We start from the raw sequence: 57671 nt of genomic DNA on the forward strand, positions 1-57671 counted from the left end.
TGATTGCAATGGCGTTCTCATTGATTATTTTGTCCATGATGATTGCCGCTGCAACGTCTAAGCGAGGGCGACAGCTCGACATTCGCGGCAAGCATTTGCTGATTCTTTCGCGCAAAATGCTGCGTAAGTTGCGTCGCGAGTAGCGCGACGACTGTGCGGTGAGCGTTGTGACTGCGCGCGCTAAATCGCAGCGCTAAAGCAGGTCGTTACTAACGCAGTCACTAATCTGCACCAGTAACAAAAAACGGCAGAAACTTTACGCGCGTGTAAAGAAAAAGTCGGCTACGAGCGAAAAAACGGCAGAAACTTTACAACCGCGCGCAGTTTATGCCGCTTCCCAACTAGATTCCGGCAGAAACTTTACGCGCGCGCTGTGCTGCGCTCAAGCAGGTCGTCGCGCCTGCGTTTGGAGAGCAAAAGTAGCGCAAACCCTCCAAATGTGAGATAAGTTCCCCGCAAATGGAGTGATTCGCAGCAGATAACACTCCAAACGTGAGATAACACTCGCGCGAGTTTTGTAGGTGAGCGCGTTACTGCGCGAGCGTAAAATTTAGGCTATTTGTGCATATCGTCGGTTGGCTGAAAAATTTACGGTTTAACTTGCGAGGTGCGCCAACATTAGTTGGTAAATCAGCAATATTTTTTTAAAAAACATTGTCAAAATGCAAGGTTGTTGAAAAATTCTGTAAATTATATGTTAACTACAGATTTTTTACATGTTACTTGTGGAAAAGTGTTTGCGAGAAAATGGCGTAATTTAGCCATTTCCTTATCCTAAATATAATTTTCTCAAATTTTATTTGTGAAATTAACAAGTTAAAAAAATTTTTTCTCTTTAAACAAGTGCTAGAGTATATGAAAAATATTTTGTTGCACTTGCAAGAATGCACCATTATTTGCTGTTTGCATGGGGGGGGGTATGCCTCTTGTGCGATATTTAGCGGAAATGATTCAAACCAGCGTAACAAAAATATTTACACCCGCATGAAAAATTTTGGCAGTCAGTATGAAAGATTTTGTCAGCTGGCATGAGTTTGTGATAGTTAGAACCGAAATTTTTCCGGGATAACAACCACCATTTTGAAGGAGAGTATGTTTATGAAGTTCAAACGAACGTCATATCTGACTCGTTTAGCAGCATTAGGCGTGGCTGCGGCGACGCTTATGGTACCGCTTGGGCAAGTTCCTGCGGCATTTGCAAAAAATGATAATGAAACTAAAAAAGATGGAAATGCACTTGTCTCTAAGATGCTTGATTCATCTTTAAAAGCTAATAGTGAGATTAAGTCTATAGAAGATTTACGCCATGTTAATCCAACTCTTGCTAAAGCTTTTGAGGATTACAGTAAAAAAGATCAATTTAATAAAAATTCAAATGCTCAAGTAACTGTTGTTGTTACGTTGAAAAATTATCGTTCGCAACTCACGGATGCTGACGAAAAAGCCAACATTCATGAGCAGAATGTTTTAATTAACCGCGTAAAGTCAAAGTACAATATGACGGTTCGTCGCCAAGTTGGTTATTTAATGAGTGCTTTTGAAGCTACTCTCCCTGAAAAACACGTTCAAGATTTGAAACGTGAGCCAGGTGTAGTTTCTGTCGCAAAAGAACGTTTATATCATCCAATGGAAAATTATGCTCGCGATTTACAAGGCGTGCAGACGGTGTTTAAAAAGCATCACCTCGATGGAACCGGAATGCTTGTTTCTATTATCGATACGGGCATCGATCCAAATCATCAAGATATGAAGCTTGACGATTCAGCAAAAAAGAATCTTCGCTTGAAGCCAACTGGTAAAGGAAATACAACAGATAAAGTTCCTGCAGGTTACAATTACGCTGATGAAAATACTAATTTCACAGACGCTAATGGTGAACAGCACGGTATGCACGTTGCCGGTATTGTGGCTGCTAACGGCGATGAAAATGGTGCTCCAGCATCTGAACATCATCGTGTTGATGGCATAGCTCCAAACGCTCAGCTGCTCGCTATGAAAGTCTTCTCAAATGTGCCAGGTTCGCATGGTGCTCGTGATGTTGATATTGTTGCTGCAATCGAAGATTCTGTAAAGCTCGGCGCAGACGTTATTAACATGTCTCTTGGCTCAGATAACGGTTTCGGTGGAACGTCAAGTGCTACTAGTGTCGCGTTAAAGAAGGCTCGCGAAGCTGGTGTGCTTCCAGTTATTTCTGCAGGAAACTCCGGCTTGAACTTCTCTGAAAGCGGTGGCATAGATGATAGTTTAGGCAAGTGGGATGATGCAACTCTCGGCTCGCCATCTTCTTATCCTTCTGCTTTCAGCGTTGCTTCTGTAGAAAATTCCAACATTACTCAGCAGTCTGCAAATTGGGTTGGAAAAGATGGCAAGTCACATACTTTGCCGTACAGCTATTCTATTGGTTCTTTAACAGATGCACTATCTCAGCATGAACTTGTGGATGCTAAAAAAGCTACTAAAGCTGATGTTAAAGATCTTGATCTTACCGGTAAATATGCTCTTGTAGAACGTGGTGGAATCAGTTTTACTGAAAAGTTTAATAATGCGATTTCTAAAGGTGCTAAAGGTGTGATTGTTTACAATCACGACAAAGATTCATCCTTATTCATAGGAATGGGCGGATTGGAGAAAATCAAAAATTGCTTTGGTGCATCTATTCCTCGTTCTTATGCATTGGAAATTAAAGCAGCATTAGATAAAGGTGAGAAAGTAAAGATAGCTTTCACTGAACAATTCGTTACTATCGCCAATCCGGATGATGGGAAGCCTTCTAGCTTTACTTCTTGGGGTCCAACTCCAGAATTTGATTTTAAACCTCAGATTGCTGGTATCGGTGGTAATGTTTGGTCCACGCAGAATGGAAATAAGTACACCAGCATGTCTGGTACTTCCATGGCTGCTCCAAACGTTTCCGGTCTTTCAGCGTTGGTGATGGAAAGCTATAAGAATCGTTTCCCTGAGCTTAACAAGTCTGAAATGGCTACCCGTGTAAGCCAAGCATTAATGAATACAGCAAGTATTATTGGACATAAAGATTCTGCAAATAGTAAGAAAATTCCTTATGCTCCTCGTCAAATCGGTGCTGGCTTAGCTCAGGTAGATAAAGCTGTTGCTACTGACGTGATTGCAACAGTAAACGGCAATTCGTATGTGGCTCTTAAAAACGTGAATTCTAATCGCGAGTTTACGGTTACTTTACATAATTATGGTAAGAAGCCAGTAAAATTTGCTGTCCCAGATCAGGATGTTGTAAATGAGTCTAATGAGGTTAATAAAGATACAGTAACATCTATTAGTAATACTGAAACGTTGCAATCAAAAACGCGTAATGTTACAGTAAAGCCTGGGAAAACCGCTGATGTTAAGTTTACATTAAGCCCAAATCGTTCTAAAGGCAATCATTATATTGAAGGTTGGGTGCGATTTGAATCGCTCACTGATTCTCAACCAGATGTTTCTGTGCCATACCTTGGTTTTGTTGGAGATTGGAATGCTGAACCTATAATGGTAAAACCGGGAGAAAGCTATAGTGCAAAACATAGTGATCTTACGACATCGTTGCTTTCGGTAGCTGGTTTTATGGGTAAACTTCCGGTTAATAATGAAACTAAACCTTATGTACTTGGCGAATTTTCACCTGCAAATCAAGATGGCTGGATGGATTATGTTGTTCCATCTATGGCTATATTCCGCGGTGCATCTGACATAAAGTATTCTGTATTGGATTCTCATAATAAAACTAAGATTGTTCTTGGAACGGAACACAATGTGCATCGTTCTACTATTGCTAATGCTGGAACAACAGATGGTTTAGCTGGAAATTTCGACGGGTCTGTGTGGAATCCAAAAACAAGTAGGTTTGACATTCTTCCTGATGGATGGTACACGTATCGTATTCAAGCTCGCTTAGGAGATAAGTTTGATTGGCAAACTTATGATATGAAGGTAGCAATCGATAATCATGGACCTAAGGTCACAGTATCTGATCGTGATGATAAAGGCAATGTGAAGATTGTTATTAGTGATGAATTGAGTCCTGATCCTGGCGTGCCAACTATTCATCTTCCTGGTGTAAAGGATGCTTTGAACTATGGTGATGAAGACACTCAATGCCCGTTGAATGAAGCAACTCGTACGCGAGTGTGCAAGTCTATTCACATTGGTAATGAAGCTCAATACATAGATGTGCTTGTTCGAGACAATGCTATGAATCCAACTGAGGTTAAGAAGGTATTCGACACATATGTCCCGAATGGTTCAGGAAAACCTGAGAAGAACAAGAAGTTTATTATTCCAAATGAACAAAAACTTACTTCTCACCAAATTAAAGCAAATCAGTTAGAAGAAAGTAAGACTAACCCAGATATTAATGGTAAGTTCTATCTTGAGGGATATCTCACTAAAGATGTTGCTTCTATAAAAGCTTATGTGACTCCTAAAGACGGTAAAAAGCAGGAAGTCAAATTAGCTAAAAAGCGCAAGGGTGAGAATACTTTCTATGCGTTTGTGCCACTGAAAAATGGCAAAAATACTGTAATGCTTAAAGCTCTTAATAGTAATGGTGACCGTATTGGCAATAAGAAACTTGAGTTAACGTTCAATGCGCAAACACCTAAGATTACTGTTAATGGCTTAGATGATAAGGGTAATTTGCCTGTAAGTTCAGATGGTAAAGTAACTGTTGCTGGTAAAGTAACTGATACTCCTGGAGATACTGTAAAGCTAAAGCTTACTTATCAAAAGGCTGCTGACAACACTACTCCAGCTAATGCAGTTGCTGGTTCTGTAAACAATCATGCTTCTGGTTCTGCTTCTGGATCTACTATTAAAGCTGTTTCTGGTGCTAATACAACTTCAGCAACGAGTATTGATGCAAATGTAAAGAAAGCAGATACAGCTGCAGCTAGTAAAGAAACTGAAGAAGTAGTAACTGTTGGCAAAGACGGTAGTTTCAAAACAGTTATTACTCCTGCCGCTAAAGCTGTTATGGTAACTCTTGTAGCTACTGATTCTGCTGAAAACACTACAACTATAGGTTTGGCTCTCGCTGGTCGTTCAACTCCTACGCCTAAACCTGCAGCTGCAACAAAAGATTTCGTGCTTACTAATGCTGGCTCTATGGGTGCTTATGCGTGGTTAATTCATAAGAAGAATTATGGTCCAGACGTTATTGGCTCTGATTACTTTGTTGCTCAAGGTGATGTGAGTTCCAAGGTGACTAGCGTGGTGTTTACTCCAGCTTCGCGTTTTGATGCTACAACTAAAAATCTTGTAACTCCAAACCCATTGCGTGCTGAAATTAAGAACGGAAAGTTTAGTGTGAAGCTTCCAATGCATCCGGGTATAAATGATTTCCGCTTGCAGGTGAATACTAAAGCAGATGACGAAGATGCTGATGAAGACGATGAAACGAATGTAATCGATACTCCTGCAGCATTCTACTTCGACATTACGCCTCCAACAGCACATTTCGATACTCCGAAACTGTATGGTCACACGTTGTTCACCAATCGTGACACAGTGACTTTCAGTGGAAATGTATCAGATGATGCTTTCGGTCAAAGTTTGCGAATTAACAACGATTCCGTTGGTGATTTCTACACTTTGGATACGAATGGTAAAGAAACAACTCGTCGTCAATTCTCAACTGACATTCCAGTAGACAATGGTGATAAGTTGCTGCTGCACTTAAGTGATCAGGTTGAATCTCATTTACTTGGTGTGATTCCAGTTGTTCTTGACGAAACGGATCCTACTGTTGAAGCAGGTTTGGTTGAAGGTGAAGAAATCGATGATGGTCACGAAATTACTGTTAAAGCAAAAGATGATAATTTGAAGTCTTTGCGCGTTATGGTTGATGGTCATCCAGTAGCATATACAGAAAATTATCTTCCAACTACAGCAGTAGAGGATACATTAGTGGATGTTTCTAAGGTTAACGATAATCCAACTCCAGATAAGCCAGGTTCTACAACATTAACGTTGAAGATTCCTACTAAGAAGTTGACTGATGGTTCTCACACTATCACCATTGAGGCGACCGATTTTGCCGGTAATACAGCAAGCGCCACAAGTGATAATGCAAAGGGAGCTACTGCATATACATTCAAAGTGAAGCATGGTGTGAAGCCTGGTGAGGATCCGTCTAAGCCTAGCGAGAATCCAACGAAGCCTGGCGAGAATCCAACGAAGCCTGGCGAGGATCCGGCTAAGCCAAAGAATCCAGGAACCAAGGATGAATCAACTCAAACTGATTCTGCCCCAATTCCTCCTGCTTCTACAGAAAAGATCTCAAAGACTATTGCTGGCTTAGACACCAAGAATGTTACAGCTGGAAAGGAAGTAAAGATTTATGTTTCTGGACAGCCTGCAGCTTTGAAGAATGCTAAAGCCAATGCTCGCATGTATGCGTTCATTTACTCTGATCCTAAGGATCTTAAGGGTGAAGATGGTCATGAATATGTGACAGTGCGTACTGATGAGAACGGTAAGTACTATTTCAAGGTTTTGATTCCTAGCGGATATTCAGGTAAGCACACAATCTTACTTATGGATGCAAATGGTAACCAGATTGCTTCTGGAGAGGTGTCTGTATCTTCCTCTGCTTCTTCTGATAGTGGCAGCCAAACTGATTCTGATAATAAGAATAATCAGAATAATCAGAACCAGAGTGGTAGCGGTAATACTGGTAACGCTGGTAATACTGGTAATACTGGTAATAGCGAAGGTGGAAGCTCAGGTCACGGTAACGGTAGTGGCAACAACGGTGGCAGCACTAGCGGTAATACCAGCGGTGATACCAACAATAATAGCCGCGATAAGAATCATGGTGGTAGCCGTGGTGGTAATCACAGCGGTAACCGTGGGGGTAACAATAGTAGCAACCACGGCGGTAATCATGGTGGAAAATCCTTCACTACTGGAGGTAATTCCAGTAATAATTCGGAGTCGTCCTCAAAGGATGATGCGGATTCTACTAATGCAGGCGCATCCGCTGCATCCGTCGATGCCGCTGCCAATGGCAATGCAAGTTCTGCCAATGGCAATGCAAGTTCTGCCAATGGCAACGCAAGTGCTGCGAATGCTAACGCTGCTGCAAAGCAGAAGGCTGCTGCTAAGTCTGCCGCCAAGAAGATGACTTCTGATTTGGCGATGACTGGTAGCAGTGTGATTGGCATGGTTGTGACGTTTATGGTGCTGCTTGCAAGCGGTGCTGTAACGTTTAAAACTCGCAGCCGTCATGTGCACGCAAGCAAGTAAATAAACAAAATAAATAAATAACATAAATAAACAAAGAGCACTTTTCATCTTCTAGTAAGATGGGAGTGCTCTTTTTGTATGTAATATATTTTGGAGAATAATCCATAGTTTGTTTTACATATTAATTTGCTTCATCATTCATTCACGTGGATACTCGTTCGTTCTCCAAATGTGAGACAAGTTCCCCGTGTTTGGAGCAAAACACAACCTAAAACCCTCCAAATGTGAGAAACTTTCCTCGCTTTTGGAGTACCACACAAACCTATGTTTAGTAAACCCACCATCCAAAAACAACTGAGCTCTTGTTCTAAACAAACAAGAGCTCAATGAAATCACGTGTAGGAGCAACCTACACAGGTAAATTAGAGTTTACCACATCCCCTTAGAATTTGCGTTTGTCATGTTATATTTCGTGGCGAATGTCAAACTAAATGTGCAATAATGTACAATATTTTCATGTCTGCTAATACATTTTTTACTTTGCAAGAAGCGCAACAATTTTGTGGCGTGGCTAGATTTAATCGTTATATGCGCGATGCAAATAATGATTTAGGTACAGCTATGCTCATATGCAAATCGAATCATGAATTAGCAGGAATATTGCATGAGCAGATTGGATACGTAGAAATATGCGTGCGTAATTCAATTGATTTAGAACTTCGTAAACTTGCGTTGAAAGAAAAGCAAAATGAGGAATGGACCAATCCTCTGTATACGCCAGATTTGGTTAAAGATTTGATTGAAAATCAAGTCAAGCAAGCGAGAGAAATCGCAGTTCACTCGCATGATGGTAGAAGCGTAAATCATGATGACATTTTATCTAAACTCATGTGGGGAACATGGGTAAAGCTTGTTGGATCTTCAGAAACAAAAAATAGCAATCGCATTCAACAAAAACTTTGGAAAGATGCTGTAGGCAATGCGTTTCCATTTGTGAACTGTTCAAAAATGAATAAAGAGTACGATGAGGATAGAAGAATAATAGCAAAAAATCTTATTTATATTAAAGAGATTAGGAATAAAGCAGCTCATTTTGATAATTTATATAACATAGCTAGGGGAAAGAGGAATCTTACGAACGCACTGTTTACGCTACTTCATGCGGTTAATAAGTCGTTTACAACTGGATGGATTGATCCCTCAAAAATACGTAAAGCTGCTAATAAATATTTGGAACTGATGGTTGGTGTTGATGATTAATACTGATGGTTGGTGTTGATGAAGTAAGCGGTATGAAAGCAAATGCGTAAATTGTGCGAACTACCTGCCTGAGCGCGCGCAATGCTGCGCTCAAGCAAGTCGTCGCGTCCGTGTTTGGAGGGCTTTGGTGGGTTTTTGCTCAAATGCGAGGTAACGCTCTCACCGTGTAAAGTTTCGGTCAGTTGTGCCTATCGTTGGTTGGCTGAAAAATTTACGGTTTAACTTGCGAGGTGCGCCAACATTAGTTGGTAAATCGGCAATATTTTTTTAAAAAACATTGTCAAAATGCAAGGTTGTTGAAAAATTCTGTAAATTATATGTTAACTACAGATTTTTTACATGTTACTTGTGGAAAGGTGTTTGCGAGAAAATGGCGTAATTTAGCCATTTTCCTATCCTAAATATAATTTTTTCAAATTTTATTTGTGAAATTAACAAGTTAAAAAAGTTTTTTCTCTTTAAACAAGTGCTAGAGTATATGAAAAATATTTTGTTGCACTTGCAAAAATGCACCATTATTTGCTGTTTGCATGGGGGGGGGGTATGCCTCTTGTGCGATATTTAGCGGAAATGATTCAAACCAGCGTAACAAAAATATTTACACCCGTATGAAAGATTTTGGCAGCCAGTATGAAAGATTTTGTCAGCTGGCTTGAGTTTGTTATAGCTAGAACCGAAATTTTTCCGGGATAACAACCACCATTTTGAAGGAGAGTATGTTTATGAAGTTCAAACGAACGTCATATCTGACTCGTTTAGCAGCATTAGGCGTGGCTGCGGCGACGCTTATGGTACCGCTTGGTACAGCAAATGCTAAAGACAATAGTGCTGAGAACAATAATCTCGCACAAGTTGTAAATCAAAAGAATAAGAATAAGAAGAATAAAACTACTAAATATCTTGATCCTAAGATTGTTAGCAGAATAGTTAATAATCCATTTAATAGGACTGGTACTTCTAATAAGCCTGTTACTGTTATCGTTACTTTGAAGAAACAGCCAAAACTTCCTTCGGAACAAGCTGAAGACAGTAATAAAGTTGACCAGAATCGTCTTATTGGAAAATGGTCTTCAAAATATGGCATGACAGTACGTCGCCAATTTGGTTACCTGATGAATGGTTTTGAAGCAACATTACCAGCTAACAAAGTTGCGGCTTTACGTCATGAACATGAAGTAGCTTCTGTTGCAAAAGAACGTTTGTATTATCCTCTTGAAAATTATGCTCGCGGTTTGCAGGGTGTAAATGAAGAATTTAAGAAGCGTGGACTTGATGGAACTGGAATGCTTGTGGCTATCATCGACACTGGTATTGATCCAAGTCACCATGATATGAAGCTTGATTTCAAAGCTGAAAAAGCTCGTAAGATTCAGAAGACATTCCCGTCTAATGGTGTAAAGTTCACCAATAAAGTTCCTGCTGGATTCAACTATGCTGATGAAAACTACACTATTACAGATAGTGGTGCAGAGCAGCATGGCATGCACGTAGCTGGTATTGTGGCAGCTAATGGTGATGATGAGAATAAGCCAGCTGATAAAAACGGTCATATTAACGGCATTGCTCCAAATGCTCAGCTACTTGCAATGAAAGTATTTTCAAATAAGCCGGGAGCGCACGGAGCTCGTGATGCTGATATAGTTGCTGCAATTGAGGATTCTGTAAAGCTTCATGCAGACGTTATTAACATGTCTCTCGGCTCAGATAACGGTTTTGGTGGAACTTCTAACGCTACATCTCTCGCTTTAAAGAAGGCTCGCGAAGCTGGTGTGCTTCCAGTTATTTCTGCAGGAAACTCCGGTTTAAGCTTCTCTACATCTGGAGGAACTAATGATGCATTAGGAAAGTGGGATGATGCAACTCTCGGCTCGCCATCTTCTTATCCTTCTGCTTTCAGCGTTGCTTCTGTAGAAAATTCTTATATTATTCAAACCGCTGGTTCATATACGGATAAAGCTAATAAGACAACTGAGATTCCTTACTCTATAGCCTCAGGAAAAGCTGATGGTAAAGAACATGAGATTGTGAATATCGGTCTTGGCAAAAAAGATGAAGTTAAGGATTTGAATCTTCACGGAAAGTACGCTTTAGTTGAACGTGGCGCAATAGCATTTAGTGAAAAATTCCAGAATGCTATTGATAAGGGTGCTGATGGTGTAATCGTTTATAACAAAGCTGGCGATTCGGCACAGTTCCTCGGCATGGCTGGAGTTGATAAGTTCACATGCTTTGGAGCATCAATTCGTCGTGAAGATGCTTTAAAGATTGTTGATGCACTCAAAGCTAATGCAAGTGGTACAGTTAAGGTTTCCTTCTCTGATAAGACAATGGGCATTGCAAATCCTGATAAGTTGCATCCTTCTAGCTTTACTTCTTGGGGTCCAACGCCAGAACTTGATTTTAAGCCTCATATTGCTGGCATCGGCGGTAACGTGTGGTCTACTCAGAACAACAACAAGTACACTAATATGTCTGGTACTTCTATGGCTGCTCCAAACGTTTCCGGTCTTTCAGCTTTGGTGATGGAAAGCTATATGAAGCGTTTCCCTAAGCTTTCTCCAAAAGATCGTGCTACTCGTGTTGAACAAGCCTTGATGAATACGGCTGAGATTCTCAATAATTCCAGCAATGTACCATTTGCTCCCCGTCAAATCGGCGCTGGCTTAGCTCAGGTTGATAAAGCTGTTGCTACTAACGTGATTGCAACAGTCAATGGCAATTCGTACGTGGCTCTACGCCAGGTTAATGGAGATCGTAAGTTCACTGTTAAACTGCATAATTATGGAGATAAGGCTGTAACTTATGAAGTTCCTAAACAAAATGTTGTTAATGAATCTAATAATGCTAATGCAGAAACTACTACCTCTATTAGCTCAGAAACATTAGCTTCTTCGATTAATACAGTTACAGTAGATCCTAAGTCAGAAAAGGAAGTAGAGTTTACATTAACTCCAGACGTGACTCGCGACCATTATGTTGAAGGTTGGGCGCGTTTTACTTCAAAGACTTCTGGGGAACCAGATTTGGCTGTTCCATATCTTGGCTTTGTTGGCAATTGGGATAAGGAACCAATTCTTGTAAAGCCTGGCGAAGAGTATCTTCAAAATGCAATTAATATGACTACTTCGCTGATTGCCGAAAGTTATTTTGGTGATGTGCAAGTTAATGATGAAGCTCCTGGTCATTTAGAATTTTCTCCAAATGGTGATGAGTTATTCGATAAGATACGACCATCATTAGCATTATTCCGTAATGCAAGTTTAATACAGTATTCTGTTTTGGATAATTCTGGTAAGACTGTTGCAGAAGTAGGAGAGGAACATGACGTTTCTCGTTCTAATTTCTCAGAATTATTACGTGATCCAAGAGCATTAAATAGTTCTATTGATTTTGATGGAACTATTTATGATAAGACATCTACTGATATTGCGCATTTTAATAAGAAACTTCCTGATGGCAAATATATTTATCGAGTAAAAGCTTGCTTGACTAAGGATATGTGCCAGACGACTGATATGCATTTTAACCTTGATACTAAAGCTCCAACCGTTACAATTAGCGAACCTGATAATGATGGTACAATCACCATTACAGCTCATGATGAGTTAAGTGAAACGTTGAGTGATCCAGGTGTAAAAGTTAATGGTAACAGTGATTATGTCAAGGTTGATGAGAAGGACTGCAGCGAAACTCATGACGCAAATGGCTATACTCGCACTTGCAAAGTTAATGTAGGTAAGGATGCTTATTACGTCAATGTCAGTTTGCATGATGGCGGTTTCAATGAAACCAATACTTCCAAAGTGTTTAAGGGATTTGCTAATAAAAAGATTCTCATAAATAATGAGGTTAATCTTAAGAATATTGGCATTAAGGATGTCACTGCTAAAAAAGATAACGGTGTTGATAAATACAGCATCGAAATCTCTGGACGTATTGCTGATGGTTGCAAGGATGTGAAAGCTTATGTTCAATCAGGAACTGAAGCAGAAAAAGAATTAGCTGTTAAGACAGATGATTCTGAATTTAGCTTTACTGCCCCTATTAAACAAGGTGCTAATACAATAAAAGTTAAAGCAAAAGGTTCTGATGGTAAAGAAGTAGTTGAAACTCTTGCAACTAATTTCGACGGAAAAGCACCAACAATTAAACTAACTAATGCAGATAGTAATGGGAATGTAACAATTGACCAAACTGGTGCAGTAGAAGTTAAAGGTGAAGTTAAGGACGATACTAATCCAAAGCAGAATCTTACGTTTACTGTCAAGTATAGTAAAGATGAGGTTGTTGATGGTGAAGTCCAGAGTGAACAAGTGGAAGAGCCTGTAAATGTTGCTACTGATGGCTCATTTACTGTAAAAGTTATTCCATCTGCTAGTACATATTCAGTTACCTTGGTTGCTAATGATGGAGTTAACACAGCTACTCAGAATGTAGGTTTCGCTAATCGCGTTATGCCAACAAAGACAGAGCCAAAGCTTTATAATATTTCACTGAGTAATGCTAATAGCTTAGGAGCATACAACTGGATTGTTCCTGGAAATAGTGGTACTTCGCTCGATTCATTCACCGCAAACGGCAAAGTAAGTAACAAAGCTACAGAAATACTATTTACAAAAGCTAATCGAGTTAAAGATGATGGTTCGGGGTATGAGGATTTTGATCCTATAGCTGCAACAATCACTAAGTCCACTAATGCAAATGCTGATTCTACATTCACGGTAACTCTGCCAATGCATCCTGGAATAAATGACTTTAGGATGATTGTCAAAGAGGGAAGTGATGTGGTATTAGACACTCCAGTTGCTTTCTACTTCGACAGACAGGCTCCAGAAGTAATGTTTAGTACTCCAAAGTTGCATGGCGGCAGAATATTCACTAATAATGACACTGTGAAATTCAAGGGTGTTATTAGTGATGATTTTGCTGGCTATACTCTTAAGATTAATAATCTTATTGCTTCAGACAACTTCAGTACTGATTCTAAAGGCAAAGAAACTAATGCTCAGAGCTTCGATAGAGATGTTGAAGTTAAAAATGGAGAGTTTGTGTTAATCCAAGCCATCGATCAGATGTCTAGCGCACTGTATGGTCGTGCTCCTGTTGTTGTTGATAAGGATGCTCCTTCTGTGACACTTGGAATAAAGGACAATGATCATGTTGAAGCAAATCATAAGATTTCTGTAACAGCTAAAGATGATCATTTGAAGTTATTGCGAGTGAAGATTGATGGTAAAGAAGTAAATCATGCAAGTAATGGTCTTAAAGAAACGGATATTAAGCTGAGTAAGAATAATCCTTACGATGCTACTTTTGCCGATCTGAAAGATCTGAAGGATCCGCTGAAGGTAGATGTTGATTTCAATTCACTTTCTGCCGGAAAGCACTTAATCACAGTTGAAGCTGTTGATTATGCTGGTAACGTTGCAACGAAGAATACTTCCGCAGAATTCTTCGTTGAAAAGAAGTCGAATGATGGTCATGGAAACGATCATGGTTCCTCTTCTGTAACTGTCAATCCTCCTTCCGCTTCAACTCCAGCACCTAAAGCTCCTGAATCTACCGCAAAGCTAGATCAGTCGCTTAAGGGAAGCCTTGTTGCTGGTGAACACATGAATGATGTTGTTCGTGCTGGTAAGAGCAATCCTGTGAAGTTGTATTTCGCTGGCATGGATGCTCCTGCTAAGGGTGATGCTGGCTCTAAGTCTCACAAGACTAAGGTCTCTTCTGCCACGAGCGAGTTCATCAAGGAACTTAAGAAAAACAAGGTTGCTTACGCTTATGCTTACATGTATTCTTCGCCTGTGTTATTGAAGGGCGCAGATGGATCTAAGTATGTGAAAGTAACTTTGGATAAGAATGGTCAACCTCAGTTTAATGTTGTGATTCCAGCTGGCTACTTCGGTAAGCATACGATTGTTTTGCTTAACGATAAAGGTGAGCAGCTTGCTTGGGCTAACGTGTGGGTTGTTCCTGAGAATGCTACAGCGTTCGATGAAACAGTTGCAGAGATTAACCTGAAGTATTCGGAGCTTCATTCTGGTACTGGATTCGGCAACGGGCTTGGTACTGGATTTGGTAACGGATTAGGTGCTGGTTCTGGATTTGGCACATTTACTGGCACTACTTACGTTGGTACAGACGGAAATGCCGCCAGCGGAAGTGGTAGCGCAGGTGCTGCATCCGGCGATGCTGCTGCCAATGGCAACGCAAGTGCTGCGAATGCTAACGCTGCTGCAAAGCAGAAGGCTGCTGAAAAGGAGCAAGCTGCCGCTAAGTCTGCCGCCAAGAAGATGACTTCTGACTTGGCGATGACTGGTAGCAGTGTGATTGGCATGGTTGTGACGTTTATGGTGTTGCTTGCAAGCGGTGCTGTAACGTTTAAAACTCGCCGCCATCATGCGCACGCAAGCAAGTAAATAAACAAAATAAGTAAAAAAGTAAATAAACAAAGAGCACTCTTCATCTTCTAGTAAGGTGGGAGTGCTCTTTTTGTATGTAATATATTTTGTGGAATAACCTGAATAACCCATATTTTGTTGTATGTAATATATTGCGAATATTCTAATTGCTCCATAAATTTTAAGGTTAAAATAACGTAATTTTAGATATTTTTCGCAAAATCTTTTAAATCTTAAATAGTGGTTGAAATCTGCCTTGGGGGGGGGGTATAGTTGCAAGAACTGTGGCTGCAATTAAGAGAGGTTTTGCAGTGCTGTGTAGTTTCTGATTTTGTAATGATGACTACACAAATTTTGAGAGTTTGAACTTAACGAAGGTGATTAGAGATGTTTCCGCAGCGTCGTCGTAACAGTCTTTCTAAGATTATGCGCGTAATTTGCGGTTTCACGTCCTGCGTGCTGACTCTAGCAACTCTCGCGATTGTGCCTATCACTCCGTCGAGTGCTTCAACCGAAGAAACAGTTAAGACTTCAGCGAAGGCTGGTACTGGGGAGAAATCCGGTGCTTCGGAGCAGGGGGACAAGACGAAGGCTGAGCCCAAGACTGAGCAGCAACAGCCTGGTAGTAAGCCTGAGCAACATACTTCTGCAACGACTAATACAGATTCTCAAAACGAAGCTTCCGATAAAGATAAAAAATCTAAGCAAGACAGTAAATATAAAAAAGCTAAAAACGCTGCTGAAGCCGCGCAAACTGGTTCGAACGGTGACAGAAGTTCTACCAACACTACCGAAAACGGAGCGCAATTCTATAATCCTGAGTATTTACGTACTCTGAATATTGTTGCTGGAAATCTTTCTACAAGTGCAAACAATAAGTCGGGTGCTCCTAGGAGTAAGCCAATTCACGGCAATAGGAAAATTAAGCGTGGATATCTTCCTGTTGGTACGCGGTTTGAAATTAAGCCAGATGCAAATGATAAAGAAGACGCGTACGAGTGGGCTAATTTTGAAGGCGAGCAATGCGCTGTAGCCAATGATGCGTCAGCCAATAATAAACAGTGCAAGGAAACGAAAGCTATTCCATCCGATAATTCAAAAAGTTATGGCGTTATAACTTTCCGTCCAAATAGGTGGACTAAAGCAGGTCGTTACAAAGTGCATGTAATTGTGCACTATCCAGATGGAAAATCTACTTCCGATGATGCAAATGCTGGAAATAGCAAAGGTGGTAAGCCTTCGCCTGTTTATGCAAATGTAGTTGTTACGCGATTTGATCCTCACGATAGTGATTTACAACTTTCAATAATTAGCAAAGACAAAGAAGATTTGAAATATGGACAATCTGATAACTCAGATTTAGTGTTATTGGCTGGTCAAGAGGTTAAGAAAACCACTTTTGATGCTTCTGCGCATTTTGGCATAGGCAATATTAATCAGCGTGTGATTTGCTATAAGAAAGATAAGAATGGAAATCCTGTTGATGGAAAATACGAGTCTGGTGGAATTAACGGGCTTGAATTAAAACAAGATACTAACGTAACAGTTTGGAAGCATGCCAGTTACGATCAGCAAAAGAAGTGCTTTGATGATCCTGCTAATGGCTGCAAGATGGATGATTTACTTTATGACGATTACGTGTACAACGAGTATGTTAAAACACATCCGAATTTTGAACCTAAGCGAGTAAATGAGCGTACAGTAGGACAGTTTAAGGGAACTGTAAAGAAAACCGGTGATTTTGTGTGCAAAGTTTATGCTTTAAGAAATTCTGTTAAAGATGACGGCGCGCAAGACAAGCAAGATGATGCTTTAGTAAAGAAGTTTGATCAAATAGCTGCAGAAAAACACAATAAGATTGATGAAATTGATTCTGCGCTAAAGTCAGAAAATTTGTTTAAGTCAAGTAAAGGCATTACTTGGGAAGCTAAGACTTTGAACATTACTGTTCGCAAAATGTCTTACTATTATCAGCCTAATTATGGTGATGGAATTAATACTCTTCCAGGTCAATATGCGACTTCTATTGTGCCGCTTAACCAGTGTGGAGTTGGCGAAAATTGCAGTAAGAAGTTAGCTAGAACTCGTAATCTTCCTGACGGAACTTGGTTTGAAATAAAGCCATATAAAAATGATTCTGAGCATCCAGTTCCTGATTGGGCCTCATTTATTGATGAAGATAACATTGATCAAAGTAACAAACCTACCAAAGCTGGGAGTGAAGTCGGAGAAGATAGTAGTGATGCTTCCGGTGCAGTGTACGGAAAAATTACTGTAAGAATGAGCACTTGGATTAAAACAGGGCATTACAATGTGCCAGTGGTTGCGCATTATCCTGATGGCTCCTCTTCAGAGGATGAAGATTCTAGTAACGAAGGTAAGCCTATCTATTTGAAAGTCTCGGTCAATAATTCTCCACGGATTAATAATGATGATTTAAAGTTACGTGTGACGACCGAAAAAGCTTCTGCTGATGGTGAGTCTGACTCGCAAAACGACGATTATGGTGATGTAGATCCAGACCAGGGCATCACAATGATGCGCGGAATGCGATTTTTGAATCCGTATATTGATGCGTGGTCATTGCGTGAAGTGGGTAAGAAAATTTCGCTGAAAGTTTTGTGCACTAAGGTTAGCAAAGATAGCAAAGCTAGCAAAGACGGCTCTGTTAACGCTAATAGCTCTAGTGGTGTGGGTGTTTGGTCTAGTAGCATTAATGGCTTGACTGCTCCTACGGAGAACCAAATTCATAATTGGGATCATATTAAAACTGTTGCTGAACTTGAAAAGTGCAAGAATAATTCAGCTTCGTGTGATGCAAGTCGTACCCTATTTAGACGAGACGTTGAAGCTAGCGATTGGGATGAAGAAAATCCATTCTATGCAGTCGAACGCACGGATTCGATTATTGGCGGTGCGCCTAAAGAAACGGGCGATTATCAATGCGTTGTGTATGCGTTGAAGCCGACTGCGCTTGCTGCTTATACAAATAAAGTGGGTAGCGCAACTTCCGTACAAAATGGCGATACTCTTCTTAACGGCGTCGCTGGTCTCGAAAAAGGCAAGGACTGGACGATGACCGCGGTCAAAATTCACGTTGTTGAGCCTTTTAAACTGCCAAAGACGGGATTCGCCGGCTGGAACATGATTCTTAGCGTTGCTACAACGATTTTCACAAGTCTTATGGTTCTTGCGTTTGCTCTCGACCAAACACAGTGGGGGCGCGCATTTATGAAAAATTTTGTATACCAAAATTCTGCTCAAAAGGTCAGTGAAATAGCTGTTCAAAAGGGCACTGAAGTATCTGCTCGCAAGGGCACTGAAATAAAGGAGAAGAAATGAATAATTTCACAAAACGATGCGTCGCCGCATTCGCCTCGCTCGCAATGGCTGGGACGCTGTGCGCGGCGGGGGCTGTGACAGTGTCCAGCGTTGCGTGGGCTAGCAAGCCTGCTGTAAATACTGCAGATGATAATACCGGTGATAAACCATCCCAAGCTGTGCAAAAGGGAGATGCGCCATGGGCGCTTAATGATACCGATAAGGCAAAGACTTATTCCCTCACTATTTTCAAGTGGCAGGACGAGCTTGATAAGAGCGGCAAGCAGAAGAAGTCAACTCCTGTTCCTGGTGCTGAATTCACTGTAAAAAAGGTGACGCAAATCGACGGTAAGGATATCGATTTAACCAAGTATGCAGATTGGGTTAAGGTCGCCAATAAGATTGATGGTCTTAATAAAGGCACTGCTACTGGAATAACCACTGAAAACGGTAATGGTACTAAGAAGAATACTTCTGGTACTGATCAAGGCACAAAAAAGGGTGTTGCGAAGTTCGATCTTGGAATCGGTCTGTACCAAGTTCAAGAAACAACAGTTCCAAAGGGCTTCTCTGCTGCCGAATCTAAGCCATTCTATATGACAATCCCAAGGATTGAAAAAGATAAGGATGGCAACGTAGTTTACAACTATGCTCCATACGCGGATCCAAAGAACAAGGATTTGAGCAAGAGTGTTAAGAAGACTGCGGATACTTCTAAGACTGTTGGTGCTGGCGATAAGATTTCCTACACCATTAGCGCTGAGCTTGACAAGATGAAGGAGAAGCCTGAGACTGGACAAACTACTGCTAATCTTTCAGCCGATGATTTTAACGGCTATTCTGTAGTCGATCTCGCTCCTGCTAATGCTTTTGTTTATCCTACTGATATTACTAGCGTAGTTACAAAGGTACAACTTGGAACCGGCGAAGCACCTGTAAAGAGTGATACGACGCTTCCTACTGCTGACTACACCGTTGCTAAAGATCCAAATCAAATTGCTGCTACAAGCACTGACGTTGCTCGCGATAAGATTGTTGTATCTTTCAATGATGCCGGTAAAGCTGCGCTTGCTAAAGCTGCAAACGGCAATGCTGGCAATGTAGTAAAGGTATTTGTCACCTTAGAGTTCACTCTTGCTGATTCGACGACTCTTGGCGACAAAACTGTTATTAACAAGGGTGGCTTAATTCCTTCGCACGAGGGTAAGACCCCAGACGTTGTTGAAGGTAAAAAGTACAAGGAAGTGAAGTTCTCAAAGTTCAAGATTAAGAAGGTTTCTTCTACAGATCAAAGTGCTCTTGAGGGTGGAAAGTTTGTGATATTTGCTAATAAAGCCGATGCACAAGCTTGCGCTACAGCAGTTAAAACAAATACTGATGTAGAGTCTAAGTGTGGTGCTAGTAGTCCGCGCTCAGCTTTTGGAGAAAAAACATCAGCAAAAGATACTGGTTTGACTGAAGAATATTCTGTAAAGCGTGATGAAGATTTCTACATCGTGGAAACTGCTGCTCCAGCTGGATATATTCGCAATCCTGATGTTGTTACAACTAGCGCAACTACTGGTGATGTAACATATACATTCCAGAATCTTCCTACCAAGGATAAAGGCTTCTGGTTCAACCTTCCAAAGACCGGTGCTGCTGGCGTAATCATCTTCGCAGTTATTGGCATGTGCTTCGTTGGCGCTGGATTCTTTGTGTACATGCGTCGTCGCAAGAAGGAAGAGGAGCAGGCTAAGCTCCGCGCTTAGTTAATCCCTTTCTTTAAGCATTAACGAAAATGGGGAGTCGGGCGCGCGTTAACTAACGCTTTCCCGGCTCCTTTTATTAGTGGAGGAATCATGAAGCTAGCTGATTTTGCAGAGTCTGCTCGCGCGCTATTTAAGCGGCTGACTCGTATGCGCGCTAATAAGTCCTCCAAAAGTGCGCATGATTCCGCAAGCTCTGAAATCACTGCATCTTCCGAAAATACTGAATCTGCGCAATCTCCATCATCGCAAGAGCAGTCTTCCCTAAAACCAATGTCCCCACTTCGCAAGCTGGCTGAGCCGATTGCGCTTGTTGCTATTGGCATTTTGTGTTTCAGCTATCCTGTGGTTTCTACTTTGGTCAACAATCATGCTGCCAAGGAACTCTCAATCGAGTACGACAAATTAAATAAGGAAAAGCCTAAAGAAAATCGCGCGGAAATTTTGCGAAAAGCGCGTGAATACAACGCTCGCCACAAAGCAATTATTAGCGCGGACCCGTATAACGGCAATAACGATTACATGGACACTCCCGAGTATAAAGAGTACGAAAAAGTGCTTAGCGAGCCGATGGGGATTATGGGCATCGTGAAAATACCAAAAATTGGCGTGAGGCTGCCGATTTACCATGGAACTACTCAAGATACTCTAGCAATGGGCGCGGGGCATTTGTACGGCACGGATTTGCCGGTGGGTGGCAAAAGCAGGCACACGGTTGTGACGGCGCATACGGGTATGCCGGATGCCACGATGTTCGATGATTTAAACACGCTGAAAAAAGGTGACTACTTCTATTTTGATGTGCAAGGCAAGACTCTTCGGTACAAAGTGTTTCGCATAAATGTGGTGGAGTCGAACGATATTCGTTTGCTGCGGCGCGAAAAGGGGCGCGACTTGGCGACACTGATTACGTGCACGCCGTATGGAATTAACACGCACAGGCTGCTCGTGACGGGGTATCGCGTGCTGCCGGATCCTGCTAACGTGCCAGGCGACCATATGCAGTGGCCGCTGTGGATGACGCTGTTTGTGATATCGATGGTGATGTCTGCGGTGTTGATGGCGATGATGCTGGTTGCGTCGTTGCGAAAGAAGAATGGTGTGAGTAGTCTGCAAGGCAGGCATTTGCTGGCGGTTTCGCGCAAAATGCTGCGTAAGTTGCGGCGCAAGTAGCGCGAGAGTGTGTGCTGTGAGTGTTGTGACTGCGCACGTTTGGAGCGCAAAAGTAGTGCCAACTCTCCAAATGTGAGAAACTTTCCTCGCAAATGGAGCGTCTAACCCTCTGTAACCCTCCAAATGCGAGATGATTCTCTCACGTTTGGAGCGCTACGATTAAGCGAAAAGCGAGTCAATTGTACTGGTGTCTTATTGGATTGTTGGTCGTCAGATTGTGCTTTCTTAAGATAATAAAGAAAGCACAATCGTGTGCGCGCTTGCGCGTAAAGCCCACTGGGCTTTACGCATTATGCAAGCGCTACCGCATTAGTGTATCGAGAAGCGCACTGTGCTGCTTCTCGATACTCTAATGCGACACGCCGGCTTGCGTACGCTCTCATTCTGAGTATAGTAGTTACTCGGTTCGCGAAACGAGCCAAGATAACCAACGCCCCTTTAGCTCAGTTGGTTAGAGCAGCTGACTCTTAATCAGCGTGTCCAGGGTTCGAATCCCTGAGGGGGCACAAGCAAAACCCAAGCTTCACCGCTTGGGTTTTTTCGTATCTAATCCCTCCGTCACGCATATGCAGCAGCGCGCGTTTGTCCTTCTTTGCAGTCAAGCTGGAAACATGACCTCGTCAAATATGATGCCGCAATTATTCCAGGATGATGCCCATCTTGAACAGCCGCAACCGTCGCAACAACTGCTGCTAAATTTAGCACAGTCGCAGTCGCAACAAGTTCAGTCGCAGCCGCAACCGCTTACTCCGCAGCAAGCTCAGCCGCGCCAGCTCCCTTTAAAAGCTGCCGACACGACTGCCGAAAACCCGTGGCCTGTTGCAATCTTAAGCCAAAAGTTCCACAGTGCAGTAGAACGGTGGCCAGCAGCGTGGATTGAGGGTCAAATCGTCGAAATTAACATGCGCCGCGCATCTTCCGGCTACATCACTCTTCGCGACAGCAACGAAGAAGTGTCGATTTCCGTAATGGGCTTCAGCAATTTCGTGCAGCAGGCGCGCGAACTTCGTCAAGGCGACCGCGTAGTCGTTCACGGCAAGGCGGATATTTGGGTAAAAGCCACGCGTTTAAGCTTCGTTGCGGACGAAATCCGCCGCGTCGGTGCAGGCGACTTAAAAGCGCAAATTGACGAGTTGCGAAAAAAGCTTAAGGGCGAAGGTCTATTTGACGCTGAAAATAAGGTGCCGCTGCCGGAATTTCCTAAGTGCATCGGCCTCGTGTGTGCGCCTCAGGCTCGCGCAGAGGGCGATGTTATTACGAATGTGAATTTGCGCTGGCCTGTTACGCGTTTTAAAGTTGTTCACGCGCACGTGCAGGGCGTGCAGTGCCCGGCGGATATTATTGCCGCAATCAAGCAGCTCGATGCAGACCCAGAGGTTGATGTTATTATCGTTGCCCGCGGCGGCGGTAGCTTTGAGGATTTGATTGGTTTTTCGGATGAAGGCGTGGTTCGGGCTACTGCTGCGTGCGTGACGCCGATTGTGTCTGCAATCGGCCACGAGGACGATTGGACGCTGATTGATTTGGCTGCAGACATGCGCGCTTCGACTCCTACGGATGCTGCAAAGCGCGTTGTTCCGGACGTGCGCGAGCAGTGGCAGCTTATTGATAACGCGTTGCAAACTATGCGCATGCGAATTTCTGCGCGCGTTGACAATGAGATTCGTCTCGTTGAAGGTTATGCGAATCGCCCGAGTCTTACGCGCCCGAGCACTATGCTTGAGCCGCACGAGCGCTTGGTTGAGCAGGCTGTTGAGCGAATGCGTCACGGTTTGGTGCGACTTCTTGACGACGCGAGCCTGACTGTTGAGAAGGCTCACGCGAGCTTGACTGCGTTAAGTCCGCAATCGACTTTAAATCGCGGGTACGCTGTTGTGCAGCTCAGCGGTGGGCGAGTGCTTGACGACGCGGATTTAGCGAAAGTTGGCGACGATATGACAGTTACGCTTAAAAGCGGTGTGGTTCTTGGTAAGGTGACTGGAACAAAGTCGACTGGAACAAAAGTAGCTGCCGGAAAGTCAGCTGGCGTGCAGAAGTCTGAAACAAAGTCGGCTGATGTAAAGTCAAGTAAGTAATTTTTTAGATATTTTAAATATTTTAGATATAACGAAAGGTTAGATATGAGCGAGAAAGTAACGAAAAAAGCGGAAGAAGTAGCGGCAGAAAGTAACGAAAGTGCAGAATTTGCAAGCACTCTTACGAAAGAAGAGCGCGCTGCGATTGAGGCGATGCCGTACGAAGAAGCTCGCGAAAAGCTGGTTCAGGCGGTTCAAGCGTTGGAAGCTGGCGGTTTGACGCTTGACCAGTCCATGCGTCAGTGGGAGATTGGCGAGGCGTTGGCAAAGCGCGCGCAGGGTTTGCTTGCCACTGTTCGCGCTAAGTTGGACGCGGCACAAGCTGAACAGTCGGCGACGGCTGCAACTGCTGGCACGCAGTCTAATCTTGAATCTTGATCGCGTAGCCGACTTTTTCTTTACGCGGCTGTAAAGTTTTTGCCGTTTTGTCGCCTTAATCCGACCGAAACTTTACATGGTTGCACAGTTTTTGCCGTTTTATCGCTTTAATCCGACCGAAACTTTACGTCGCTGCACAGTTTCTGCCGTTTTTTCGCGCGCAAACGACTTTTTCTTTACGCGCCTGTAAAGTTTCTGCCGTTCCGATCAGTCGCCTAGCCTAAATTGTTGCTCGCATAATTGTGCGCGAATCACGCCATGGTGTATAATTGCCATTTGTTGCCTCGGTAGCTCAGTGGATAGAGCACCACTCTCCTAAAGTGGGTGTCGTCAGTTCGATTCTGATCCGGGGCACTTTTATTACTTGTTTGCTTTTGCTATGTCTCTTAGAACAAGTTGGACTGTTTTAGTATCTCCATCTTCTAGTGCGATAGCAAGATATTCATCAATTGCTTCCTGTGTGTCTAAGTATTTACTTGCGTCAAACGTTGAAAAACTAACCTTGTCCATCTTATTGTTCCTCGCGTAATTGTCCTGTCAATTTATATTAGCAAAGTTGCTAATGTTAGGGGATAGTGTTAGATTATTTCTAACTTAAGCGATGATCCGTTATCGGCGGGGAGTTTTCGGAAGAACGGCGAGTGTTCGTAAGATTCTCGCTTATTAGAACCGACGGGGTTGGCCCGTACAGCCAAACACGAGAGGCTATAAGAATAGTTCGATTGCGTTATGTACTTGCGTTACGTACTTGCGTCGCATATTCGCATTACGTAACTTACGTAACCTACGTAACTTGCGTTACGTAATCATCTTATAGCAAGCGAGGTGGTACCGCGGCAGCAACTGTCGTCCTCGCAGGGAAATATTCACCCTGTTGAGCGAGGAGAGCACAGTGAGCGAATCCACTAATCCAGCAGCAAACGCGTCCGAAAATACGTCCGAAAATACGTCCGCAAATACTTCCGCAAATACGTCCGTAAATCACGTATATCCAAAGGTAAGTGTTTCTGCATCAACGCAAGAAAACGCCGGCGCGCAAGTTGCACCAAATCCTTCCTTCCCAAAGCTTGAAGAGTCAGTTCTCCAATACTGGGATGCAAACAACACTTTCCGCAAGTCAATCGAATACCGCCCGTCCGGCAAAGGTAGCCAAAACGAGTTCGTGTTCTTTGACGGCCCTCCATTCGCAAACGGTCTTCCTCACTACGGCCACTTGCTCACAGGCTACGCAAAAGACGTCGTTCCGCGCTATCAGACTATGCGCGGCCGCAAAGTAAACCGCGTTTTTGGTTGGGATACTCACGGTCTTCCTGCAGAGTTGGAAGCGCAGAAGGAACTCGGCATCGAGTCAGTTGAGCAAATCGAAAAAATGGGAATCGCGAAGTTTAACGATGCTTGCCGTGCCAGCGTTTTAAAGTACACGAACGAGTGGCAAAACTACGTACATCGTCAGGCTCGCTGGGTTGATTTCGAGCGCGGCTACAAAACATTGAACATTCCATACATGGAATCCGTAATGTGGGCATTTAAGCAGCTTTATGATAAGGGTTTGGCTTACAAGGGCTACCGCGTGCTTCCATACTGCCCGAAGGATCAGACTCCACTTAGCGCGCACGAGCTTCGCATGGATGCAGACGTTTACCAGAATCGTCAGGACACCACCGTTTCCGTTGCCGTTAAGCTTCGCGACGAAGCCGACGCTTACGCAGTCTTCTGGACCACTACTCCTTGGACCGTGCCAACCAACTTCGCAATCGTAGTCGGCGCAGACATCGACTACGTGGAAGTTCGCCCAACTGAAGGCAAGTTCGCAGGCAAAAAGTTCTACATCGGTAAGCCTTTGCTCGGCTCCTACACTAAGGAACTTGGCGAAAATTACGAAGTTGTGCGCGAACTTAAGGGCGCGCAGATGGCTGGTTGGCGCTACTACCCAGTATTCCCATACTTTGCAAGCGAATCTGCACTCGCAGAGGGTGGCACTCCTGGTCCTAACGCTTTTACGATTTTCACTGCAGATTATGTTGACACCGCTGAAGGTACTGGTCTCGTTCACCAGGCTCCTTACGGCGAGGACGATATGAACACGCTTAACGCGCACGAAATTCGCAGCGTTGACGTGCTCGACGCAGGCTGCAAGTTTACAAGCGACTGCCCAGATTACGAAGGCTTGTACGTTTTCGACGCGAACTTGCCAATTTTGCGCAACTTGCGTGCAGGAGACGGTCCGCTTGCTCAAATGCCGGAAGATCAGCGCGCGTTGCTATTCCAAGAAAAAAGCTACGTGCACAGCTATCCTCATTGCTGGCGTTGCGCAACTCCGCTTATTTATAAGCCTGTTTCTAGCTGGTTTGTGTCTGTTACGAAGATTAAGAAGCGCTTGCTTGAGCTTAATCAGGAGATTAATTGGATTCCTGGAAACGTTAAGGATGGCCAGTTTGGTAAGTGGCTTTCTAACGCGCGTGACTGGTCGATTAGCCGTAACCGCTTCTGGGGTTCGCCAATTCCAGTGTGGGTGAGTGACGATCCAAAGTATCCTCGTGTAGACGTGTACGGCTCTTTGGAAGAGCTTAAGGCTGATTTTGGCGACTATCCGCGCGACGACGACGGCAATGTAAATATGCACCGCCCGTATATCGATCGTCTTACTCGTCCAAATCCGGATGATCCTACTGGAAAGTCGCAAATGCACCGTATTACGGACGTTCTCGACTGCTGGTTTGAGTCCGGTTCCATGCCTTTCGCGCAATTCCATTATCCATTTGAAAATAAGGAATTCTTCGAAGAGCACTTCCCATGCGATTACATCGTTGAATACATTGGTCAGACTCGCGGCTGGTTCTACACGCTTCACATTATGGCTACGGCTCTATTCGACCGCCCGGCTTATAAGAACGTGATTTGCCACGGCATTGTGCTTGGTTCCGATGGTCAGAAGATGAGTAAGCATTTGCGTAATTACCCGGATGTTAACGGCGTTTTCAACGAGTACGGTTCGGACGCAATGCGCTGGTTCCTCATGTCTTCGCCAATTTTGCGCGGTGGTAATTTGATTGTGACTGCAGACGGCATTAGGGATACTGTTCGTCAGGTTATGCTTCCAGTTTGGAGCTCGTATTACTTCTTCACGCTGTATGCGAACGCTGCAAACGGTGGTAAGGGTTACGATGCTCGTCGCCTTCGCGCGGATGAGGTTGCAGGACTTTGCAACATGGATCGCTACTTGCTTGCTCGCACGCGTTTGCTTGTTGAGCGCGTAGAAAAGTGCTTGAACGAGTTTGCGATTAGCGATGCTTGCGCGGCAGTTGGCGATTTTATTGACGTGCTTACGAATTGGTATATTCGTGGCAGCCGTGACCGCTTCTGGAATGAAGACGAGACTGCTTTCAACACGCTTTACACTGTGTTGGAAGTGTTCATGCGCACGATTGCTCCTCTTGCTCCTATGGAAGCTGAGGCTGTGTGGCGCGGTCTTACAGGCGGCGAATCCGTGCATTTGGCTGATTGGCCTTATTTGGTTGAGCCTGAGACTCTTTCGGATGGTGAGCCAAATCCTAAGGCTGGCGAAGTCACTGAGCTTGGCGCTGTTCTTGCGCACGACGATGCTTTGGTTGCTGCTATGGATAAGGTTCGCGAGGTTGTGTCTTCTGCGCTTTCGTTGCGTAAGGCAGAACAGTTGCGTGTGCGCCAGCCGTTAGCAAACTTGACTGTTGTTGCAGAAAATACTGCCGCTGTTGAGCCTTACGAGCAGGTTCTTGAGCGTGAGCTTAACGTGAAGAATGTTACATTCTGCACGTTGCAAGATGCAAGCGAACACGGTTTGAAGATTGTTCACGAGCTTAAGGTGAACGCGCGCGCAGCTGGTCCTCGTTTGGGTAAGCAAGTGCAGTTTGCTATTAAGTCTTCTAAGAGTGGCGATTGGCGAGTTGACGAGTCTGGTGCTCCTGTTGTTCAGACTCCAAACGGCGAAGTTGCGCTTGTTGAGGGCGAGTATGAGCTTGTAAATCGCGTTGAGTCTTCGGATGCTCAAGCGGCTCAAAATACGGCTTCTGCTGCAATGCCAACTGGCGGTTTCGTTATGCTCGACACTGCTTTGACTAGCGATTTGCTTGCTGAAGGTTATGCTCGCGATGCTATTCGCGCTGTTCAGGATGCTCGTAAGGAGAACGGTTTGGATATTAGTGACCGAATCGCTTTGACTTTGAGCGTGCCAGCTTCGGACGTTGCTAAAGTTGAGCAGTTCCGCGATTTGATTGCGGAGGAGACTTTGGCTACGAGCTTCGAGGTTGTTGAGGCTGATTCTAGCGCAACTGGTCTTAGCGTAACTGTTAAGCGTGCGTAAAACACAACTAACAGCTAATTAACTAAACAAAACGTGCCGGTGTATTTCAATACGTCGGCACGTTTCTGTTATTGCTGCGCTATATATGTTGAGGCTCGCCATTACGATAGTAAGCGTTTTTAGGAGGTAGTTTATGGCATCGTCGGCAGCAATTGGCGTTTTTGATTCGGGGCTTGGGGGAATTTCCGTAGCTCGTCAGTTGCATGCTGCTCTTCCGCATGAGCGAATTATTTATTTCGGCGATTCTGCTAACGCGCCATACGGCATTAAAACTCCTGAAAAAGTTAAAAAGCTAAGCTTTGCAATTGTCGAGCATTTTGTTCGTTTAAATGTAAAAGCTGTTGTAATTGCTTGTAATACTGCCACTTCCGCAGCTGTGAACGATTTGCGCGCGCATTACAATATACCTATCGTAGGTATGGAGCCGGCGCTTAAATTAGCTTGCGATTTAGGCAAAGGTGAGTCTCAGCGCGTAATCGTAGCTGCAACTCCGCTTACTCTTCGCGAGCGCAAGTTTGCGGATTTGCTGCAACGTTTTTCGCAAAATAACACGATTTTTTCGCAGCCTTGTCCTGATTTAGTGCGTATTGTTGAGCGTGGGGAGCTTAATAATCGTGATGTAGTTTTTGCTGCTCTTCACAAGTATTTCGACGAGTATGATTTAGACAGTATTGATTCGGTTGTGCTGGGTTGTACTCATTTTGTGTTTTATAGGGATTATTTCCGCGAGTTTTTGCCTGCGCGCACGAATATTGTTGACGGCAACGAAGGAACTATTAATCATTTGCGCAAAATATTGGAACTTAATAATGAGCTTGCAAGCGATTCTCAAGAAGGCAGCATAACTCTTACTAATTCGGATACAAGCTTGCGCATGCAGCAACTTGCGAAGAGCTTGTGCTGAAAGACTTGCGCTAAGACTTGCGCTAAGACTTGCGCTAAAAATCGCTCTTACTCAGCCAAAAAATACTTTAGAATATTGGCACAAAATCAAAGTAAGCAATGCCGCAACCCAAAGCACGTCTATGAGCAAGTCGTATCGCAAACGGTAGTAGCTTTCAACCAAGCTAAAACGCTTAACAAGCAATTTTTGCGAACTTACGCTTGCGTGAGTCAACGATATAAATTGCATTGTTGTGGAGAACATAAGCACAATGCACCACGGGCACAACGCGTGAATTACGAACATAGATTGCGAAAACAGCCAGTAAGCGTAGGCAAGTGCGCATAATCCACCAAGCCAAGTGCAAATTGCAAACCATCGCGGCACGCGTACGCGAATCATTCCAATAACTGCGAGCGTTACGAATACGCTTTCTGCAGCAATTCCAAAGAATGCGTTTGGGAAGCTTAATTCGCCAAATTTCACAATTTCTGCCTGCCAAGTTTGCGCAACTCTAGAGCAGGATACTACGCTGTTGAAGTCGCAACTGAGCAGCTTATTAGGTTCGCGTGCTAAAGCAAGGGTTTCAGCAGAAAGTATAAGCGAAGTTACGAGTGCTACCGCAGAGAAAAATAGCATAATGCCATACGTCCATACTGCAGAGTGCCTCCATCCGCTAAGTGTTGTTTCATAGTCTTCTTTAGCGGCGTTAGTTTGCTCCATTGCTGCTCCTAAAAGTTACTAATTGCGAATGATGTGAATAATAATAAATAATAGCAAATAATTATGTGTGCATATTCATTTCTCGTTACATGGCACAGTTTACGATGATTATATGACCGCAATAAGCAACAACCAACACGACGCATCAAATCATGCTAGCGATAGCAACTCCAGCATGATGAATTTTGCGCGCGAACGCTGGGATTTGCACTGTCACACTGTTTATTCAGACGGTACTGCAACTCCAGAAGATTTAATTACGCAAGCTAAAATCGTTGGTTTGCAAGGTGTTGCTATTACTGACCACGACACAACTGCAGGATGGCATGATTTTCAAGAGGCTGCTAAGGCTTCGAATGTGCCAGTATTATTTGGTTCGGAGATTACAGCGCAAGACTCAGGCGTGTTTGTGCACATGCTCGCATACCAGTACAATCCGCAAAATAGCATGATTGTGAGCATGTTTGAGCTTACTAGGAAGCGTCGTTTTGATCGCACAAAGCATATGGTTGAATGTATGTCACGCGATTTTCCAATTACTTGGGATGACGTTTTAGCTCAAGCGAAGCTCGGTGACTTAACTACAATCGGGCGGCCGCATATCGCTGATGCTTTAGTAAAAGCTGGCGTGTACAAAACGCGTTCTGAGGCTTTTGCTGGGCCTATTTCTCCGTGTAGCCCGTACTATATACCAACTCCTTCTCCAAATGTTCGTGAAGTTATTGAGGCTGTTAAAGATGCTGGGGGAGTTGTTGTTATTGCGCATCCTGCTGATCCTACGCGTAACCGCGTGCTTCTTTCGGACGATCAAATTATATCGTTTGTTAAAGCTGGTCTTGACGGTTTAGAAGTGTATCATCGCGGAAATTCTAAAGCACAGCGTGAAAGACTGCTTTCTTTAGCGAGTAAGTGCGATTTGCTTGTGACGGGCGGCTCGGATTGGCATGGCTATGGTAAGCCAAATCGTTTGGGCGAAGAAACAACAAGCCGCGAAGTAGTATCGGAAATACTCTTGCGCGGCTATAAGCTCTAAAACTATTTATTTATGTTGCTGTAAAGTTTTTGCCGTTTTTAGCGAAATTCCGCTATTTTAATTGAGCGCTCCGAAGCCTACTGAATGCTTTGGCGTATCGCCGATGAGTGCGTAAGACAGCGACGAAGCTGAGACCATAATAGTGCGCCCATTTACGTCCGTAAACTCAAGCATATCTTTGGAATCATCAATCACTTTGCGTACTTCTTCTGCGCTTTGGTTGGTTTCAAAATCGATGGAATCAGAAACGTTTTTTACTCCTAAAACAACTCGCATACATGCTCCTTTTGCTTTTTACGCTATTTATCGTTTTAATTAGTATTTAGTATTTTATTTATCTTAGTCTAAGTCTGCTTGTGCGTCGCGCATCGCTCGTTCTTCACGTTCCAGAAGAGGAATGATTACGGTTTCTGGTTTATCGTCATAGTCTTGCATATTTTTTTCTTCATCTTCAGAAAGTTTTGAGTCAGAAGAAGTCTCGTTTGCACTATCGACCTTACTGTCACGCTCAGCTATAACTTTATCCTTAACCTCAGAATCATTGTTGTTCTTGGTGTCCTTAGCTTCCTCAGCGCTACCAGCGTTATTGACGCTTTCAGGCTCATCACTAGCATAGCTATCAGCAGATTTACTCATTGCAGTTTGCACAATAGTTTCTGCGGTTTCGTGTACTGTTTGAGTTTTTACATGAGTAATTACTTGAGTTGCTGTGTCATCAGCGAGTTGTGCTGCTTTTTCAGCCTCCTCAGCGTTAGCTGCGTGTGTGCCAGCATATTGAACTTTGCGCTCATGAGTATCGTCGCTTATAGTTTTGTTGCTATCGTAAGTCTCGTCTTGAGCGTTATTTAATTCAGTATTTCCTTCTGAAGTAATGTCTCGCTCATTAGTTTCGTCGCTATTTCCAGTGTTTAGTTGGTTTTCAGTAGAATTATTCTTAGAAATTTGGCGACTTTGAGTATTGTCATTTTCAAGAAGCGTTCCAACTGTAATAGTCGAGGCAGGATTTCCTGCGGCACGACCAGTTTTAGCAGTTTGTGCATTGCTAATACGACTAAGCTCGTGCGCTAAACGCTCAACTTGAGCCTTAAAACGCATAATACTGGTATTATCTGCACGTTGCAAAGCTTGAACAAAATCGCCAACTTGTTCCATTTGTAGCCACAAGTTTGCGCGGAGCATAATCAAACTATCTAAACGAGAACCCATAATTCTGCCGTATGCAGAAAGCACTGCGTTTCGGCGCTGTTCGTTAAGTTTTGCAAAAATCCAAGCCAAATCGCGCGCAGGATCGTTAATTTGCATTCTTTGCCAATTTGTTACAGCAGTAATCGTTGAGCCGGTAAATAAAATGTCACCATCCATAAAACCGCCGTGTACTGGGCAAGTTTCAAATGACCACAATCCTTCAGTTTCCAATACTTTCGACCAACTGTCAGTAATTTCGGTTGGAATATGGCCGGCTTGACGAAGTCTTTTAATCCAACCGGTTAACTGTGCTCGAATTTGACCAGTAGTAAAAGCAGGGTATTTTCCGCGCGTCACGAAAGTAGGGCGCAAGCGATGAATAGCGCCGATTGCAGTTCCAACATTTGCGCAATCGTCGGTAGTAAGAAGACGCAAGTCGCGAGCGCTACCTTCAAGATGTTCACAAATAAGCACAGTGTCTTCATCGTTGTCGTTGGCAATAATGCTTGACATTCGTGTAGATTGCTGTTGAGTAGATTGCTTTTGCGCATATTGCTGGGTGCCAGCAACTGTAGAATTTCCAGCGGTTACATTATTTGCAACATTTCCAGTGTTATTATTGGCATCTTCGCGTTTTCCTGGCATAAACGTGAGCATAGTGTCGTAAGCGAATCCCAAAGCTGCCAAATCTTTACTGTGCTCAAGAGTCCATGCTGCACGAGCCCGGTCATGCAAACGCTTGCGACCTTTACTATCCGCACTGATAAAAACGTCATAAAGCTTACCGGAAATATCTTGCACAACGGCGTGAGAAATTCCAGCCGCGGTATCAGTGGCATTAACTTGCTCACTTTGGCGCGTTCCTGCAAACTGTACTTCGGGCATGGCTGCAGATGCCAGTGCTGCCAACTTGAATCTACTGAGTTGTGTCACACTCCCACAGTAATACAAAGCACCGAAATTTTGCCAATTTTTTGTAAGTTATACACATATTTTTATTCTTGTTGCGTAAGCGTTGTTATTGCTGCAACAATAGAATTATGAATTCTTCACCAGAAACTTCACCAGAAACTTCGCAAGTGACTTCGCAAGTGACGTCTAAAACTTCGCAAGTGACTTCTCCAGGAGCGCTTTTAGACGGGTTGGATGATTCGCAACGCGAAGCTGCTACCGCACTAGAAGGGCCTGTGCGCATTATAGCTTGTGCAGGAGCTGGTAAAACGCGCACTATTACGCGCAGAATTGCGTATGCTTGCGCTACTGGTAAGTGGGATCCTGAAAGAGTTTTGGCAGTTACTTTTTCTGTAAAAGCAGCTGCGGAAATGAGATCGCGTATTGAGACTCTTGGTGTAAGCAATGTTGGATGCGTCTCAACATTTCATTCTGCAGCTTTGCAACAAATTCGCAGCGTATGGAACGACGTCTGTTCCGCACAATTCCCGTCAATTATGAATGATTCTCAGCAAATCATAGCTTCTGCGCTTAAACGTTATCCAGATTTTGCGGATATGACTTTGTTGCAAACTCGCGATATTTTGGCAGAAATTAATTGGGCGAAAGTTTCGCTTATTGCGCCTGACGATTACTTGCGTGTGTGTGCTTCTACGCATCGTTTGCCTCCTGCAGGCTTAGAGCCGCAGCAATTTGTCGATATATATGAAGCTTACGAAACCGAAAAAAATGCGCATACTTGCATCGATTTTAACGATATTCTTCTACTTTGCTGCCATATTTTACGAAATTTTCCGGAAGCTGCAAACCGTATTAAGCAATCAATCGGATGGATCACAGTTGATGAATATCAGGATGTGTCTCCTTTACAGCATGAATTGTTGCGATTATGGATGGGGCAGAACCGCGATATTTGCGTAGTGGGCGATCCTGCGCAAACAATCTACTCGTTTGCAGGTGCGAATAGTTACTATTTGCTTTCATTTCCGCAAGAATTTGCGCCTCTTGGTGCAGATATTAGTTTGAATACTGACTACCGCTCCACAGAACGCATCGTAGGTCTTGCTAATAGAGTGCTTGCTGCTTCTGCACATAAAAAGGATTACGTAAAAGTTAAAGCTGTAACGAAAGGTGGTGTTCGCGTTAGTCAGCAAGTTTTTGCCACCGATGTTGAAGAAGCTTTGGGCGTGGTTGAGCAAATTGCAAAACTTGTAAAAAGCGGTGCTGCGCATCTTGGGGAGTGCGCAATACTAACGAGAACCAATGCTCAACAGCAAGTAGTTTGTAAAGCGTTAAAAGCAGCAAAACTTCCGTATCGCGTGAGAAAAGACGTGGGGTGGCAGCGAAATGTTTTAGAGGATGCACAAAGCTATGGTGCTCAAGGTATTTCTGACGTTTTTGCATCTTCTAATATTTCAACTGTTACTGTTTCAACTATTCATGCTGTTAAAGGTTTAGAGTTTGCGCATGTTTACGTAATTGGCTGTTCTGAAGGGCTTATTCCTTTTGGCTCTACGGCTGATGACAGTGCCTTGGAAGAAGAGCGCAGACTTATGTACGTTGCAATAACTCGCGCAGAAAAGACTTTGCATCTTTCTTACGCTTCTAGAAAAGACAGTGGAACTGGCATGAATCGTGTGCCTAGCCGCTTTCTGGCTTAATCTCGCGGCATAAACTTTACGCTCGTGCACAGTTTCTGCCGTTTTTTGGCTTGCAACCGACTTTTTCTTTACGCTCATGTAAAGTTTCTGCCGTTTTTTGGCGTGAAAGCGGCATAAATTTTACATAGTTGCACAGTTTATGCCGTTTTGAGCGTTGAGGTCGATTATTTAGCTGGATTGTTGTTGGGGCAGGAGTTTTATTCGCCGTCAGCATCAGTTTCGTCGGAATTGCCGGTTTCGTTGCCGGATTCGTCGGAATTGCCGGATTCGTTGCCAGCTTCGTTACCGGTTTCGCTGTTTTGCTTCTTTTGGCGCGCATCCTCTTCCAAAAGCTTGCTAAGTTCAGCATCCCAATCATTTGTGCCTAAATCGTCTTCTGTTAATTTTTCAAACGATTTTTCGTTAGGCGCATTTTCGATAGCGTTAGCAGTATTTTTGTTACTTTCGTAATTGTCCGCACTTTCGTGACTTTCGTGACTTTCGCTAGTTTTTTCAGTTGCTTCATTAGTTTGATTAGACTGAGTTTCTGTTGCATTTTTTGCAGCAGTTTCCGTTGCATCCTCAGCATCGATTTCCTTCGTAACTACGTTACCTGCGTCACCTGCGTTACCAGCTTTACCTTCGTTACCTGCGTCACTAGCGTCTTTCGTAACTTCGCTAGCTTCCGGCAAAGTTGGCAACAAATCTGGATGACTCCACAAGCTATCTCGCTCTTCAATACCGCGCTCGCGAGTCAACTTTTCCCACAATTGTGATGCTTCACGCATACGGCGAGGGCGCAAGTGCAAACCAAGTAACGATTCAAACGTCACTTCTGCAGGTCCTCCCGCAGCTCGCTCGCGACGCATCATCTCTCGCAACTGCTCAATGTGCACAATATGAGCCATTCCAGACTGCCATGTAACGCAATCAACCCAACCTTCAACAAGTGCAAGCAAAGTTTCCAAACTATGCAAAGCTTGACGCTGCTCTTCAGAATCATTGCTGCCAATATTTTGCAAATTAACAGCTCCTGAAATTGCTTCCGGATTCATTGTTTCCACGTCGCGAAGCTGTTCTTCCATAGCTTCTAAGTCAATGTTTATTCCGTTTGCGTACTTAATAATCAGCGCTTCAAATCGTGGCATAAGCCATGGCACGGATGCAAATAATCTTGCGTGTGCAGCTTCTCGCAAAGCCAAATAATTCATGACTTCTGTAATATCCAATTCCCACACTTTTGCATACTCAATGCAATTATATGGAATTAATCCGCCTGCAGGATTTTGCAAAAGCGCAAGACCTTGATCAAAACTGCCATGCACTTCGTGTGAAAGTGCTCCAGCTGCTTGACCTAGTTGCATAGCAAACGAAGTGTTTCCAAGCAGTTTCATTAGTTGCGCTGGATTATTCATTCCTTCAGGCAGCGGAATTGGCACAACTCCTGCAAATAATCCTTTTACTTCAGCATCATCCACATCTTGGAATCGCTCTTCAATAACAGAAGTGAGTGCTTCATTTACTGATTTTGCAACAGGATTAGCGAATTTAACCCAAGCTTCAAGCGTTTTTTCTACCCAATCAGCTCTAGACAATACTTCTGGCGTTCCAGGAGCAGGATTGAAATTGCACGTTATATCTAGCCACAAGTTCGCTTGGCTTAAAGCTCTTCGTGTGGCATCTGCTACGTCTGCATTTACATTTCCTTGATCGCCATTAGCGTGCTGTAAAGCAATAGATTGCGCTAACTTGCGATTAATTGGTCCTTCTTCAAGTGTTGCTTCCATTTCGTATGGATTATTAAGACCGCCTGCACTAAAAGCTTGCATCATTCCGCGAACTTCGTCTGGTTTAGGAAGCTTATCTGGATTCTGATTTAAGAGTTGTTCGCGTAGCTCAAAAGGAAGCTGATCAAGTTGTTTCCATGCTTCTTCTCCTTGTATTGGCCCAAAGCATTCAATGAGCCATTGGTGAATTGCATCGTCATTCATGAGCGTATCCTTCTCGTGCCACGTGTTGCATAATTTACAGTTTTTATTTTTATACGTTTCATATCTGCACGTATTTGTACGTATTTTATGAGTATTTATACGTATTTTACACGTCTTTATATGCGAGTTTAGCGCATCTTCTTAATAAAAATATTTTTTAATACAAATATTCTACTCGATAATATGGTTTTATGCGCTATAACTTGCGTGCAAATATATTTTAAAGCAAAACTATATAGGGCTTGTGTCATGATACAAGCATGTTTCGCTTTTCTACAGGTGCTAGTGTATTCCGTACGTGTTTTAGATTCTTGCGCTCGCTGCCTCATGCTTTAGTTGTGTACATTACTTCGCATTCTTTGCGATATTTTGCAGGATTCTTTACAGTAGTTGTTGCGATTTTTGCGTTGTCGCTTCCAAGCGCATACGTTGTAGAAGAGCCTGGTCCAACGCAGGATGTTTTAGGATCCCTATCAAATACTCCTGTGATTGATATGTCTGGTTCTCGAGTAAAAGAGAATCATGATACTGGTAAGTTATTGTTGATTACTGTCAATGTTTCTGGTGTTCCTGGATATGAAGTTTCAACATTTTATTCATTGACTTCATGGATGGATCCTCATAAAAGTTTGCTGCCTCGTGAAGCTATTGTGCCAGTAGGGCAGAGCGCTGATGAGTATGAGAAGGAATCTACGAACGAGATGGATGATTCGCAAAGTCTTGCTCAAAATGTTGCGTTGCAGTACGCGTCTAAGCACCTTGGAATTAAAAAAGAAGATGTAAAAGTTCGTTTACATATTGAAGATATTGGTGGACCGTCTGCTGGAATGATGTACACTCTAGGGATTATTGACAAACTTACTCCTGAACAAGAAACTGGTGGTAAGACGATAGCCGGAACTGGAACTATTGAAAAATCGCAAAAAATTGGCGAAATTGGCGGTATTCGGTTAAAGATGATTGCAGCTAAAAGAGATGGGGCCACTTGGTTCTTAGCACCTTACGATAATTGCAATGAAGTTGTTGGGCATGTGCCACAAGGCTTGCGCGTTGTAAGTGTAAAAACATTGGATGATGCTTACAGAGCGTTAAAAGCTATTGGTTCTGGTCATGGGGCAAATAAATTGCCAAGCTGCAATGTGAAATAAAACTACAAACCAAATAAAGCAGAAAATAGATAAAACAGAAAATAGATAAAAAAGAAAGTGGGCGATGAGGGACTCGAACCCCCGACATCCACCGTGTAAAGGTGGCGCTCTAGCCAGCTGAGCTAATCGCCCGTTCGCAACAAATTAAAAACATACATGATGGTGTGTACGAATGCAACGTGTGGCGCGCGTCGTAACAATCGCGTACAGTATACTGAATAAGAACATGTGCTCAGGAGGTCGATATTCGATGGCTCAGAAACCTGATACCGCTCGTAATGCTTCAGCAATGGAGCGTGTGGGTAAGCGTAAGTTAGGATATAACGTCGCGCAGGTGAATGCTTTTCTAGAGCGCGCTCACACTTTGTACGAAAGCGATGAAGCTCGACTCACGCAGAAAGATATTCAAGAGGTTTCTTTTGACTTGGAGCGTAATGGTTACATTATTGGTCAAGTTGATGCTGCGTTATCGCGTTTGGAACGTGCGGTAGTAGATAAGTGCACTGAGCAAGAATTGGCGCAATGCGGACGAGTTGCATGGAAAGCTCGTGTAGAAGCGCTTTATCGTAAACTTTTGCAACATGCTCAAAGAGATTATCGAGATCGTTTTGATCGTGGCTCTTCGCGTCACCCATCTTATGCGCGTAAACAAGTGGATATTATGGTCGATCAAGCCTTAGATAAGATTGCTCTTATGCTTGGTCATGAGCTTGAGTGGGAAACCGACAAAGAAACATTGCAAGATATTGATTCTGCTTATGTTTCTAATGTGATTTTTACGCAGAAAAATGGTAAGCACGGTTATGATGAGCGTCAAGTTGATTATTATTTAAACGCTTGTGTGCGTTTGCTTAGCAGCTTGGAATCTTTTGAGCGTGTAGAACAGTATGTTGATGCGGATAATAGTAGTTCCTCATACTCTCGAGCAGAATCTGAATCTTATTCTGCTCCTGCTTCTGTTCCTCCTTCCGTTCCACCTTCTGTTATTCCTGTAACTAAAGCTGAAGAGCCTGCTAAATCTTCAGAATCTACGGAATCTTATAACCATTATGAAGAGCCTGTTCCATCATTTGCTCCTTCAAGAAAGCCTGCATCTGATTTCAGTGCTGCTTCTGCTGCTTCTTCCGCTTCTGCCACTGAACCTTCTGCTTCTTCAATATTCAAACCTGTTGAGGATGCTGTGGAAGATGAAGACACTGCGGATAGGTTGCCTAAGATTGCACCTCGCTCAATACCTAGCGTGCCAAATCATGATAAACAAAGCATTTTTGCTCCTGTAGATTATGCTAATCAAGATTCCAATGATTCGTTTGAAGCGTTAAATAAGTCTGAGCGCGCAATATTTACACCTCATGCTGCTGCAAGTAAGCCTTCTAATGTTCTTAACGATACTGATAGCAATGATGAGCTTTTGCAAAGCGCTACAGTAATGCGAAACTCTTCTGAATCTTCTGTACTACCTCCTTCTTTCACTCCTGCAGCTCGTAATCGCAATAATTCACCTGCTGCACCTAAGCCTGTTGCTGCTCCTGCACCGGCTCCTGCTGAGTCAATTCCATCATTTGCTCCTCAAGATCCTGCACAGCATTCGTCGCAGCATTCCTCGCTTAATATTCCGGAGTTGCATGTTTCTGATTTGCAGCCGAGTAAGCCATTGAGTTTAGATATTCCAGATTTGTCATTCCCAATTATTGGCCATATTGATGAATCTACTAATTTCGGTAGCTCTTCTCAAAGCGGCGACGATTCGGAAAATAACGATCGTAATTAATCTAACTATTAAAAAAGATATAGTTTGATTCATGCCATTGTATCGCGATGAAGCTGTTGTGCTTCGTACTTTTCCTTTAGGTGAAGCGGATAGGATTGTTGTGCTTCTTACTAAGCGGCATGGTAAAGTTCGTGCTGTTGCGAAGGGAGTTCGTAGGCTTAAATCACGTTTTGGTGGTCGTCTTGAGCCGCTTATGCGTGTTGATTTGCTTCTTGCGCAAGGTAAATCTTTGGATGTAATCTCGCAGGCTGTTTCTATTGCTGCTTATGCTGGTGAAATTTGTGCAGATTATACGTCCTATGAGTATGCAAACGTCATGCTTGAAGTTGTGGATTTGCTTGTTTCTAACGAATATACAGATGAATACAGGCGTGAATATCAAGATACGCTAGGGCAGTATCGTCTGCTTACTGCGGCTTTACTTTCATTGTCTAAGCATAAGCATTCTCCTGATGCTATTGGCATGTCGTATATATTGCGAGCATTGTCATTAGCTGGGTGGTCTCCGCGACTACAGGCTTGTGTTGTATGTGGCAAAAATGAAGATTTATGCTATTTTTCGCCTTGCACAGGTGGAATGATGTGTGCAAGCGATCACACTCCGGATTCAATAGTTTGTGCTAATTCGACGCGTTTGCAATTGTGTGCGCTTGCGCAAGGAAACTGGTCTGTTCTTGACGGAGTGTCGGTTGATTCTTCTACTATGCGATGCGTTCAGCAATGGGCTGAATATTATCTTGAGCGACCTATTCGTTCGATGGGGTTGTTACATTCGTAAGTATGGCTTTTGAAAACGTGGATTATAAGTCGCTTGATATTCCAGCGGCTCCTTTTAGTGACCCTTCTCGCATACCAGATTTTCCTAAGGGCAAAGTGCCTCGTCATGTCGGTGTGATTATGGACGGAAACGGACGCTGGGCAAAAGAGCGCGGAATGATTCGAACCGAAGGTCATAAAGCTGCAGAACCGGTAGTTTTTGACGTTATTGCAGGAGCTATAGAAGCAGGAGTTCGTTATTTAAGCTTATACACTTTTTCTACCGAAAATTGGAAGCGATCTCCGCAAGAAGTGCGCTTTTTAATGGGATTTTCTAGGGAGATTATTCATAGGCGAGTTGCACAAATGAACGAGTGGGGAGTGCGAGTTCGTTGGGCAGGTCGTCGTCCTCGTTTGTGGAAGTCTGTTATTGACGAGTTGGAAAAAGCGCAAGAAATCACCAAAAATAATAAAACCATTGACGTTGTTTTTTGCATAAATTACGGCGGTCGTGCGGAAATTGCGGATGCTTGCGCGCAAATTGCGAAAGAAATTCGAGACGGCAAAATTAAAGGCGATCGCGTAAGTGAAAAAATGATTGCTGAGCACTTGTATAATCCGGATATTCCAGATTGCGATTTGGTGATTCGCACTTCCGGCGAGCAGCGCACTAGCAACTTTTTGCCTTGGCAAGCATCCTACGCGGAACTTGATTTTGTGCCGGAACTATTCCCGGATTACGGCCGCGAAGCGCTGTGGAGATCAATCGACCGTTATGCGCATCGCGACCGCAGATTTGGTGGCGTAAAAAACGCCTAGTATCTCACTAAGATTTGTTACTTTTCGCTAGCGAGCCAAGCGCAAGCTGCTACAACTGCAGCTGCTAATCCGCGATTAAGAGTGGGCTGCAAATCTGGGGCGAATGCCGGATTGTGATTTCCAGGAGCATTCTGCATATCCGCAAAACCACCTAAGCCCCAGTAAGCGTAAGGAGTTTTAAAAGCGTTCGCGACTATAGAAAAATCTTCCGAAGCAGAAGCGCGCGAAATATCTACAGAATCTTCTCCAAAGTATTCATCAAAAGCTTTACGCACGCGCAAAGACGCATTCTGATCATTATTCGTAAGCGGATAGCGATCATAATACGTAAACTCTGGTTCTTTAGGACATCTTGCAAGCTCGCACTCTCCACGCACAATTCGTTCAATAGCATTGTGCACAAATTCTTGAGTATCTTCGCTATAAGTTCTTGTGTTAATTAAAAGCTCGGCATCATCAGGAATAATATTCGACTTACTTCCTGCATTAAGCGCGCCAACTGTAACAATTGCGTAATCTTTAGCTGCAAGTTCGCGAGAAACAATCGTCTGCAATTTAAGCACAATTGATGAAGCAACAACCACCGGGTCAACGCTCAACTCAGGCATAGAACCATGCGAACCTTTACCAAAAATGTGCACGCGAATCGAAGCTGCAGTAGTTAAGAATGCGCCCGAACGAATACCGACTGTTCCTGCAGGAATAGCACCCAACACATGCTGACCAAGGTAAACGTCGGGCTTTGCAATCATGCTCGTAATGCCATTTTCCACCAAGTCTTTTGCGCCTTGAGCTGTTTCTTCTCCAGGCTGAAAAACGCCAATGTACGTTCCTCTCCAAGCATCTTTATGTTCATTAAAAGCCTTCAAGGCACCAAGTAGGCTGGAAATATGAAAATCGTGACCGCAAGCGTGTGAAACTCCAACCGTTTTGCCATTTTCGTCTTGCGTGCTAACTGTTGAAGCGTAATCTTTTCCTGAATTTTCTTTAATTGGAAGCGCATCGATATCCGCTCTCATAGCAACAACAGGACCTTCGCCGTTTTTAATCTCTGCCACAACGCCTGTTTTTCCAACTCGCTTTGTTTCAATCCCAGCTTTGCTAAGAATATCAATAATTGTTTGAGCTGTATGATCTTCTTTCATTGACAGTTCAGGATGTTGATGAAAGTATTTGTATTGTTTTTCTCGTTCTGCTTGGGTTTCATCTAAATCGGATAATATTTTCTGAACTGCCGTAAGTTGCAGCATAAATTCCTGCTTTCCTTTGTTTTATTATAACTTTTTTGAGTTTTGAGATTATTTGAGATTATCTGATTTCAGTTTTATTCTTCTTTATTCCGTTCGTTGAGAATTTTATCTACAAGCGCACTTTTTGCGTCAATTTGATTGCTAAAACCAGGGCGAATATCTAATTTTAGTATTACTCCGGTACGGTATCCTTTGCTGACTAAAGCCATTGTAGCGTCTTTTACAACGCGCATGACGTCATCAAATTCGCCCTCAATATTCGTGAACATTGCGTTAGTTTCGTTCTTTAATCCAGAATCGCGAATTACTTGTACGGCATCCGCCACGTACTCGCTCAACTCGTCTCCGACTCCGCTTGGAGCAATACACAACGCTGCGACCGTGTTAGTTCTGTGCTCGTTCATGTGGTCGTTTGTATTCCCGTTATTATTTTCACTCATAGTAACAATCCCTTTAAAATCGTAATCTTACGCAAATTTAGCAAAACAAGACAACGCCAAATAATGCGTCAACAAACTTATAAATTTGCGTTACTTTAACAGTTACTTTAACAATTTTACAAGCGTCACAGGGTTTTTCTATAATAGCAACGTTTTCACCCGAATTTTCTAGTTTTACGAAAAGGTGTATTGTGGCTGTTTCAAAGCTTGATGAAGTCGTCTCCTTGGCTAAGCGTCGAGGATTTGTGTTCCCAGCCGGCGAAATTTACGGTGGCACGCGTTCTGCGTGGGATTACGGCCCACTCGGTGTTGCGTTGAAAGATAATATCAAGCGCGAATGGTGGCGCTACATGGTGACCACGCGTGGAGATGTTGTTGGAGTGGATACTTCCGTTATTCTGCCTTCACAGGTGTGGGTTGCCTCCGGTCACGTTTCCGTGTTTAACGATCCTTTGATCGAGTGCTTGAATTGCCATAAGCGTCATCGTGCAGATAAGTTGGAAGAGTCTTATGCTGAAAAGCATGGCGACAAAATGCCAGAAAATGGCTTAAAAGACATTGCTTGCCCAGATTGCGGTACTCGCGGAAACTGGACTGAGCCACGCGACTTCAACATGATGCTTCGCACTCATTTAGGACCGGTTGAAGACGAAAATAGCTTGCATTATTTGCGTCCAGAAACAGCTCAGGGCATTTTCGTTGACTTTAAGAACGTCATGACTTCTACTCGTCAAAAGCCACCTTTCGGTATTGCAAATATTGGTAAGTCTTTCCGCAACGAAATTACGCCTGGAAACTTCATCTTCCGCACTCGCGAGTTTGAGCAGATGGAAATGGAATTCTTCGTAGAGCCTGGAACCGACGAAGCTTGGCACCAGTATTGGATTGACACTCGCGTGCGTTGGTATGTTGATTTGGGTGTGAAGCCAGAAAACTTGCGCATGTATGAGCATCCTAAGGAGAAGCTCAGCCACTATTCCAAGCGCACTGTCGATATTGAATACAAATTCGGCTTCCAAGGTTCGGATTGGGGAGAGCTTGAGGGTATTGCAAACCGTACTGACTACGATTTGTCTGCTCATGCTAAGCATTCCGGCGAGGATTTGAGCTACTTTAACCAGGCTACTGGCGAAAAGTATGTGCCTTACGTTATTGAGCCTGCGGCTGGTCTCACGCGCTCGCTTATGGCATTCTTGGTTGATGCTTACGACGTTGACGAAGCTCCAAACACTAAGGGCGGAGTTGACAAGCGCACTGTTCTTCGACTTGATCCTCGTTTGGCTCCTGTTAAAGCTGCAGTTTTGCCTTTGAGCAAGAAGCCAGAATTGCAAACTGTTGCTCGAGATTTGGCTGCAGATTTGCGTCAGCATGATTGGGTTATCGATTACGATGAGGCTGGTGCTATTGGTCGCCGCTATCGTCGTGAGGACGAAATTGGTACTCCTTTGTGCGTAACAGTCGACTTTGATACTTTGGAAGATCATGCTGTTACAATTCGCGAGCGCGACACTATGCAACAAGAGCGCGTTTCCTTGGACAAGGTTGCAGATTACGTTGCTAGCCGAATTAACGAAAAACGTGTTAAGTATCCGCAAGGTCCTGTTGAAATCGTTGGTACTCGTGCAGCCGACGGCGCTACGGATATTGCTAAAGAAGCTGGCGAAGACGAGTCTAAGCCTGTACAAATCGCTACTGCTGGCGGATTGTACTAATACGCGTTTGAGTAGTGCTTAAGCATTAATAAGCAAAATTATTATTATAGTGAACGGAGTTAAAGCAATATGAATTTTTCTATAAAACCAGTGGATTTAGGGAAAGTTCATATTGCAACTCCTGTTGTTCTATCTCCAATGGCTGGGATCACTAACTGGCCATTTCGCGTAATTTGCCGCGAATTTGGTCCGGACGGGCTTTACGTAGCAGAAATGATTACAGCGCGAGCTCTAGTTGCACGAAATCCAAAAGCGCTTAGACTTTGCCGTTTTGCTCCTAGCGAAAAAGTGCGCTCTTTGCAGCTTTATGGTGTAAATCCTTCTATTGTTGAGCAGGCAGCTCGAATTGTTGTCGACGAAAACATGGCTGACCACGTTGACTTAAACTTCGGCTGTCCAGTTCCAAAAGTGACGCGACGCGGCGGCGGTTCTGCTCTTCCTTGGAAAACTGATTTGTTGCAAGAAATTTTGCATCGCGTTGTTTCTGTTTGTGAGCCAGCAGGAATCCCTGTTACGGCTAAATTCCGTGTTGGAATTGACGAGAATCATGAAACTTTTATTCAAGCTGGTCATATTGCACAAGAAGAAGGATGCGCTGCTGTAACTTTGCATGCTCGCACAACTGCAGAATATTACGGTGGTCATTCAGACTGGCAGCGTATTGGTGAGCTTGTAGAGGCGCTGAATATCCCCGTTTTTGGCAATGGTGATATTTGGGGTGCTGAAGATGCGCTCGCAATGTTTAAGGAAACTGGTTGCGCTGGCGTTGCTATCGGTCGAGGATGCCAAGGTCGCCCATGGTTGTTTGCTGATATTCGCAATGCTTGCGAAGGTAGCGATAATCGTGTGAATCCTACTTTGGCAGAAGTTGGTTCCGTTATTTTGCGTCACTTGAAGCTTTTAGTTGAGTTTTATGATGGTGACGAGCGTATGGCTGTTCACGACTTGCGTAAGCATGTTGCTTGGTATTTAAAGGGCTTTCCTGTTGGTGGTGGCACTCGTAAAGCGTTTATGGAGTGCGAGTCGATTGAGGATGTTCAACGTAATCTCGATATGCTTGATGGTTCTCTTCGTTTGCCAGAAAAGGTGTTAGACACGCCGCGTGGACGAGTTAGATTTGCTAAAAAAGTTCATTTGCCGTATGGGTGGTTAGATTCTCGTACAACTAGTCACGAAGAGCGAGAGGCGTTATTTGGTGATGATCCAATGGATGCAAGTTACTAGTGTTTTCTAGGGCTTTCGTCATTTTTTTGCTCTGATTATTTCGAGAATATTCTATTAAAATCACCTTGTGCTCATATTTGCATATAGCACGGTGTATTATCAAAGCAGTGACATTTTTTCAGTTTATTGTGAAAACGTCGTCAGTATCGAGCGTTTTGCGCTAAAATATTGTGTAAACGTGCGTGAGTGACAGGAGATAACGGTGAGCGAGATTGCCCAGACTGACAATTTCAACGACAAAACCATCATCAAGGTAGTCGGCGTCGGTGGTGCCGGCGGTAACGCCGTCAATCGGATGATCAGCGAGGGCCTACAGAATGTAGAGTTTGTGGCCATTAATACTGACGCTAAAGATTTACTGCGTTCTGATGCTGATGTAAAGATTTCATTATCTGATGCTTCGAGCCGAGGCTTAGGCGCTGGTGCTGATCCTGAAAAGGGTGCTAAGGCTGCGCAGGATCATCAATCAGACATTGAAGAGGCACTTAAGGGTGCTGACATGGTGTTTGTTACCTGCGGTGAAGGCGGCGGCACAGGTACTGGTGCAAGCCCAATTGTGGCTCGTGCAGCTCATCAGCAAGGTGCTTTGACTATTGCTGTTGTTACACGTCCATTCGGTTTTGAAGGACCACAACGTGCTGCATCTGCAAAACTTGGTATCGAGAATCTTCGCAAAGAAGTTGACGCGTTGATTGTTATTCCAAACGATCGTCTTTTGGAAATTTCTGATCGTACTATTGGAATTATTGAAGCATTTAAGACGGCAGATACTGCGTTGCTCGCAGGTGTGCAAGGCATTACTGATTTAATTACCATGAATTCTTACATTCATGTTGATTTCTCTGATGTTACAGCTGTTCTTCGCGGAGCAGGTACCGCATTGTTCGGTATTGGTGCTGCAAAAGGCGAGGATCGTGCAACTCAGGCAGCTGAAATTGCTATTAGCTCCCCATTGCTGGAAGAAAGCATTGAGGGTGCTCACGGTGCTTTGATTAATATCGCAGGTCCAAGTGATTTGAAGCTTCAGGAAGCTTCTGCTGCAACTGAACTTGTTCGTAAAGCTATTCATCCAGAAGCTCAAATTATTTGGGGTCTTTCCCTCGATGATTCTTACGGCGATGAGGTTCGAGTTACGGTTATTGCTGCTGGATTTGATGCTCATCCTAAGGCGGAGGAGTCCTCAGCTAAAGCTGGTCAGTTTGTTGATATGCAAGCAGATGTTAAGCCTGTAGCTCCTGCACAGTCTACCTCATCTTTCAAAGAGGAAGCTCAAGCTGCTCCACAAGTAGAACAACCTGCTTCTATGCCTTCTATGTTTGAGCCTGCAATGAATCAGCAATATTCTCCTGCGGCAGCTCCTGTACAGCAGCCTGCTGAACCTGACGAATTAGATATTCCTGATTTTCTGCGTTAAGCGTGACGAGAGGAGGGTTGCTTCATGGCTGGCTTTATGAAGAACGTGATGTCATACGTTGGTATGGCAGATGTGCCTGAGGATGATGATTATGCTGAATCTGATGTTCAAGAAACGTCATTCGATAATGATCGCTCGGTAACTCCTGCTGTGTCGCAACATGGTAATGATTTACGTGGTGGTTCTGCTCGTGCGAATGCTAGTCGTATGAGTCGTATCACTACAATTCATCCTAAGTCTTACGATGATGCGCAAATGGTAGGTCGTGCTTTGCGTGACGGTGTTCCAGTGGTTTTAAACCTTACTGGTGTAACTGAATCGGTTGCGTATCGTATTGTTGATTTTTCTGCTGGAGTTGTATTTGGTGTTCGCGGTTCTATTGAGCGTGTGACTCCTAGGGTATTTTTGCTAAGCCCAGCACAAGTGAATATCAAAGTAGAGGATGCTCCGAACGACAATACTGCGCGTGACTTGTTCTCCTAAAAATTGTATTTGCTAAAGAATTAATTGAGCAGCGTTTGTTTAACAACTTTCGCTGCTTTTTTATACTTTTTGGTAGCATAAAAGCGATGCGTACGAGCATGACTAAAATCATGCGAATTTAAACTAAAGGCATGTAACCCAAATAACGAAAGTAATCTCATGAGCACTGAAAATGAAAACGAAAACACTATGCAAGCCAAGCAACGCACTGTATTGTCATTTGTGCGTCGTTCTGGGCGCTTAGATGCGCGTTTACAGCACGCTCAGGAGCGTTATGCAAGTCAGTACCTGCTAGACGTTACTGAAGCGCCTGGCTCATTTAGATTGCGCGAAAATTTGAATATTACGCATGATTGGATTAGCGATAAGTGGGGGAATGATAATCCGCTTATTGTTGAAATTGGTTCCGGGCAAGGCGAAAACATTGTTGCCGCAGCTGAACGTTTGCCGGAAACTAACTTTTTAGCGCTTGAAGTTTATGATCCAGGCGTTGCTCACACAATGCTTCTTGCTGGAAAGCAAGGTTTGACTAATCTTCGTATTGCGCAAATTAACGCTCCTGATTTCTTCGCTGCGTGCGACTGCGGAGTTTTAGAAGAAGTTTGGACTTTCTTCCCGGATCCATGGCCTAAAATGCGCCACCATAAGCGTCGTATTGTGCAGCCAGAGCTTGCCTCTACAATACACCAGGCGTTGCGTAGAGGGGGTGCGTGGCGCATTGCTACAGATATTGAGGACTACGCTTTGCATGTGCATGAGATTATGGATTCTCGCGAAGATTTTGCAAATATTGGCGAATTAAGCGCAAGTCTTCCAATTGAGCATGTAGGGAAAGGTACAGCTGATACTGCAGCAGCTCTTCCGCACGCAGATTTTAGCGAGTCTGAGCGCTTTGCTGGTCGAGTTCTTACGAATTTTGAGCGCAAAGGCTTGGAAGCTGGTCGCACGATTCACGACTTCACCTACATAGTACAATAATGCTTTGCCGCCGCTGTTCTCGTAGCTTTGCAGTTGTACTTAGCCTCAACACGCCGTGAGTTGCGCGACTCTTTTTTGAGTGTTAATATCATATGGTTTGGTTCGAAGCCCCCTTCGTCTAACGGTTAGGACACCAGACTTTCAATCTGACAACAAGAGTTCGACTCTCTTAGGGGGTACAAATTACAACGCCGCTGGGTTTCCAGCGGCGTTTTTCGTTTTTCGTATTTCTGATTTTTGTATTTCTATTTTTACTGCTTACCCTATTTTTGCGCAGCAATTAGTTTTTCATATATTTTTTCTATAAATCGATATAACATCTGACAATGTATTAAATATCACAAAAGGTATGTTGTGCTTTTTAGAGATGATACACTTTCTCATTGGTACTTCTGCCCGGGCTGCGTAGGTCAGGAAGTATTCAATTCAGTAATTTACAATGCGCAGCAGCTTAAAAAGGATTTCCTATGAGCGATATTTTCAATACAAATAATAATGGATTAGAATCATCTAATTGTGTAACGGATCAAGTGGATAGTAATGCTGCTTTTAGTATTAATAGGGTTGTAAGCATGCGTTGGCGTGTTGCAGATATCGCATTAGGTGCTGCTCTTGCTGCTGTTTTTGGCGTTATCTTGTATGGCTATGGCTTGGTGTTTATTCCTTTGATTCGTACTTTGAATGCAGCTGTTCTTCCTGGTTTTGCAAGCATCACGCATGGTGTTTGGTATTTGTCTGGAACTCTTGCAGTTTTGCTTATTCGTAAGCCAGGTTCTGCAGTGTATGTAAATGTTGTTGCAGCATTTGTACAGGTGCTTCTTGGAACTCCGTTTAATATGCGAGATACGCTTATTTCCGCACTTTTGCAGGGTGTGTTTGCGGAGATTCCGTTCTTAATTTTCCGTTTGCGAAAGTTTAATTTGACTTTAAGCGTTGTATCTGGATTATTGGTAGCGTTTGAGTATGGAGTTTACTTAACATTTACTAAGTATCAAGGTAAGGCTCCAACTTATATTACTATTCACATGCTTAATGAGCTTATTAGTGGATTGCTGCTTTCTGGAGTGCTTGTGTGGTTTGTGTATTTAGCTTTGCGCAAAACTGGTGCTCTTGATAACTTCGCATCTGGACGTTCTGACCGAGCTTGAAATCATCTGGATTTCAAGCTCCTTCAGAGCGTCGAGCTTGCTCAGGTTGAAAGCACACCGTGCTTTCAACGCAAGCGAGGTCTGCCTTCGTCGTTATTGACGGAGGCAGATTTTGGTTGGTGTGGTTTTGTGGCGGGTTTTGTTTTTGTTTGTTTGGATTTTGACCGAGCTTGAAATCATCGGTATTTCAAGCTCAGTAATCCTAAGCAAGGTCAAAAATTCGACTCACTGAGTTGGCGACGTTTATGGGTATGTGCTAATCTAGTCGTTGCTAACTTTGTTAGCGTGGGGCTTTAGCTCAGTCGGTTAGAGCAGCGGACTCATAATCCGTCGGTCCAGGGTTCAAGCCCCTGAGGCCCCACAAGATATTAATAATGCCACTTCATTATGGTTTATGAAGTGGCATTTTTGTATCTTATAATTTAAATTTTATTTTTTGTTCTATTTGTTATTTTCTGCCAATGACAAGTAATCTGGTATTTGTTTTGGATACTTAGGCCATGCTCCTTCTTGAGTGCACACGAATGCTGCAGTATTAACAGCTGCGCGATGCGCCTCTTGTAAGCTTTCTCCTTTAAGAATATGCGCTGTGAATGTTCCTGAGAACGAGTCCCCAGCACCAACTGTGTCAAGAACGTCAACGTGTGGAGTTGGGATAGTTGAGCTTTCTCCAGTGCTAGTAGTAATCGTACTAAAAGTAGAGCCGCCTGTAAGAATCACATAATCTAGTGCATAACGAGCTTGGAACCACTTGCAAGCTTCCTCGTCTGAAGTGTCGCGAATATTGAACATGTCGCGCAATAAGAATAGTTCCGAATCGTTAAGCTTAAATACTGTGGCTTCTTGAAGTAATGTGTCAATAAGATCCTTAGAGTAGTGATCGCTTCTAATATTAATGTCGAAGAACTTCATTGCTCCAGGCTTAGTATGCTTTAACAATTGTAAAATTGTGTCGTGAGTTTCTTGAGAACGTAAGCTTAGAGTGCCAAAACATACTGCATCTGCTCGTTCTACTAAATCAATGAGTTCTCGAGTGTAAAGAATATGATCCCATGCTATATTTCGTAGAATAGTGTACTCTGGTATTCCATTTTTTAGTGTTACTTCTACAGTGCTTGTTGGCCAAGCGTTGCGTTGAATAATTGAAGCGATGCCAGCTTTGTTTACTTTGTCAATCAGCTCATCGCCGAGTTGGTCTTGACCAACAGCACTAATCATGCAACTTTGCGCTCCGTGACACTGTGCGTGATATGCAAAATTTGCTGGCGCTCCGCCAACACGTTTTCCGTGTGGGAGTAAATCCCATAAAAGTTCGCCGAGTGAAAGAACAATTGGCTTAGTCATAAATATTCCTTTCGCGCGCGTCAGTGCAGCAAATTTGTAGAGCTATACTTTTTACTAAATATCTTCTCGCTTCTTCAAAAGCATTTTGATGCAAATTTTGCTTGTAAAAATGCTATATAAACAATTATGGTGCGCCCTTTCGATAAGTAACATGCGCAATGCGTGTTACGTTTCTATAGAGCGCACCATAAGTGCCATATTGCGTACGTTTAACTTAGCTTATGCTGGCGTACTATATTATTATTTCGTTTTATTATATTTTTCTATTATTTTGATTTGCTGCTTAATGTTGGAAAATATCACTTTTGTGAGCTTGTTCAGCCATCCATGCTTCTACATCATCGATTTGCTTTGGAATGTCAATAGAAAGCCATTCTGGACCGTTTTCAGTCATTAGCACATCATCTTCAATACGAATTCCAATTCCGCGCATTTCTTCAGGAAGCATCAAATCGTTAGCTGCAAAGTATAATCCTGGCTCAATAGTGAATATCATTCCTGGAGTAATTTTTGCGCCCTGATAAGACTCATAGCGTGCTTGTGCGCAATCGTGCACATCCAAACCAAGATGATGAGCCACGCCGCAAGCGTGCCAACGACGATGCTGTTGACCTTCTGGTGAAAGTGATTCTTCAACGCTAACTTTCAAAATTCCCCATTCGTGTAAGTGTTCGGCTAGAACGCGCATGCAAGCATGGTGAATATCGGAGTAGGTTGCACCTGGCTTAGCTGCCTCAAAACCGGCTTGTTGAGCGTCAAGAACGCACTGGTAAAGCTTCTTTTGCAAGTCAGTGAATTTGCCATTTGTTGGGAAAGTTCGTGTAATGTCAGCAGTGTAGAGGCTGTTAACTTCAACGCCGGCATCAATAAGTAGCAATTCTCCGCTGGAAACAACGCCAGTATTGCGCATCCAGTGCAAAATTGGTGCGTGCTTGCCTGAAGCAACAATAGTGTCGTAGCCTACTTCGTTCCCTTCCTCGCGAGCAACAGAATTAAAAGCACCCTCAATCATGCGCTCGGAATGCTCATGACCTAAAGCATTAGGCAAACGCGTAAGCATGCGGTCAAAACCAAGTTTTGTGGCTGCAATAGCTTTGCGCATTTCGCGAATTTCGTAGTCGTCCTTAAGCATTCGTGCTTCTGCAGCGAATTCGTGCAATTTGTCGTCTGCGCAAGTGTTTGCATCTTCATCAGTAAATCCACTTGCTTCGCGCATTGTTTCAACTTTTGCAGTAAGCTCAGGATCCGTTTCTCGAACAATTCGCACGCGAATGCCCTCACCATTAGCGTCGTCGCTTACATTCTTTGCAATAGCGTCGTCAAGTTCTGCAATATCGCGCGTTTCAATGCCGGTCATTGCTTTAAGTTCTTTTAAGCCTGCACGAGGGCCAACCCAATATTCTCCATAGTGAGGATCCTTATAAAATGCTGAAGTGCTGTTATCTGCGCGTGGAGCTACAAAAAGCTCAGGTACATGTGTTTTTCCAGCCTTAGCTTCTTCGCTATCTTTGTTGACTGGCTCCATAACAAGCACAGCACCAGCCTCATAGTCTTGACCTAATCCAGTGTAGTAGGCAAATGTAGTGTCTGGGCGGAAAGCATAATCACAGTCGTTATTACGCACCTTTGGTTGTCCTGCAGGAATAACTAAACGTTCGCCTGGGAAACGTTTTGAAAGAGCCTCTAAACGAGCTGGAATATACCTACTAGATTCAAGAGCCTTAACTTCTGGCTCCTGGTTATCCCAGTTATTCGTCATAAAATCTTTAAAAGAATCACTGTTTGGACGAAGTGAACGGTTATTTACACGATCTTCTGTCTTTTGTGTTCCGTCAGCCTTTAGCTCTTCGCCGTGCTCAGTTGGCGTATATTCTGCCATTATGAGGCTCCTTAATTTTTGCTTGTTAATTTTTGCTTGCGCAAATTATACAAATAGTAAATAAACAGTCAATAAACTAACATAGTCTTATTTAGTGTTTTATGCGAGTTTTTTAGTGCAAAATAGCAAGATTTTATACGCAATTTACAAAGTGCGTATAAAACGCTTTTGCTATGTGAATATTGTCACAACATATTTATATGCGTGTGTTGTTGGTATCAACTAATCTAGATAGTTGGAAAATGAGTGAGCGAGCGTAAAAATTAGGGGGAGTAGTTATGTCTATTGAAAATCCAAATCGCAATAATGAGCGAATTGTTGATATTGAACGCAACATTATGAGCCGAGCTCCAGAACATAATAAAACTAATCTCGACTTGGACCGCATGCGTCTTATTCTCGATATTTTAGGTCATCCAGAGAAGTCTATGCGTGTTATTCACATAACTGGTACGAACGGCAAAGGTTCTACTGCTCGAATGGCTGAGTCGATTTGTCGAGCATACGGTTTGCGAACCGGATTATATACTTCTCCACATTTGGAGCGCGTAAACGAGCGCATTATGATTGACGGACAGGAAATTAGTGACGATCAGTTCGTTGATGTGTGGGATCAAATGAAAGACATTATCGACATGGTTGACGCTCGCATGGAGGCTGACGGTAAGCCAAAAATGAGCTTTTTTGAAGTGCTTACAGCCATGGCAATTTGGGCTTTTGCGGATGCTCCTGTTGATGTTGCTGTTATGGAAGTTGGCATGGGTGGTGAATGGGATGCCACCAATGTTATGAATGCTGATGCTGCAATTATTGGGCCGGTTGATATGGATCACATGCAATGGCTTGGAAACACTGTTGAAGAGATTGCTCGCACGAAGGCTGGTATTATCAAGCCAAATTGCACTGTTATTTTGGGTCCTCAGCCGCATGAAGCTAAGGTTTTGCCAATTATTAAGGAAGTTGCGGAGCGCAATCATGCTACATTATTGCGCGATTCTTCTTATGGAGATGGCGAGCTTGAAGTTGTGTCTCGTACTCCTGCAGTTGGCGGACAGGTTGTTACTTTGCGCACGCCTCTTGGCACTTATGAGGATGTTCCGATTGACAAGTTTGGCAAACATCAGGCTCATAATGCTTTGGCAGCTCTTGCTGCTGCAGAGGTTGTGCTGCCTGTAAATGGTGCTTTGGATGGCGATTTAGTTGCAGAGGCTTTAAGCCAGGTTAAGGTTCCTGGTCGTATTGAGCAGGTTCGTACTTCGCCTACGATCATTATTGACGGTGGACATAACGTGAATGCTGCTGAGTCTCTTCGCGAAACTATTGAAGAAAACTATCATTTTGAGCAGCTTATTGGCGTTGTAGCAATGATGGCAGATAAGCAAGTTGAAGAATACTTGGGTGTTCTTGAGCCTATTTTGACGAAGATTATTGTTACGCGTAATTCTTGGCGCGACCGTGTAATGGATCCGGAAGAACTCGAAAAGATTGCTGTAGGCGTATTTGGCGAGGATCGCGTAATTCGTGTTGACGAGCTTCCGGATGCTATTCAAACCGCTGTTGATTTAGTTGATGAAGACGATGAGCTTGGTGTGGGCTATGGTCACGGAGTGCTTATTTGCGGTAGTTTCGTTACTGCAGGAGACGCGCGCACAATGCTTGTCGAGCACGTGAATCCGGATTTAAAAAAGCCAAAGGATCAGCGCGTAGCAATCCATCCAAATATTGACGAATCCTGAAAATTAAGCAATCTTTTGCTACTTAATTCGCAAAGATTTAGCTTTTTCTACAGTATTTTTTACGAGTACTGCTTGAGCGTCAACTAACGGTATTTGCGGAAGAGGGAAAGCTTCATTAAGTACGCTTAATTCTGTGCAACCCAAAATAAGTGCGTCGCAACTGCACGTTCCTGCAGGGTCAAGCATGTCGCTTAAAACGGACTCGTAACGGCGCAAATTAAGATCGCCTGTGCCTTTTACATCATCATAAATAAGTGATGTAATGCGTTTTTGCAAATCGTCGTCTGGTGCTACGAATGTGTATCCCGCTTCTTCTATAGCGCGCTGATACACTCCAGCTTTACGCGACCCTGCAGTACCTAAGAATCCAATACGGTTACATTTAGACTTTGGGTAACGTTTAGAAACTTCAGCTACAGCACCACGCGGCATATGCATAATTGGCACATCGGTGAGTGCTTGGAACTTATCGTAAAAGTAATGCGCAGTATTGCACGTGAGCACAATAAATGAAGCGCCCATCGCAGTTGCTTTAGCTATGTCGTCTGCAAGAGTAGGGAATGGGCTTTCGGATGATTCGCCAACAATATATGCTGTTCTATCTGGCACAGAAGCATCATTGAACACTACATAATCTAAAAACTCTTGATCGTTATGTGCATGCGTTTCTTTATTAAGTAAACGAATATAGCTTTCTGTTGCAAGTGTGCCCATGCCGCCAAGTACAGCAAAAAACGGACGTTTCATTGTCTCATATTCCCTTCAAAGTTACGTAATAATTTTCACGCTTTGTTGCGGAAAAATTCTGCGTAACGTCTTGTGTAAATTGAAAACATATGACGAATCATCAACCAGCGTAGCAGATTCATATCTTTTTTATATTCTAGCGTAGTGCCCCAATCGCTACGACGAATCATATTAAGACCGCGCTTCTTTTCATCGCCTTCTGCCACATAATTGCAAAATATCGATCGAGGAATCTCCATCCACAGCTTTTCTCCACGACCGAACACAGTATTTCCGTCAAAAGGCTTATGATCAATTAAATCTTCAACAAAATATTTAGCAATATTAAATCCGTTTAAAGTGACGAAATAGCTTGAACGTCCTTGGCGTAAATTGATTTCAAAAAGCTTATACTTTCCGTCTCTCTCATCATATTTCATATCAAAATTAGCTACGCCAACGTAATGTATATCTTCCAAAAATGCTTTAATATTTTGGAAAACTTCCTCATTGTAGTCTGGAATAATAGCTGCATAATTTCCGATTGCTTCTGGAGTTGGATCCTCCAGTAGAGGGTGTCCTAGAAACATCATGCGCACATGATGATCGCTATCAACGTAAGCGTTTAGCACACGCATGCGGCTGTCGTCTCCAGGAATAAAGTCTTGCAAAATCATTTCGTCATCGTAGCCAGCTTTGTACGAGCGTTGAATAAGGGTATCAAGTTCTTGCGGAGTATTGATAATAAAAGCTTTTTTGCGTCCCTCAAAATCAATATCAAGCCATTTAGTGCTATTCGCTGGTTTCATAGCAATAGGGAAGCTGAATGGCAAATCTTCATAAGCGTGCGCTGCTACTTCTTGAGCGTTTACAACTTTAGTTTTTGGATGAGGAAGATTGTATTTTTCACAAGTTTTATAGAATGAGCTTTTAAGGCTAAGCTGGCGATTGAGCGAATTTGGCAATGTGTGGAAAGCAAAATATTCGTGCAATTCATCACCGCATTGGCTTAAAAGGTTCGCATATACGTCGCCGCAAGGAATAAGCAGAAGTTTGGTATTAGGATGCTCTTGATGCCATGATTTAGCAAAATCAAGCATTGTATTGCGGAATGTAGGAAGTTCTCCAAAGCCTGGAACAATTCTCACATCTACAATTTTGCTAAATTTCGTAGGTGAAAGTTGGAAGTGCGCAAAAGCAATTGAAGTAATGCCATATTCTTCATGGAATGCTCGAGCCATGCCGTATGCGTTTATATCGCTACCAAGTAACACAGGTTGAAATCGTTGATTCTTCATTTGTATCTTCTTCATTTGTTTTAGTTTGTTATTTAGTTTGTTTTAGTTTGTTAGCTAGCTTGTTATTTAGTTTATGTAGTCATTGCGTTTATTTTATTCGTATATTTTCATACTTTCGCATAATCGTATTACAGGCCAAAAAGACGCTTTATTACGAATGAATCACCCTCATACGGCACATGCTTTCGTTTGTTTTTAATCCAACGTTCATCGCCCTTACCAATAGCAAGAAGAATGTTTAATCTTCCATTTTTTTGTTCGCTGTTTGCAGCATCGTTGTAAGCATATTCTATTGCTTCAGCTCTGTCGATAATAATGCGTGAAGAAACATTCGTGTTCGTAACATAACTTTGCATATCCTCGCAAATATGCATTACGTCTTCAGTATCAGTATCTTCAGTAGTGAAAATAAACTGTTCTATGCGGTTTTGCGCTGCTTCAACAATCTCTTTACGGCGGTCGACAGCTTTATCTCCTGTGGAACCAGTTATTAGCGTAATTCGAGGATTAAATTTGCCGTAGCGTTCTTCTACAAAGTCAAGAACTGATTTTGTAGAAATGTAGTTATGCGCATAGTCGACAACTGCAATCATGTTTGAGTGCGTGTCTTTGAAAACTTCCATGCGTCCAGAAATTTTCACGTTCTCAATAGCGTGTAGTGCGTGTAAATCAGTATCTTGATTAATTCCCAATTCTCCTGCAATAGCGATCGCAGCTAAAGCATTTTCGTAGTTAAAATCTCCTGCAATAGACAATGCGAATTCGTCAATAGGGCAGTAGTGCACGTCTTCTTCGTAGTCGCTATCTTCGTAGTCGCTATCTTCGTAGTCGTCGTCTTCGCTTGAGTCTCGCATAGCGATGCAATGTGATTCACTATTTTCTGCTGGCATTGCAATGTAGCCAGGAGTAAGTAATTCCGTGTAATCGTTATCGTTAGCAGGAGCGCAATAATTTATGCGATCGTCGTCAAGATCATCGAAATTGTCATTTTCGCAAGCATCGCCTTCTATTTCATCTTTTTTAATGCGCGCAAAAGTTGTTACGAGCACATTGTTGCGTTCTGCATCTTGTAAAAGAAGATCTGCATGATCTGTATCAGAATTTAGTACTAAACGCTTAGTATTTGCAATAATTTGTCGTTTGCAATACAAGTAATCTTCAAAAGTTGGGTGCTCAATAGGACTAATGTGGTCTGGGCTAATGTTTAAGAATGCTGCAACATCGAATTTAAGACCATATACGCG

At 43.3% G+C, this 57671-nt stretch carries 36 protein-coding genes and 5 tRNA genes (2 of these 41 cut by a window edge); 28 read left to right on the forward strand and 13 right to left on the reverse strand.

The genetic code is table 11. The features are described 5' to 3' along the window. The 11 genes from HXT47_RS02255 to HXT47_RS02305 all read left to right on the forward strand — a co-directional run. Positions 1-143 carry the 3' end of a class C sortase gene (locus HXT47_RS02255; RefSeq protein ID WP_421789215.1) on the forward strand. The gene continues 991 nt to the left of window position 1, outside the view, so the window shows 143 of its 1134 coding nt (coding positions 992-1134); its start codon lies off the left edge, out of view; it ends in the stop codon at positions 141-143. 955 nt (positions 144-1098) lie between these two features. After that, entirely contained in the window at positions 1099-7260 is a 6162-nt protein-coding gene (locus HXT47_RS02260; RefSeq protein WP_421789217.1) for a S8 family serine peptidase, read from the forward strand. Between the two features lie 456 nt (positions 7261-7716). Then, a complete protein-coding gene (locus HXT47_RS02265; protein ID WP_421789219.1) occupies positions 7717-8460 on the forward strand; it encodes an Abi family protein in 744 nt (247 codons plus the stop codon). Positions 8461-9182: 722 nt separating this feature from the next. Continuing rightward, positions 9183-14879: a S8 family serine peptidase gene (locus HXT47_RS02270; protein WP_421789221.1), complete on the forward strand. Its 5697-nt coding sequence runs from the start codon at positions 9183-9185 to the stop codon at positions 14877-14879. 369 nt (positions 14880-15248) lie between these two features. After that, positions 15249-18203: a hypothetical protein gene (locus HXT47_RS02275; protein ID WP_421789223.1), complete on the forward strand. Its 2955-nt coding sequence runs from the start codon at positions 15249-15251 to the stop codon at positions 18201-18203. Further along, positions 18200-19933 carry a SpaH/EbpB family LPXTG-anchored major pilin gene (locus HXT47_RS02280; RefSeq protein ID WP_174143509.1) on the forward strand — a complete coding sequence of 578 codons (1734 nt, stop codon included), beginning with the start codon at positions 18200-18202 and terminating at the stop codon, positions 19931-19933. Before HXT47_RS02275 ends, HXT47_RS02280 begins: the two co-directional genes overlap by 4 nt. Positions 19934-20023: 90 nt before the next feature. Further along, positions 20024-21103: a class C sortase gene (locus tag HXT47_RS02285; protein WP_421789225.1), complete on the forward strand. Its 1080-nt coding sequence runs from the start codon at positions 20024-20026 to the stop codon at positions 21101-21103. A gap of 432 nt (positions 21104-21535) precedes the next feature. Then, positions 21536-21609: transfer RNA gene (locus HXT47_RS02290), tRNA-Lys, on the forward strand. Positions 21610-21729: 120 nt separating this feature from the next. Continuing rightward, entirely contained in the window at positions 21730-23178 is a 1449-nt protein-coding gene (gene xseA, locus HXT47_RS02295; RefSeq protein ID WP_421789383.1) for an exodeoxyribonuclease VII large subunit, read from the forward strand. Between the two features lie 45 nt (positions 23179-23223). After that, complete coding sequence (locus tag HXT47_RS02300; protein WP_004573891.1) at positions 23224-23556, forward strand: exodeoxyribonuclease VII small subunit; 333 nt, start codon at positions 23224-23226, stop codon at positions 23554-23556. A 281-nt stretch (positions 23557-23837) separates the two neighbouring features. After that, positions 23838-23910, forward strand: a tRNA-Arg gene (locus HXT47_RS02305). A gap of 6 nt (positions 23911-23916) precedes the next feature. On the opposite strand, the gene HXT47_RS02310 is transcribed toward HXT47_RS02305, so the two are convergent. After that, positions 23917-24066 carry a DNA-binding protein gene (locus tag HXT47_RS02310; RefSeq protein ID WP_004105159.1) on the reverse strand — a complete coding sequence of 50 codons (150 nt, stop codon included), beginning with the start codon at positions 24064-24066 and terminating at the stop codon, positions 23917-23919. A gap of 382 nt (positions 24067-24448) precedes the next feature. On the opposite strand from HXT47_RS02310, the gene ileS reads away from it, so the two are divergent. Both ileS and murI read left to right on the forward strand, forming a co-directional pair. Continuing rightward, entirely contained in the window at positions 24449-27895 is a 3447-nt protein-coding gene (gene ileS / locus HXT47_RS02315) for a mupirocin-resistant isoleucine--tRNA ligase (RefSeq protein ID WP_410299456.1), read from the forward strand. Between the two features lie 133 nt (positions 27896-28028). Further along, positions 28029-28799 carry a glutamate racemase gene (gene murI, locus HXT47_RS02320; protein ID WP_421789228.1) on the forward strand — a complete coding sequence of 257 codons (771 nt, stop codon included), beginning with the start codon at positions 28029-28031 and terminating at the stop codon, positions 28797-28799. A 51-nt stretch (positions 28800-28850) separates the two neighbouring features. Here murI and HXT47_RS02325 read toward each other — a convergent pair whose 3' ends face one another. After that, a complete protein-coding gene (locus HXT47_RS02325; protein WP_112928542.1) occupies positions 28851-29501 on the reverse strand; it encodes a vitamin K epoxide reductase family protein in 651 nt (216 codons plus the stop codon). Between the two features lie 112 nt (positions 29502-29613). Between HXT47_RS02325 and HXT47_RS02330 the strand changes: the two genes are divergently transcribed. After that, complete coding sequence (locus HXT47_RS02330) at positions 29614-30534, forward strand: PHP domain-containing protein (RefSeq protein ID WP_410297421.1); 921 nt, start codon at positions 29614-29616, stop codon at positions 30532-30534. A gap of 57 nt (positions 30535-30591) precedes the next feature. On the opposite strand, the gene HXT47_RS02335 is transcribed toward HXT47_RS02330, so the two are convergent. Next, entirely contained in the window at positions 30592-30810 is a 219-nt protein-coding gene (locus HXT47_RS02335; protein WP_004573894.1) for a DUF3107 domain-containing protein, read from the reverse strand. A 63-nt stretch (positions 30811-30873) separates the two neighbouring features. Next, on the reverse strand, positions 30874-32604 hold the full coding sequence (locus tag HXT47_RS02340; protein ID WP_421789230.1) for a phosphotransferase: 1731 nt from the start codon (positions 32602-32604) through the stop codon (positions 30874-30876). 155 nt (positions 32605-32759) lie between these two features. Between HXT47_RS02340 and HXT47_RS02345 the strand changes: the two genes are divergently transcribed. Beyond that, a complete protein-coding gene (locus HXT47_RS02345) occupies positions 32760-34331 on the forward strand; it encodes an ATP-dependent helicase (RefSeq protein WP_410299455.1) in 1572 nt (523 codons plus the stop codon). 197 nt (positions 34332-34528) lie between these two features. Here HXT47_RS02345 and HXT47_RS02350 read toward each other — a convergent pair whose 3' ends face one another. Further along, complete coding sequence (locus HXT47_RS02350) at positions 34529-36301, reverse strand: zinc-dependent metalloprotease (RefSeq protein WP_421789232.1); 1773 nt, start codon at positions 36299-36301, stop codon at positions 34529-34531. A gap of 260 nt (positions 36302-36561) precedes the next feature. On the opposite strand from HXT47_RS02350, the gene HXT47_RS02355 reads away from it, so the two are divergent. Beyond that, positions 36562-37449 carry a PDZ domain-containing protein gene (locus HXT47_RS02355; RefSeq protein WP_421789234.1) on the forward strand — a complete coding sequence of 296 codons (888 nt, stop codon included), beginning with the start codon at positions 36562-36564 and terminating at the stop codon, positions 37447-37449. A 58-nt stretch (positions 37450-37507) separates the two neighbouring features. Here HXT47_RS02355 and HXT47_RS02360 read toward each other — a convergent pair. Continuing rightward, positions 37508-37581: transfer RNA gene (locus tag HXT47_RS02360), tRNA-Val, on the reverse strand. Between the two features lie 118 nt (positions 37582-37699). Here HXT47_RS02360 and HXT47_RS02365 point away from each other — a divergent pair. The 3 genes from HXT47_RS02365 to HXT47_RS02375 are packed head-to-tail and all read left to right on the forward strand — an operon-like array spanning position 37700 to position 40795. Beyond that, on the forward strand, positions 37700-39220 hold the full coding sequence (locus HXT47_RS02365; protein ID WP_004573899.1) for a DivIVA domain-containing protein: 1521 nt from the start codon (positions 37700-37702) through the stop codon (positions 39218-39220). Between the two features lie 31 nt (positions 39221-39251). Then, a complete protein-coding gene (recO, locus tag HXT47_RS02370; protein ID WP_004573900.1) occupies positions 39252-39998 on the forward strand; it encodes a DNA repair protein RecO in 747 nt (248 codons plus the stop codon). Positions 39999-40000: 2 nt separating this feature from the next. Continuing rightward, positions 40001-40795, forward strand: coding sequence for an isoprenyl transferase (locus HXT47_RS02375; protein WP_004105147.1), 795 nt, complete (start codon positions 40001-40003; stop codon positions 40793-40795). Positions 40796-40812: 17 nt separating this feature from the next. Here the strand turns inward: HXT47_RS02375 and HXT47_RS02380 are convergent, their stop codons facing one another. Then, positions 40813-42045, reverse strand: a complete 1233-nt coding sequence (locus HXT47_RS02380) for a M20 family metallopeptidase (RefSeq protein WP_410294647.1) — start codon at positions 42043-42045, stop codon at positions 40813-40815. Between the two features lie 74 nt (positions 42046-42119). Continuing rightward, positions 42120-42485 (reverse strand): MTH1187 family thiamine-binding protein, encoded by a 366-nt coding sequence (locus HXT47_RS02385; protein WP_116442637.1) that lies wholly within the window; start codon positions 42483-42485, stop codon positions 42120-42122. A gap of 191 nt (positions 42486-42676) precedes the next feature. On the opposite strand from HXT47_RS02385, the gene HXT47_RS02390 reads away from it, so the two are divergent. The 8 genes from HXT47_RS02390 to HXT47_RS02425 all read left to right on the forward strand — a co-directional run bounded on the left by HXT47_RS02390 (position 42677) and on the right by HXT47_RS02425 (position 49805). Next, positions 42677-44197 (forward strand): glycine--tRNA ligase, encoded by a 1521-nt coding sequence (locus HXT47_RS02390; protein WP_116442638.1) that lies wholly within the window; start codon positions 42677-42679, stop codon positions 44195-44197. 69 nt (positions 44198-44266) lie between these two features. Further along, the gene (dusB, locus tag HXT47_RS02395) at positions 44267-45421 is read left to right on the forward strand and encodes a tRNA dihydrouridine synthase DusB (RefSeq protein ID WP_004573903.1); all 1155 of its coding nucleotides are present in this window, start codon (positions 44267-44269) and stop codon (positions 45419-45421) included. Between the two features lie 202 nt (positions 45422-45623). After that, positions 45624-46835, forward strand: coding sequence for a cell division protein FtsZ (ftsZ, locus tag HXT47_RS02400; RefSeq protein ID WP_032835254.1), 1212 nt, complete (start codon positions 45624-45626; stop codon positions 46833-46835). 24 nt (positions 46836-46859) lie between these two features. Continuing rightward, complete coding sequence (locus HXT47_RS02405; protein ID WP_004105139.1) at positions 46860-47318, forward strand: cell division protein SepF; 459 nt, start codon at positions 46860-46862, stop codon at positions 47316-47318. A 159-nt stretch (positions 47319-47477) separates the two neighbouring features. Then, entirely contained in the window at positions 47478-48296 is an 819-nt protein-coding gene (gene trmB, locus HXT47_RS02410; RefSeq protein ID WP_116442639.1) for a tRNA (guanosine(46)-N7)-methyltransferase TrmB, read from the forward strand. A 107-nt stretch (positions 48297-48403) separates the two neighbouring features. Then, positions 48404-48475 (forward strand) — tRNA-Glu (locus tag HXT47_RS02415). A 288-nt stretch (positions 48476-48763) separates the two neighbouring features. Continuing rightward, on the forward strand, positions 48764-49444 hold the full coding sequence (locus HXT47_RS02420; RefSeq protein ID WP_032842304.1) for an ECF transporter S component: 681 nt from the start codon (positions 48764-48766) through the stop codon (positions 49442-49444). Between the two features lie 287 nt (positions 49445-49731). Further along, positions 49732-49805, forward strand: a tRNA-Ile gene (locus HXT47_RS02425). Between the two features lie 80 nt (positions 49806-49885). Here HXT47_RS02425 and HXT47_RS02430 read toward each other — a convergent pair. Then, complete coding sequence (locus HXT47_RS02430; protein ID WP_004105130.1) at positions 49886-50788, reverse strand: carbohydrate kinase family protein; 903 nt, start codon at positions 50786-50788, stop codon at positions 49886-49888. A gap of 283 nt (positions 50789-51071) precedes the next feature. After that, positions 51072-52667, reverse strand: coding sequence for an aminopeptidase P family protein (locus HXT47_RS02435; protein ID WP_004573905.1), 1596 nt, complete (start codon positions 52665-52667; stop codon positions 51072-51074). 278 nt (positions 52668-52945) lie between these two features. Between HXT47_RS02435 and HXT47_RS02440 the strand changes: the two genes are divergently transcribed. Then, positions 52946-54403 (forward strand): bifunctional folylpolyglutamate synthase/dihydrofolate synthase, encoded by a 1458-nt coding sequence (locus HXT47_RS02440; protein ID WP_421789237.1) that lies wholly within the window; start codon positions 52946-52948, stop codon positions 54401-54403. An 18-nt stretch (positions 54404-54421) separates the two neighbouring features. Here HXT47_RS02440 and HXT47_RS02445 read toward each other — a convergent pair whose 3' ends face one another. From HXT47_RS02445 to HXT47_RS02455, 3 genes are all read right to left on the reverse strand, one after another. After that, the gene (locus HXT47_RS02445) at positions 54422-55150 is read right to left on the reverse strand and encodes an aspartate/glutamate racemase family protein (protein ID WP_421789239.1); all 729 of its coding nucleotides are present in this window, start codon (positions 55148-55150) and stop codon (positions 54422-54424) included. Between the two features lie 35 nt (positions 55151-55185). Then, on the reverse strand, positions 55186-56427 hold the full coding sequence (locus HXT47_RS02450; protein WP_421789385.1) for a carboxylate--amine ligase: 1242 nt from the start codon (positions 56425-56427) through the stop codon (positions 55186-55188). A gap of 128 nt (positions 56428-56555) precedes the next feature. After that, positions 56556-57671, reverse strand: the 3' portion of a protein-coding gene (locus tag HXT47_RS02455) for a UDP-N-acetylmuramoyl-L-alanyl-D-glutamate--2,6-diaminopimelate ligase (RefSeq protein ID WP_421789241.1). Its footprint extends 696 nt past the window's final position; 1116 of the gene's 1812 nt are visible here — the last part of the coding sequence; the start codon falls outside the window, past its right edge — the gene reads right to left on this strand; it ends in the stop codon at positions 56556-56558.

It is taken from the genome of Gardnerella sp. DNF01205 (assembly GCF_049244135.1).
Classification (GTDB): Bacteria; Actinomycetota; Actinomycetes; order Actinomycetales; family Bifidobacteriaceae; genus Bifidobacterium; species Bifidobacterium leopoldii.

Excerpts from the sequence above, each read along its gene's own strand:
- trmB (WP_116442639.1), top strand. The coding sequence starts at position 47,478 with ATGAGCACTGAAAATGAAAACGAAAACACTATGCAAGCCAAGCAACGC.
- HXT47_RS02335 (WP_004573894.1), bottom strand. The coding sequence starts at position 30,810 with ATGCGAGTTGTTTTAGGAGTAAAAAACGTTTCTGATTCCATCGATTTT.
- HXT47_RS02285 (WP_421789225.1), top strand. The coding sequence starts at position 20,024 with ATGAAGCTAGCTGATTTTGCAGAGTCTGCTCGCGCGCTATTTAAGCGG.
- HXT47_RS02355 (WP_421789234.1), top strand. The coding sequence starts at position 36,562 with ATGTTTCGCTTTTCTACAGGTGCTAGTGTATTCCGTACGTGTTTTAGA.
- HXT47_RS02450 (WP_421789385.1), bottom strand. The coding sequence starts at position 56,427 with ATGAAGAATCAACGATTTCAACCTGTGTTACTTGGTAGCGATATAAAC.
- HXT47_RS02440 (WP_421789237.1), top strand. The coding sequence starts at position 52,946 with ATGTCTATTGAAAATCCAAATCGCAATAATGAGCGAATTGTTGATATT.
- HXT47_RS02310 (WP_004105159.1), bottom strand. The coding sequence starts at position 24,066 with ATGGACAAGGTTAGTTTTTCAACGTTTGACGCAAGTAAATACTTAGAC.
- HXT47_RS02380 (WP_410294647.1), bottom strand. The coding sequence starts at position 42,045 with ATGCTGCAACTTACGGCAGTTCAGAAAATATTATCCGATTTAGATGAA.
- HXT47_RS02445 (WP_421789239.1), bottom strand. The coding sequence starts at position 55,150 with ATGAAACGTCCGTTTTTTGCTGTACTTGGCGGCATGGGCACACTTGCA.
- HXT47_RS02435 (WP_004573905.1), bottom strand. The coding sequence starts at position 52,667 with ATGGCAGAATATACGCCAACTGAGCACGGCGAAGAGCTAAAGGCTGAC.
- HXT47_RS02260 (WP_421789217.1), top strand. The coding sequence starts at position 1,099 with ATGAAGTTCAAACGAACGTCATATCTGACTCGTTTAGCAGCATTAGGC.
- HXT47_RS02325 (WP_112928542.1), bottom strand. The coding sequence starts at position 29,501 with ATGGAGCAAACTAACGCCGCTAAAGAAGACTATGAAACAACACTTAGC.
- HXT47_RS02430 (WP_004105130.1), bottom strand. The coding sequence starts at position 50,788 with ATGACTAAGCCAATTGTTCTTTCACTCGGCGAACTTTTATGGGATTTA.
- HXT47_RS02375 (WP_004105147.1), top strand. The coding sequence starts at position 40,001 with ATGGCTTTTGAAAACGTGGATTATAAGTCGCTTGATATTCCAGCGGCT.
- HXT47_RS02275 (WP_421789223.1), top strand. The coding sequence starts at position 15,249 with ATGTTTCCGCAGCGTCGTCGTAACAGTCTTTCTAAGATTATGCGCGTA.
- HXT47_RS02270 (WP_421789221.1), top strand. The coding sequence starts at position 9,183 with ATGAAGTTCAAACGAACGTCATATCTGACTCGTTTAGCAGCATTAGGC.
- dusB (WP_004573903.1), top strand. The coding sequence starts at position 44,267 with ATGAATTTTTCTATAAAACCAGTGGATTTAGGGAAAGTTCATATTGCA.
- murI (WP_421789228.1), top strand. The coding sequence starts at position 28,029 with ATGGCATCGTCGGCAGCAATTGGCGTTTTTGATTCGGGGCTTGGGGGA.
- recO (WP_004573900.1), top strand. The coding sequence starts at position 39,252 with ATGCCATTGTATCGCGATGAAGCTGTTGTGCTTCGTACTTTTCCTTTA.
- HXT47_RS02330 (WP_410297421.1), top strand. The coding sequence starts at position 29,614 with ATGACCGCAATAAGCAACAACCAACACGACGCATCAAATCATGCTAGC.
- xseA (WP_421789383.1), top strand. The coding sequence starts at position 21,730 with ATGATGCCGCAATTATTCCAGGATGATGCCCATCTTGAACAGCCGCAA.
- HXT47_RS02345 (WP_410299455.1), top strand. The coding sequence starts at position 32,760 with ATGAATTCTTCACCAGAAACTTCACCAGAAACTTCGCAAGTGACTTCG.
- HXT47_RS02280 (WP_174143509.1), top strand. The coding sequence starts at position 18,200 with ATGAATAATTTCACAAAACGATGCGTCGCCGCATTCGCCTCGCTCGCA.
- HXT47_RS02420 (WP_032842304.1), top strand. The coding sequence starts at position 48,764 with ATGAGCGATATTTTCAATACAAATAATAATGGATTAGAATCATCTAAT.
- HXT47_RS02340 (WP_421789230.1), bottom strand. The coding sequence starts at position 32,604 with ATGCCCGAAGTACAGTTTGCAGGAACGCGCCAAAGTGAGCAAGTTAAT.
- HXT47_RS02405 (WP_004105139.1), top strand. The coding sequence starts at position 46,860 with ATGGCTGGCTTTATGAAGAACGTGATGTCATACGTTGGTATGGCAGAT.
- HXT47_RS02350 (WP_421789232.1), bottom strand. The coding sequence starts at position 36,301 with ATGAATGACGATGCAATTCACCAATGGCTCATTGAATGCTTTGGGCCA.
- HXT47_RS02365 (WP_004573899.1), top strand. The coding sequence starts at position 37,700 with ATGGCTCAGAAACCTGATACCGCTCGTAATGCTTCAGCAATGGAGCGT.
- HXT47_RS02385 (WP_116442637.1), bottom strand. The coding sequence starts at position 42,485 with ATGAGTGAAAATAATAACGGGAATACAAACGACCACATGAACGAGCAC.
- HXT47_RS02300 (WP_004573891.1), top strand. The coding sequence starts at position 23,224 with ATGAGCGAGAAAGTAACGAAAAAAGCGGAAGAAGTAGCGGCAGAAAGT.
- HXT47_RS02265 (WP_421789219.1), top strand. The coding sequence starts at position 7,717 with ATGTCTGCTAATACATTTTTTACTTTGCAAGAAGCGCAACAATTTTGT.